Origin of the sequence: Kitasatospora sp. NPDC048715, assembly GCF_043198905.1 — a bacterium.
GTDB classification, from domain to species: Bacteria; Actinomycetota; Actinomycetes; order Streptomycetales; family Streptomycetaceae; genus Kitasatospora; species Kitasatospora lactacystinica.
This window is the reverse complement of sequence record NZ_JBICVH010000005.1, coordinates 1-57,671: the sequence shown is the minus strand read 5'-3', so window position 1 is coordinate 57,671 and position 57,671 is coordinate 1. Positions and strand designations below refer to the sequence as shown.

Here is a 57,671-nt window from a genome sequence, read left to right as displayed (position 1 = left end):
AGCGGTGTGGCGCCGCCCGCGACGTGACCGGTGACGACGTTGGCCGGGTCCCGTGCCTCCAGAGCGGCCGCGACGGCTTCGGCGGAAGAGCCGGTGACGGTGCGGCGGTGCGGGAACGTGCGGCGGCCGGTGGCCAGGGTGTGGGCGGCGTCGGCGAGGTTGGGCTGTTCGCGGCGCAGGTGGGCGGCCAGTCGGTCGGTGGCCTCTTCGAGTGCCTGCGGGGTGCGGGCGGAGAGGATGAGTGTTTCGGTGGGGCGTGTGCCGGCCGGGGAGGCTTCGACGGCCGGGGCTTCTTCGAGGATGAGGTGGGCGTTGCTGCCGCCGAAGCCGAAGGCGCTGATCCCGGCGCGGCGGACGCGGCCGTCGGTGCGCGGCCATGGGCCGGTCTCGGCCTGGACCCGGAAGGGGCTGTTGGCGAAGTCGATGTCGGGGTTGCCGCGGGTGTAGTTCAGCGAGGCGGGGAGGAGTTCGTGCTTGAGCGCGAGCGTGGTCTTGAGCAGGCCCGCGATGCCGGCGGCGGCGTCGAGGTGGCCGATGTTGCCCTTGACCGAGCCGAGGGCCCAGGACCCGGTGTCGCCGAACGCCCGCGACAGCGCCTGCACCTCGATCGAGTCACCGATCACGGTGCCGCTGCCGTGCGCCTCGACGTAGTCGATGTCCTCGGGGTCGACCTCCGCGACGGTCAGCGCCTCCGTGATCACCTCGGCCTGACCGCCGACGGTCGGGGCGGTGAAGCTCGCCTTGACCCCACCGTCGTTGTTGATCGCCGATCCCTTGATCACGGCGTGGACGGTGTCGCCGTCGGCCAGCGCGTCCTCCAGCCGCTTCAGCGCGACCACGCCGACACCGTTGCCGAAGACCGTGCCCCGGGCGTCCGCGTCGAACGGGCGGATGTGTCCGTCCGGGGAGAGGAAGGCCCCCTCCTGGTAGGGGTAGCCGGTGTTCTCCTGCACCTTGTAGGAGACCGCACCCGAAAGGGCCATGTCGCACTCGTAGTTGAGCAGGCTCTGGCAGGCGGCGTGCAGCGCCACCAGCGAGCTGGAGCAGGCGGTCTGGACCGGGAAGCTCGGCCCCCGCAGGTCGAGCTTGTACGACACCCGGCTGGTCAGGAAGGCGAGTTCGAAGCCCAGGCCGACGTTCTCACCCTTGATCGCCTCGCCCTGCTCCAGGTTGCCGAGAATGTTCCCGAGGTAGGCGGTGGTACTGGCGCCGCCGAAAACGCCGGTTCTGCCCTCGTACCGGGCGGCGTCGTATCCGGCGTGTTCCAGCGCCTCCCAGGCCGTCTCCAGGAAGAGCCGGTGCTGCGGGTCCATGATCTTCGCCTCGCGGGCGGTGTACCCGAAGAACTCCGCATCGAACAGGCTGATGCCCTCGAACCTGGGTGCGGCCTTGACGTAGTGGGGCCGGCCGAAGACCTCGGGCGGCACCCCGGCCGCCGTCAGCTCCTCGTCGGTGAGGGCGACGATCGACTCGACGCCGTCGCGCAGGTTCGACCAGAACTCGGTCAGGTCCCCCGCGCCGGGGAAGCGTCCCGCCATCCCGATGATCGCGACGCCGTCCCGTTCCGGGAGATCCGTGAACTCATTGGTCATCATTCGCCCCTTGCTGTCCGACGCCGTTGCTGGTGCTGACGCCGGCGCTGCTGCATCTTCTCTCTGCGTTCCTCAAGTGCCTTGAGGTTGCTGCCCGTTGTCTGCTGCAGGGGCTGCTCGGCCAGGCCGGCCAGGTGTGCCGCCGTCAACCCCTCGTACAGGTCGCCGAGGGCGAGCTTCGTGCCCAGCCGGGTGTTGATGGTGCTCACCAGCTGGATCGCGATCAGGGAGTTGCCGCCCAGATCGAAGAAACTGTCCTGGATGCCGACCGTCTCGATGCCCAGCAGCTCCTGCCACAGCTCGCAGATCGCGCGCTCGGTGTCGCCGCGCGGTGCCACGAACTCGGTGAGGATGTCCGGGCGTTCGTGCGCGGCGCTACGGGGCTCCGCGGTGTCGCCCTGCTCCAGCGAGAAGGCGTTCTCGAACAGCGCCGAGAGCTCGGCGGGCGACACGATGACCTGCGACTCCGAGACGCCGGCCAGGATCGTGTCGAGGGCCCGCAGCCCTTCGGCGGGCGACATGGCGCGCTCGTCCACCTGCTCGACGCCGGACGGCGCGGCGGTACCGACCGCCATGCCGATCTCCCGCCACGGACCCCAGTCGATCGAGATCACCCGCCGAGTGCGCCCCCGGTCCTGGGCGAAGGCGTCGAGGAAGCAGTTGGCGGCGCAGTAGTCGACCTGGCCGACACTGCCGATGTTCGCGCCGTTCGAGCCGAACAGGACCAGGAAGTCCAGCTCCTGGTCCGCCAGCACCTCCTCCAGCACCAGGGTGCCGTGCACCTTCGGGAGCAGGACCTCGGCGGCCGCCCGGAGGTCCTTGAGCTGGATCAGGCCGCCACCGGCGACGCCCGCCGTGTGGAAGGCGCCGTGGATGGCCCCCCACCGCTGGGTGGTCCGCCGGACGGCCTCGCTCATCGCCGCCCGGTCGCTCACGTCGGCCTGGAACACCATGAGCTCCGCACCCGCGTTCCGCAGGCGGACCAACTCCCGTACGGTGTCAGCGAGTCGGCCCTTGCCCGGGTTGTCGGCGAGCCAGGAGTCCCACTGTGCGGCGTCGGGCAGCCGGGTGCGCGCGGTGAGCGCGATCCTCGCCCCCGCTGCCGCGAGGTGCCCGGCCAGGGCCAGGCCCAGGCCGCCGGTGCCGCCGGTGACCAGGTAGACACCGTCCTTGCGCACCACCGGCGACTCGTCGCGTCGGGGCAGCGGCTGCGGCAGGTAGTGCTGGGACCAGCGGTGCCCTCCTCGGTGCGCCACCGTCTCCGTGCCGGGCTCCGGCGCTGCTGCCAACTCGGCCATCAGCTTGCCCAGTTGGGCCTGGGTGGGCGCTTCCTGGCAGTCGAGGTCGACGCTGCGGCAGGTGGTGCCCGGCAGCTCGCGGGGCAGCACGCGGCACGGGCCCAGCAGGGTGGCCTTCAGCGGCGAGAGCGGCTCGGCGCCGGTGACGTTGTGCACGCCGTTGCTGAGCACCCAGATCCGGCGCGGCTCGCCGTCCGGGTGCCGGACGAGGGCCTGGGCGAGGCGGATCAGACTCTCGAAACCGTGCTGGAGGCTGCCCTCCTCGCCCGGCGCGGTGACGCTCCAGCCGTGGACGATGTGGGTGGGCACACCGGCAGGGCCGTTCCGCAGGGTGCTGATCAGCCGCTCGTAGTCGGAGCCGTCGGCCGGGTCGATGGCGTAGCGGTTGCCTCCCCGGTCGGACCAGGCGCCGGCCGCCGCCACCACGGTGACGGTGGCACCGGCGGCCCGCAGCTGCTCGGTCACCGCCTCGCCCACACCCGGGCCGTCGGCGAAGACCAGCCAGTGCCGGGTGCGGTCCGGCCGCTCCCCGGCCGGGAGAGGCGCCCGCTGCCAGGACGGGGCGTAGAACCACTGCGTGATGTCGTCGCGGCGCGCCGCGGCACGACCGGTGGCCCGGGCCGTCGTGGCCTGTCGGTCGAGCCAGTAGCGCTTGTGTTGGAAGGGGTAGGTGGGGAGGGGGATGCGGCGGCGTTGTTGGTGGGAGTGGTAGGTGGTCCAGTCGGGTGTGGTGGTGCCGGTGAGCCAGAGGGTGGTGAGGGCGCGTTGGACGGTTTCGGAGGGGGTGCGGGGGTCGCGTTTGTGGGGGAGTGAGGCGAGGGTGGTGGCTTGGGTGGCGGTGTTGGAGAGGATGCGGCGGGCGAGGCTGGTGAGGGTCTGGCCGGGGCCGATTTCGAGGAGGGTGGTGCCCGGTTCGGTGGTGGTGGTGCGGATGCCGGTGGCGTATTCGACGGTGGCGCGGATGTGGTGGCCCCAGTAGGCGGGGTCGGTGGCCTGCTGGTCGGTGATCCAGGTGCCGGTGGTGTTGGAGACGAAGGGGGTGCTCGGTGCCTGGCGGGGCACTCCTGCGACGGCGGTGGTGAATTCCGTGATCACCGGTTCCATGAGGGGGGAGTGGAAGGCGTGGGAGGTGGCGACGGGTTGGGTGGGCCAGCCGTGTTCTTCGGCGAGGGTGGTGAAGGCCCGGATGGCGTCGTGGGGGCCGGAGACGACGCAGTCGCGGGGGCCGTTGTGGGCGGCGAGGGAGAGGCCGTCGGGCAGGGCGGCTTCGACGGTGGTGCGGTCGGCCATCACGTTGAGCATGGCGCCGGGGGCCTGGGCCTGCATGAGGCGGCCGCGCAGGGCGACGAGGTGGAGGGCGTCGGGGAGGGTGAAGACGCCCGCGACGCAGGCGGCGACCCACTCGCCGAGGCTGTGGCCGAGCATGGCGGTGGGGGTGATGCCCCAGGACTGCCAGAGCCGGGTGAGGGCGTACTCGACGACGAAGAGGGCGGGTTGGGCCCACTGGGTCCGGTCGAGTCGGCTGTCCTCGGTGAAGATCACCTCGCGGATGTCCTCGCCGAGGTGTGGTGCGAGGAGTTCGGCGCATTCGTCGACGCAGGCGCGGAAGGCGGGTTCGTGCTGGTAGAGGTCGTGGGCCATGCCGGGGTGCTGGGAGCCCTGGCCGCTGAACAGGAAGACCAGTGGCGCGGTTTCGCGGGTGGTGTGGCTGGTGGTGACGTGGGCGGGGTCGCGGGTCTCCAGGGCGGTGGCGATGGTGTCGGGGGTGGTGCCGGTGACGGTGCGGCGGTGGGGGAAGGTGCGGCGGCCGGTGGCCAGGGTGTGGGCGGCGTCGGCGAGGTTGGGCTGTTCGCGGCGCAGGTGGGCGGCCAGCCGGTCGGTGGCCTGTTCGAGCGCCGCCGGGGTTCGGGCGGAGAGGATGAGTGTTTCGGTGGGGCGTGTGCCGGCCGGGGAGGCTTCGACGGCCGGAGCCTCTTCGAGGATGAGGTGGGCGTTGCTGCCGCCGAAGCCGAAGGCGCTGATCCCGGCGCGGCGGACGCGGCCGTCGGTGCGTGGCCATGGGCCGGGCTCGGCCTGGACCCGGAAGGGGCTGTTGGCGAAGTCGATGTCGGGGTTGCCGCGGGTGTAGTTCAGCGAGGCGGGGAGGAGTTCGTGCTTGAGTGCGAGTGTGGTCTTGAGCAGGCCCGCGATGCCGGCGGCGGCGTCGAGGTGGCCGATGTTGCCCTTGACCGAGCCGAGGGCCCAGGACCCGGTGTCGCCGAACGCCCGCGACAGCGCCTGCACCTCGATCGGGTCGCCCAGCGAGGTGCCCGTGCCGTGCGCCTCGATGTAGTCGATGTCCGTGGGTGCGAGGCCCGCGCCGGCGAGCGCGGCGGAGATGACCGCGGCCTGGCCGGTGACGCTCGGCGCGGTGAAACCGACCTTCACCGCGCCGTCGTTGTTGATCGCCGAACCCCTGATCACGGCGTGGACGGTGTCGCCGTCGGCCAGCGCGTCCTCCAGCCGCTTCAGCGCGACCAGACCGACACCCGTCCCGAAGACCGTGCCCCGGGCGTCCGCGTCGAACGGGCGGACGTGCCCGTCGGGGGACACGAAGGACCCGTCCTGGTGCAGGTAGCCGGTGCCCGGGTTCGGGTCGACGTGGACGCCACCCGCCAGGGCGAGGTCGCACTCCCCGGCGAGCAGGCTCCGGCAGGCGGTGTGGGCGGCGACCAGCGCGGTCGAGCAGGCGGCGCGCAGCGAGACCGCGGGGCCCTTCAGGTCCAGCTTGTACGACACCCGGGAGGCCAGGAAGGCGAGTTCGTTGGCCACCAGGATCTGGGTCCGGCCCAGGGTGTCCACGATCTGCTGGTGCGAGTAGACGTGCTGGACGTAGCGGTTGGCCCCCGCGCCGCCGAAGACACCGATGCTGCCCTCGTACCGGGCGGCGTCGTAGCCGGCGTGCTCCAGCGCCGCCCAGGCCGTCTCCAGGAAGAGCCGGTGCTGCGGGTCCATCACCTCGGCCTCGCGGGCGGTGTACCCGAAGAACTCCGCATCGAACAGGTCGCTGCCGGCGAAGGCGGGCGCGGCCTTGACGTAGTTCGGCTGCCCGAAGACTTCGGGTGGCACCCCGGCCGCCGTCAGCTCCTCGTCGGTCAGGGCGACGATCGACTCGACGCCGTCGCGCAGGTTCGACCAGTACTCGGTCAGGTCCTCCGCGCCGGGTAAGCGTCCCGCCATCCCGATGATCGCGACACCACCGCGCGCCGTCATCACCGCGCCGCCCGGAGGTTGTCGACGAGCGCGCCGAGGGTGCGCACGGTGGGGCCCTCGTAGACGATGGTCAGCGGTACGGCCACCGCCAGTTTCTGACGCAGTCGGTGGACGACCTGCAGGCCGAGCAGTGAACTGCCGCCCAGTTCGAAGAAGTTGTCCTGCACGCCGACGCTCTCCAGGCCGAGCAGCTCCTGCCAGATCTCCGCCACCCGGTGTTCGGTCTCGCCGTTCGGGGCGACGAACGGGTTGCGCAGGTTGGGGCGCTCGTGCCGTGCGGCCGGGGCCGGCGCCTCGGCCACCGGGTCGGCCCACAGTTCCTGACGCAGCGTCAGATCACCGGTGGAAGTGATGATCTGCGCTTGGGGCACCGCGTCGAGCAGGGCGTCGAACACCTGTCGGCCCTCGGCCGGGGTGAGTGCCAACTCTCGTACCGCAGCGCCGAGTTCGGAATTCGCCCGGTCCTCCTGGGAGAAGTGCCAGGCCTCCCAGTTGACGCTGGTCCAGGGCAGGGAGGCGCTGTGGTGCCGCTGGGCGAAGGCGTCGAGCGCGGCGTTCGCGGCGGCGTACGCCCCGAAGCCGAGTCCGCCGAGCAGCGAGGCGATCGAGGAGCAGATGACGGCGAAGTCCACCTGCTGGTCGGCCAGCACCTCGTGCAGCACCTGCGTGCCGTAGAGCTTGGGGCCGAAGTGCCAGGAGGCCTCCTCCGCACCCAGGACCGCGACCTCCCGGTGGGCCGCCGTGCCGGTGGTGCCGGCACAGTGCAGCACGCCGTCGATCGGGCCGAACTCCCGCAGGACGCGCTCCTTCAGGGCGAGCATGGCCGTGCGGTCGGAGACGTCCGTGGCGGTCACCAGCACCTCGGAGCCGAGCGCCTCGATCTCCTGGACGGCCCGGATCGCGGACCGGACCGCTTCCGGGTGCTGCGGATCGGCCCAGCTCTCCCGGGGCGGCAGACCCGTCCGTCCGAGCAGCACCAGGCGCACCTCGGCCCGGTCGGCGAGGGCACGGGCCATCAGCAGGCCGATCTTCCCGAGGCCGCCGGTGACCAGGTACACCCCGCCGGGGCGAACCGGGGACCCACCCCGCGGGCGCGGCGCGCCGGTCACGTACGTCGGCGCCCAGCGGTGCCGACCGCGCAGCGCGATGGTGCGCTCGGCGGGCGGGGCGGCGAGCTCGGCCAGCAGCCGGTCGACCAGCCCGGGTACGGCCTGCGGGCCTTCGGGGCGGAGGTCGAAGTGGACGCAGCTGAGCGAGGGGTACTCCTGCGGCAGCACCTTGCACAGGCCCTGGACGGTGGCCTTCGGCGGGCAGAGCGGCTCGTCCCCGAGGACGGCGTGCACCTCGGAGGACAGCACGTCCCAGCGCTGCTGCCGCGTCATCAGCTCGGCCTCGGTGGCCTGGACCCAGTGGACCAGGCTGTCGAAGGAGCGGTGCAGCAGGGCCCGGACGTCCTCGGGCGCCGTGGCCCGGTCGGCGTCGTCGCCGACGCTCCAGCAGTGCACCACCCGACCGGGCAGCGGCCCCTCGGCGCGCAGCGCCTCGGCGAGTCGCTCGAAGTGCTCCGGCCGGGCGGGGTCGAGGACGTACTCACGCTCGTCCTTGCGGTGCCACTCGGCTCCCCGTGAGACCGTGCGCACGGTGGCGCCGAGACCTTCGAGGCGGTCGGCGAGGTGGTGGCCGACACCGGTCTCGTCCGCGAACACGAGCCAGCGCTCGTCGGCCAGGCCGACCTCGGCGGGCTGCGGTGCGCCGGCCAGCCGCTGCCAGGACGGCGTGCAGAACCACTGGGGCAGGTCGCCGCGCCGCTGCTGGGCCGAGCCGCTGCCGGGCTGGGCGGTGCCGGGTTCGAGCCAGTAGGTGCGCCGCTCGAAGGGGTAGGAGGGGAGCGGGACCCGCCGGGCGCCGGCCGTGGCCGGGAAGGGGCGCTCCCGGCCGGCGAGCCAGAGGCGTCCGGCGGCCCGCAGGAGCGCGGTGCGGTCGCTCTGCCCGAGGAAGGCGCCGGGGAGGGACGGGAGGACGACCCGGTCGGTGCCGGCGGCGGCGGGGTGCTGGAGGGCCCCGGGGGTCAGGGCCGGCGCGGGGCCGATCTCGACGATCGCGATGTCCGGGACGGACCACAGGGTGGCCAGGCCGTCCGCGAACCGCACGCTCTCCCGTACGTGCCGGGCCCAGTACTCGGGGCTGGTGGCCTCGTCGTCGGTGATCCAGGTGCCGGTCAGGTTGGAGACGAACGGCACGGCCGGGGCGTTCAGCCGGACCGAGCGCACCAGTTCGGCGTAGCGCTCGACGACCGGGTCCATCATCGGGGAGTGGAAGGCGAAGCGGGTGGTCAGCCGGCGGGTGGCGATGTCGGCGGCCAGCAGTTCGCCGGCCACCCGCTCGATGCCCTCGACGGTGCCGGAGAGCACGCAGGTCTGCGGGCCGTTGATCGCGGCGAGGCAGACCTCCGCGTCGGTGTACCGTGCGACGGCCTCCTCGGAGAGCGGCACGGCGAGCATCGCGCCCTCGCCCTGCTCCTCGATCAGCCGGGCGCGCTCCGCGACCAGGCGCAGGGCGTCGGGCAGCGAGAAGACCCCGGCCGTACAGGCCGCGACGTACTCGCCCAGGCTGTGACCGATCATCACCTCGGGCTCGACCCCCCGGGCGGCCCAGAGCTTGACCAGGGCGTACTCGAGGGCGAACACCGCGGGGTAGCCGAGGCGTGGCTGGTCCAGCGGGTGCTCGCTGCGCTCCGGCTGGAGCAGCAGCCTGCTGAAGTCGAGGAGCTTTCCGGGGGCGGCGTCCGCGGACTCGTCGACGGTGAACACGAGTTCGCGGATGTCCGTGCCGATCAGCGGCTCCAGCAGTCCGGCGCACTCGTCCATCGCTGCCCTGAACTCCGGCTCCTGGGAGTAGAGTTCGCGCGCCATGCCGGGGAACTGGGAGCCGAAGCCGGTGAACATGAAGGCCACCGGCCGGTGCGGGGCCTCGGGCGCGGTGGCGGTGAGCAGCCGACCGTCGTCGCGGGCGTCGAGCGCCGCCAGCGCCTCCTCGGTGCCGCCGGCCACCAGCATCCGTCGGTACGGGAACGCCCGGCGGCCCTGCTGGAGGGTGAACGCGACATCGGCCAGCGGGAGTTCGGGGTGCGCCCGGAGGTGGTCGTGCAGCTGGTCGGTGGCCGCCTCCAGGGCCTCCGGGCTCTTCGCGGAGAGCACCAGCAGCTGCTCGGCGCCGTCGGCCTGCCGGGATTCGCGCGGCAGCTCCGGGGCCTGTTCGAGGATGACGTGGGCGTTGGTGCCGCCGAGGCCGAAGGAGCTGACCCCGGCGCGGCGCGGTCCGTCGCCCTCGGGCCAGGGCAGCAGCTCGGTGTTGACGTAGAACGGGCTGCCGGCCAGGTCGATCCGCGGGTTGGGCCGCTCGAAGTGCAGGGTGGGCGGCAGCTGCCCGTGCTCCACCGCCAGCACGGTCTTGATCAGGCCGGCGACCCCGGCGGCCGAGTCGAGGTGGCCGATGTTGGTCTTGGCGGAGCCGAGGGCGCAACTGCGCTCCCCGACCCCGGAGTAGGCCGAGGCGAGTGCGGAGAACTCGATCGGGTCGCCCAGGATGGTGGCCGTCCCGTGCAGCTCGATGTAGCCGATGCTCTCGGCCGGCACGTCCGCGTTCGCCAGCGCGGTGGAGATGACGGCGGACTGGGTGGCGGCGCTGGGCGCGCTGAAGCCGGCCCGGCGGGAGCCGTCGTTGTTCAGCGCGGAGCCCTTGATGACCGCGTGGATGTGGTCGTTGTCGGTGATCGCGTCCTTGAGGCGCTTGAGCACCACCATCCCGACGCCGTCGCCGCCCACCGTCCCCTGGGCGCGGGCGTCGAAGGTGCGGCAGTAGCCGTCCGGCGAGAAGATGCCGTCCGGGCGGTAGACGTAGCCCTTGCTCCTGGTCCCGTCGACGGCGACGCCGCCGGCCAGTGCGGTGTCGCACTGGTAGGCCAGCAGCGCCTGGCACGCCTCGACCACGGCGACCAGTGACGTGGAGCAGGCGGACTGGATGTTGAGGGCGGGGCCCTCCAGGCCGAGCTTGTAGGAGACCCGGCTGGCGAGGAAGTCCGGCCGGTTGCCGATCACCGTCTGCTTGTCGCCGAGGATCTGCGCGGCGCCGGGCTGGGAGGCGATGTTGAAGAGCAGGTAGGTGTTGTTGCCCGCGCCCGCGTAGACGCCGACCGGGCCGTCCTGCCGATCGGTGTCGTATCCGGAGCTCTCCAGGGCGGCCCAGGCGCATTCGAGCAGGACCCGGTGCTGCGGGTCCATGAGTTCGGCCTCGCGCGGGGAGTAGCCGAAGAAGGCGGCGTCGAACTTCTCGCTGTCCGCCAGCGGGTAGCCCGCGCCGACGAAGTTCGGGTCGGCCAGGGTGGCGGCGTCCACGCCCCGGGCGGCGAGCTCCTCGTCCTCGAAGCGGGTGACGGAGCAGACGCCCGCCTTGAGGTTGCTCCAGTACTCCTCGACCGTCCGGGCGCCGGGGAAGCGGCCGGCCATGCCGACGACGGCGATGTCCAGACTGTCGTCGAACTCGGAGAAGCCGTCGGCCCGTTCGGTGTCCAGCTCGGAGTCCAGTTCGGTGTCCACGGTGGGGTCGAGCTCGGGGGAGTACTCACTCATGGTGACCTCGCTTCGCTTGCAGCTGCTGCTGGCGGCGCTTCAGCAGGGCGTTCTGCTGGGCGCTCCTGCCGCGGGTGGCGGCCGGTGCCACCCCCTGCCTCTGCTGCGAGAGCAGCTCGGCCTGGGCCCGGACGGTGGTGTGCTGGAACAGGTCGAGCAGGTCGACCTCCCGGCCGGTCGTCGCCCGGAGCCGGTGGTGCAGCCCGACCATGAGCAGGGAGTGCCCGCCGATGTCGAAGAAGTTCTGGTCGGTGCCGACCGCCTCGGTGTGGAGGACCTCCTGCCACACCTGCGCCACCAGTCGCTCCAGTTCGTTCCGCGGTGGCAGCGGTGCGGTGGCGGGCTCGGCGGGCCGGGGCAGCCTGCCGCGGTCGACCTTGCCGTGCCCGGAGAGCGGCAGCCGGTCCAGCGTCACCATCGCCTGCGGCACCATGTGCGGGGAGAGCCGGTCCCGCAGGTGGCGCTCCAGCCCGGCGGTGCTGAACCCGGGGCCGTGCGGCTCGATGTAGGCGACCACCCGCCGGTCGCCGGGGACGTCCTCGCGGACGACGGCGATGGCGTGGCGCACCTCGGGGTGGCTCTTCAGCGCGGCCTCGATCTCGCCCAGGGCGACCCGGAAGCCGCGGACCTTGATCTGGTCGTCGCGCCGGCCGAGGAAGGCGATCGTCCCGTCGGCCAGGCGGCGGACGATGTCGCCGGTGCGGTAGAGGCGGTCGCCCGGCCCGCCGCCGAGGGTGTCGGGGACGAAGGCCGCCGCGGTGAGGTCGTCCCGGCGGTGGTAGCCGCGGGCGAGGTTGTCGCCGCCGATCAGCAGTTCTCCGGCGACGCCGACGGGTGTGGGACGGCCCGCCGCGTCCACCACGTGGGCCCGGGTGCCCGGGAGCGGAACGCCGATCGGCGCGGTCTCCCACTCCGCCTCCGGGTGGTCGGCCACGGCGAGGGTCAGCACACCGACGGTGGTCTCGGTCGGACCGTAGTGGTTGAAGACCCGGCAGTGCGGGACGAGGCGCTGGAGGGCGCGCAGCCAGCGCCAGTCGGAGGCCTCGCCGCCGATGACCAGCAGGCGGCGCGGCAGGAGCTCGGCGAAGCGCGGCGAGGTCTGGAGGGCCCGGAGGTGGGAGGGCGCGATCTTCAGGCAGTCGACCCCTCGGGTCTGCACCCAGTCGGCCAGCCTCTCCGCGTCCAGCGCGACGTCACGGGAGATCAGCTGGACCTCGCCGCCGGTGCACAGCGGCGGGGCGAAGGCCGTGACGCTGGAGTCCACCGTCAGCGGCTGCACCATCGCGTAGCTGAGCGGCCCGTCGATGCCGAGCCGCCGGACGACGGCGCGGGTGTAGCCGACGAGCTGGCGGTGCTCGATCACCACGCCCTTGGGCTTGCCGGTGGAGCCGGAGGTGTAGAGCAGGTACGCGGCGTCCCCCGGGGCCGAGTGCCCGGCCGGCGGGTCCTGGTCCGGCCGGCCGGCCAGCACGGTCAGTCCGGCGTCGAGCTCGACCACCCGGTGTCCGGTGTCGAGCGGGGCCGTCGCCACCACGATCCGCACGGCCGCGTCGGCGAGGATGCCGTCCCGCCGCTCGGCCGGGTCGTTCGGGTCCACCGGTACGTACGCGCCGCCGGCCTTGAGGATGCCGAGCACGGCCACCATCAGCCGTACGTCGCGATCGGCGCAGAGGCCCACCGTCACCTCGGGGCCGACCCCGTTCTCCCGCAGCAGGTGGGCCAACTGGTTGGCCCGGGAGTTGAGTTCCCGGTAGCTGAGGGCGGCGCCCTCGGAACGGACGGCGATCGCTTCGGGGGTGCGGGCGGCCTGCTCCTCGAAGAGCCGGTGGAAGCACCGGTCCGTCGGCTCGCCCGGGACGCCGTTCAGCGCCTCGACGACGCGTTCCTCCCCGGCGGTGAGCAGGGGCAGCTCGGCCACCGACCGGTCCGGATCGGCCGTCGCGCCTTCGAGCAGGCGCAGCAGGTGGTCCACCGCGCGGCGGGCGGTGGCCGGGTCGAGGACGTCGGTCGCGTGGACCAGGTGCCCGGACAGTTCGCCGTCGGGGCAGGAGAGCCGCAGGTCCAGGTCGCAGTGGGTGGTCCCGGGCACGGGACGCGGTTGCGGCCGGAAGGAGAAGCCCGGCCAGAGGTGGACGGCCGCGCCGGTGCGGACCTCTTCGGCCGCCGCCAGCGCGGCGCCCGCCCGCCGGACCAGGTCCCGGAAGCTCCCGCCGGCCTCGACGCGGACCGGCGTGGTCACCCCGGCGCCGTTGGTCACCCCGACCGCGAGCTCGGTCTGTCCGCCGTACCGGTGCAGCAGGGCCAGGTGAAGGGCGAGGGCCGCCGCCGGGAGCCCTCCTCCGCAGGCTTCACCCAGGTGCCGCAGGGCGGCGGTCGCCCCGGCGGGGACGACGAGGGGGACCGAGCCGGCCCGGTGGTCGCGCCGGGCCGGAGGGGTCCGGTCCAACGGGAGCTCCGGGGCGGCGGGCAGCTCGGCGGGGCGCCCTTCGGCATCGGGGCCGGGCACGGGAGGTGCGGGGTGGCGCAGTGTCATGAGGGTTGCCTCGAGGAGTCTGGGGGCAGGACGTACGTCACCCGTCTCGCCGGAACGGGCCACGGCTACGCGGATCGCTTGGTGCAGAGATAGACCTGGTTGCGGCGGTGGTCGGCGGGGACGTCGATGATCTCGACCGACTCCGAGAGCGAGTGCAGCAGCGCCTCGAACGGGCCGGCGGCGTAGCGGTTGAGCCAGATGTAGCCGTCGGCCGTCTCGCGCCGCAGCAGCACCTCGGTCTCCCGCGGCACCTGGAACATGCAGATCACCACGGTGCGGCGGGAGACCCGGAACAGTTCGCGGACGGCGGTCTCGTAGTACGGCAGGCTCTCCAGCACGTGCCGGCAGTTCACCACGTCGAACGAGCCTTCGGGGAAGGTGAGGTCGGTGACGCTCATCTGCTCCCACCGCGCCTCGGGGTGGAGCCCGCGGCAGTCGTCGATGGCGGCCTCGTTGATGTCGATGCCGGTGTAGTCGACCTCCAGGCCCGCCGTCAGCAGGTGGCGGTAGGTGACCCCGGAGATGACACCGCAGTCGAGCAGTTCGAACGGTTCCTCGCCGTGCAGTGCCGCGATCCGCTCGGTCACGACCGCGTGCGAGGGGTGCCCGGCCCGGGACTCCTCGCTCATGTGAGCCATGTCAGAGGTGTGCGCCCAGAGCGATTTCGTGTTCACTGCGTTGATCCTCCGTACTGCTGGAGCGAAGCCGGTCATGACGGCACGGCCGTCCGGACGGTGGCTGTTGGGAGAGTGCCGGGCGCGCGCGGGACGCCGCCGGACCAGGGCCGTCGGGCGGCGCATGGCGGACGGTCCGGAGGGCCGTTCCAGGGTTTCCGCGGGCGCGGCACCCGGTTCCCTGCCACCCTCCGGAGCGGGAGAACCCTGGCAGCCGGCGGTGCGCGCGTGACATCCGTCCCGTCCCGGAGCACGGGAACTGATGTCACATCAGAAAGCCGCGCCTTCCTGGGACTCGGTGTCGAAGACGGCGTCCGGGCCGAACATCCGGGCGTGCTTCGCCGCGGCGAGGTCCAGCGTGCCGCTTGCATCCCGGGCGCTCGCGACCTCGGCCAGTTGGTTGACCACGGAGGGCTTCGCCAACGCCTGATCGCGCAGCTCGGGGGAGCGGGACATCAGGACCATGGCCGCGGTGGTGTAGCCCGATTCGACCCAGGACTCCCAGATCGCGTCGCGGTCCTGCTCCTGGCCCGCGAAGAGCTCCTCGCGACGATCGTGCCGACGCGTGGGAACCGGGCTCCGGCCGGCGGCCTCCGTGCGCAACCGGACGCGGCGGCCCGCGATGTAGGCGACGGCAGCGCCCTTGCGGATGGCGAAGTTCAGGGCCTGGGCCGCCGTGTCCACCACCGGCTCACCCTTGTCGTTCAGGGAGGTGTTGCACACCATCGGCACCCCCGTGGCTTGCCGGAACGCTTCGATCGCCCGGTGGAGCAGGGGGTTGGTCTCGGCGGACAGGGTCTGACGCCGGGCCGAATCGTCGAGGTGGAGGATGGCCGGGACCAGCCGGCGCTTGGACTCGGTCACGTACGCCGTCTCGAGCATGTAGGGCGAGGGCCAGGGGTCCTCGAACCACTCGCCGCTGTACTCCTCCAGGACGATCGGGGCCACGGGGCGCCACCACTGCCGGCTCTTCCAGTCGTTCAGCAGCTCCTTCGACCGGGGTGAGCGGGGATCGGCGAGGATGCTCCGGTGGCCCAGTGCGCGCGGACCGATCTCGGCCGCTCCGTCCGCCCACACCAGCGGTCCGGTGGAGAGGTCCTCGACGAACCGGGCCTCGGTGAACTCCTCGACGTCCTCGATGAAGTCGTCGAAGTGCCGCAGCGCGCTCTCGACGTCGGTGAGCTCGGAGCCGTGGTAGGCGGACTCGAGCCGGAAACCACCGCCCGGGAGCAGCCCCTCGCCGAGGAGGCCGAGGAGGCCGATCCCGAGGGACTGGCCGGAGTCGTTCGCGCTCGGCGGCGTGAGCAGGCCCTTGAATCCGTAGCGGCGCAGGAGGAAGGAGTTGGTCGGACAGTTGAGGGCGAAGCCGCCGCTCAGGGAGAGGTACGCCTGGCGCGGGTCCACCCCTGCCGATTCGAGCAGCCGGTCGACGTTGCGCACCATGACGAGCTCGCAGGCCGTCTGGACGATCTTCATGACCGCGGACTGCAGGTGCTCCTGGTGGGTGAAGCGGCTGTCCAGCTCCATGGACGGCAGCTGGGACTCGGCTGCACGAATCACGGCCTGGACGAAGGGAAGCGTGTCGACCAGCGGTACTCGTCGGCCTCCGAACAGCTCCAGCTCCCGCACCGCCGCCTCGGTGTCGAAGGCGATTTCGGTGGGGCAGGCCGACGCCAGGGCCATCAGGGTGCCCGGCTCCTTGCCGAACTCCGACGACGCGGCGTCGTAAATCGGGGCCGGGGATTCGACCGGAGCGAAGTCGACGTCGCCCTTGGCCGACACGCAGCCGGTGTACCAGTACTTCTTGCCCGTCCGGTCGAGGCCGAAGTCGGGCCGGCCGTCCAGGGCCATTCCGATGATGGTCTCGCCGCGGAACACCTCGGAGTCGAGGAGCAGTCCGCTGTAGAGGTGGGCGAGGCTGTGGATCGGGAAGTCCTCGGCGCCCGCCGGTAGCTTGATGTCGGCGTGGTGCGGCAGGCCGGGCGTGCCCCAGGACAGGCTCACGTCCTCCGGGGAGAGCCCTTCGGCCGCGAGCAGTTCGGTCAGCACCTTGTTGTAACGGTCGACGGTGAACAGCGGCCAGAAGTGGTGCTTCTGTCCGCTGACGCGCTCGAGCTCCCAGACTCTGACGAGTTCGACCCGCGAGTCGTGACTGCGCCAGAGCGCGATGTTCTGGTCGTGGCGCGGTGCGATGACGGATAAGCTGCCGGGCGGGGAGATGTAGCTCGACAGGAAGTACTTCGCGGCTGGGTACGCGGTCACGATGTCTCTTTCGGCGGTCGGACAGTGGCTGCTGGCTCTTCGGGCCAGACGGTCCTGGAAACGGCCCGCGTAGGCGGTCGCGAGGCTGCCGGGGCCGGCTCGGCCGGGCGTCGGTGTCCACCGGCGACGTCAGGTGCGACAGACTGTCCCGGTCGGGTGCGATCGGGCCTCGGGCCGGAACCCCGGCGGCGGCCTGCACGGGGACTTCGACCCTCTACGAGGCCTCGGGACGGGGACGGCGGGGACGGACTCCGACCCCGCATCCTCATGTGTATGCGCCGGCCCCGAGGCGAGCGACGGGATCGCTCCGGTCCGTCCGTGGCGGGACTACTTCGAAGCGGGGATCCGCTCCTCGACGAGCTGGACCAGTTCACCGACGTTGGCCACGGTGAACATGTCGACGACGTCCAGATCGACGTCGAACGTGCTCTGGATCGAGACCATCAGGCGGAGCAGCGACACGGAGGTGGCTCCGAGGTCATCGAAAGTGCTGTCCAGCGAGACTTCAAGGGGGGCGAATACTTCGGAAATCACCGACATCAACTCGTCGGACTGTGCGTTCGACATTTTGTGTTCCAGATCTCTTGCATTCGAGGCCTATGCAGGTAATTGACCCTATGGTGTTGCTGGGACATCGTCAAGTCTCTTTTTCTGGTTGGCAGACGGCTGATGTCCAGATTGTGTCGCGTTGGGTCAGGTGGGCGAGATTGGTGTGAAACGGGCGTAGTGAAGCAATGGTTTGTCGAGTCGGCGCGCTTTCCCTGGTCGAAGGCTCGACAGGACGTGGGTACCCTGGGGTAGGGTGGTCCACGTTTGATCGCACAGGCACGCCATTGGGGGTTCTGGTGTCAGAAATGACTTTTCGGCCTCTCACGCCTATCACTGGCGCGGAGGTGGAAGGCGTCGATCTCGCGGCGGAGTTGTCGCCGGCCGTAGTGGCCCGCCTTCGTGAGGCCCTGGTGCGTCACAAAGTTCTCGTTTTCCGGAATCAGCCGATGAGTGACGCGCAACAGGTCGAACTCACCAATGCTCTGGGCGGTGCCACTGCGGCACATCCCATCGTGAACGGTCTGAGCGAGGCCCCCGCCGTGTTGCGGACCGCACTGTCGGAGGAGCGACGGGCGCTGGTCGAGGCCGAGGCCGGCCTCAGTCATCCGTTGAAGGGATCGACACCGCGGCGCCTGCGAACCGAGTGGCACGTCGACAGCACCTTCGTGGTCAATCCGAACGCCATCACCATTCTGCGCGGTGTCGAGATTCCACCGGTCGGCGGCGACACTCTCTTCGCCAATCTGGAAGCGCTCTACGAAGGGTTGTCGCCTTCCCTCCGGGGGTACGTCGACACCTTGCAGGCGATACACTCCCGACACGCCCCGACGGCGGCGCCCCGCTTCGACGGCAAGCCGGCCGGCCCCTTCGCGGCCGTGCACCCGCTGGTGCGGGTGCACCCCGAGACCGGTGCGCGCAGCCTGCTCGTCAGCGCCGTCTTCCTCCAGGCCATCCGCGGTCTCAAGCCCCGCGAGAGCGCGGCCCTGCTGGACTTCCTTCTCGACGAGCTCGCCGGGCGGGACGAGATCCACGCCCGGGTCCGCTGGGAGCAGGACACCCTCGTCATGTGGGACAACCGCGCCGTGGCCCATGCCGGTCCGGTGGACGGCCTGATGTTCCAGGAGGAGCGGATCGTGCACCGCACCACCGTCGTCGGCGACGTGCCCCGCGGGCCCGACGGCTTCGTGTCGCGTGCCCTCATGGGAGGCCGGAGCGAAGCGCTGGCCTGAGAGGCCGCGCCGTGACGCCACGGCGATCAGGTGGTGCGTGCAGGTCAACTCGGTCATACATGTAGATGTACTGGCATCGTGGCTCCGGCATAGATTCGGGTCAGTCGGTCCATTCTCCGGTAACTTCTGTGGGGGAAAAGCAAAATGCCGGTCGTCGACCACTGTGCAAAAGCCGAAGCGCCGCCCAAGTACCGCCTGTTATGCGTCGACTGCGGCTGGGAATCCGACCCGGAATTCCGGCTCCGATGTCCCCGGTGTTCGGGTGCACTCGATCCAAGGATGAACCTGGAGAACGTCACCGAGCATGACGGTGACCGGCCTGAGCTGACCTACCTGGACTTCCTTCCGGTCGAATCCGAGCACTTACACGACGCCGGCATCAGCGTGCGGACCCCCTGCCGTCCGGCCTCGCGCCTCGGAGCGGCCATCGGTCTGCCCCGCCTCTGGGTGAAGGACGAGTCCCAGCAGCCGACCGGGACCACCAAGGACCGGCTGGCCTCCGTGGTCCTGGCCGTGTTCCGGCAGTTCGGGATCAAGGAGTTCGTCGCCTCCAGCACCGGGAACAGCTCCACCGCCCTGGCCCGCGCTGTGCGGAGGGACCACTCGATGCGGGCACACTTCTTCTGCGGCCGTGACTTCACCGGCGACCACGACATCGAGACCGGCGACCGGGTGTCCCTCACCGTGGTGGACGGCAACTACGCACAAGCCACCCGGGCGGCCCAGGAGTTCGCAGCTCGGAAGGGCCTGGTCTGGGAGGGCGGGTTCTTCAACTGGGCCCGTCGCGAGGGCCTGAAGCTCACCTACCTGGAAGCCTTCGACGCCATGGACGACAAGCCCGACGTCGTCGTCCAGGCCATCAGCAGCGGCATGGGGATGATGGCCGCGCGCAAGGGCGTGGCGGAGTACCTCGCCTGCGGCCGGCTCACCTCCTCGCCCCGCTTCGTGATGGTCCAGCAGGACACCTGCGCGCCGATGGCCGCGGCCTGGCGGGAGGGACGGGCCGAGCTCACCGAGGACGACGTCATCGAGCACCCGACAGGTCTGGCCCGGGCCATCCTGCTCGGCGACGGCCGGGCCACCTATCCCTACATGCGGGACATCGCCACCGGGAGCGGCGGCTCCATCGTCTCGGTGAGCCAGGACGAACTGGTCCGAGCCCGTACGATGCTCCGCGAGCTGGAGGGGCTGGACGTCTGCCACTCCTCGGCCGCGACCATTGCCGCGCTGCGCAACGAGGTCGCGGCCCGGCGGATCACCCCGGACCAGGTCGTCCTGGTCAACCTGACCGGCCGTGAGCGGTACACCGCCGCCGACGCCGGACCGGCCCTCGCCGTCGCCACCGCCGGCTGAGCCTCCCCCTCTCCGAGCCGGATGCCACCGCTCCCACCGGAGTGATGCGCCCGCCCCCACGTTCGCAAGGAATGCGTTGATACTCAGTCACCTCACCCCGCAGCAGGCCGAGCGCCACGCCGAGTTCCGTGCCTTCGCCGACCGTGTCCTAGTCCCGCAGGCGGACCGCTGCGACCGCGAGCAAGCGGTCTCCCGAGAGATCGTCGCCGACCTGGCCGGGCAGGGCTACCTCGGCGCGCCCGTCCCGAAGGAGTTCGGCGGCCTCGGCATGGACTGGGTCGAATACGGACTGCTCACCGAGGAACTGGGCCGAGGCTGCCAGTCGATCCGTAACCTCGTGGCCGTGGAGGACATGGTCGCCCACTCGATCCACAAGTGGGGAACGGAGGAGCAGAAGCAGCGGTGGCTCCCCCGGATCACCTCGGGCCGAACGCTGGCGGCCTTCGCCCTGACCGAGCCGGACGTCGGCAGTGACGCCGCCGCCGTCGGGACCACGGCGACGGCCGACGGCGCCGATGTCGTCCTGCGCGGCACCAAGAAGTGGATCAGCTTCGCGCAGATCGCGGACCTCTTCCTGGTCTTCGCCACGTTCGACGGGCAGCACACCGCCTTCCTGGTGGAGCGGGACACTCCCGGCCTGTCGGTGGAGCCGATCGAGGGCCTGCTCGGCCTGCGCGGCTCGATGCTCGGCCGGATGACCTTCGACGACTGCCGGATCCCGGCCGCCAACCTGGTCGGGCGTCCCGGCCTCGGCCTCACCTTCGTCGCCTCCAGCGCCCTCGACCTCGGCCGCTACAGCACCGCCTGGGGCTCCGTCGGCCTGGCACAGACCTGTCTGGAGGCCTCGACGGAGTACGCCGGCCGCCGCACCCAGTACGGCACCGAGATCCGCAACCACCAGCTGGTCCAGCAGCTGCTGGCCGACATGCTCACCGACACCATCACGGCCAGGCTGCTCTGCTACCACGCCGGGGTGAGCAAGGAGCGGGGGGAGACGGAGTCCGTCAACCACACCCTGCTGGCGAAGTACCGGACCTCGACGATCGCCGTCAAGGCGGCCGCCGACGCGGTGCAGATCCACGGTGCCCAGGGCATCGGGGCGGAGGCTTCCGTTCAGCGTCACTACCGGGACGCCAAGGTGATGGAGATCATCGAGGGCACGACGCAGATCCAGCAGACCATGCTCGGTCAGTTCGCCGTCCGGGCGGCCCGGCTGTGAGCGAGCTCCGGACGGGGGCGGTGACATACGGGCAGCTGTCGGTCCTGCGTTCGCTGGAGACACACGGCCCCGACCATCGGGCGGTCGCCAATCTGGTCAGTGTCTGGGAGGTGCCGTTCGGTCTCGGCGCAGCCCAAGTCATGGACGCCTGGCTCCAGTTGGTGGCGAAACACGAGTCGCTGCGGACCACCTACGACCTGAGCGGCCCGACACCGGCCCAGACGGTCCACCCGTACCGCCCGTCCCGGGTGGCTGCGCTGGAGCTGGCCGAGGACAGCTTCGCGGCGGCCCTCCGGCTGGGCGGCGAGGCGGCGGTCGAGCCGATCGACATCGAGACCGAGTTGCCGTGGCGCGCGTTCGTCACCACTCACCAGGGGGACGCGCTCCACCTGGTCACCGTGATCCACCACGTGGCGGCCGACAACGGTGCGCTGCGGGTGCTGGAGGAGCAACTCGGTGTCCTCCTGGAGGGCGGGGCGCTCGGGCCGGTGGTGCAGCCGCTGGAGATGGCGCAGGAGCAGCAGGAGGAACCGGGCACCCGGAGCGTCCGGCACTGGACCGAGGCCTGGAGCCGGCTCGTCCCGGCGGACCGGGATCCGGAGGACGCCACCGAGCGACGCCGGGCGTCGCTCTACAGCCTGGAGGGGCTGACCGCCGCGCAGGAGCTCTCCGACCGGCTGAAGATCTCGGTCCAGTCGGCGGTGCTCGGCGTCGGCGCGCTCGCGCTGTCCCGGCTCAAGCGCACCGAGCGGATGACCTTCGCGCTGATGGCCGCCAACCGGCTCACCACCCGGTGGGTGCCGCTGGTCGGCTCGCTCAACCAGTTCGCCCCGGTGACCGTCACGGTCGACGAGGAGGCCCACCCGCTGGAGTATCTGCGGGCCTGCTACGTCCAGTCCATGACGGCGTACATGAACGGCTGCTACGACGTCGACGCGCTGAAGGAGAGTCTCCGGGAGGCCGGCCTGCCGGACGCGGACCCCACCGCCTTCGCCAAGCACTACAACTTCCTCGGCGATGTGGACGCCGAGCCGGCCGCCGGGTCCGCCCTGCGCACCGGGATCGAGTGGCGTCCGTCCACCCAGCGGTCGGGGCCGAACTTCCACCTGGCAGTGGCCACGGGGAAGGGAATCCTCATCGGAGTGGGCGCGAGCCGCGAATATCTCGACGGAAATCTCCCAGCCGTTCTCGCGGCGTCGATCGAGGCTGGTCTGATCAATATGTCCAAGGGGTCCGAGAACTCCCTGGCAGAAGTTTCACTGGATAATCCTTGGCGAATGTTCTGAAGAGCGGAAGAATGCGGGGAGAAAAGCTTCTTCCCCCCGCACTTCGGCATCCCTGGGCTTGGTCGAGCCAGTTCTAGAAGCCTGCACAGATTCCTCGAAGCTGCTTCTTCATCATGACCACCTCCTGTCCGTGGTGACTATAGCCACAGCCGGTCGGGAGGTGGAAGGAAAATCTGGATAAGGCCCAGGAAAGATGGTTAGGATTTCACTCATGACGGATTCGTACGCCGATCCGGGAACCCCGGATCACCGAAGTGCCGCGCGTTACCTGTGGTGGCTGACCATGAGTCAGCGCCGACGGGTGACGGGCGGCGCGGTGATCGGCACCCTCTGGATGGTCGGCCTCCTGCTGCCGCCGTACCTCATGCAGCGTGCGATCGACGACGGGCTCCAGCGGGGGAGGACCGGCGTCCTGGTCGCCTGGGTGGCCGCACTGATCGGCGCCGCGCTGCTCAACGCATGGCTCGGCATCATGCGCCACCGCATCATGACGCGGGTCCGGATGGACGCCACCTTCCGCACCATCAAGGTCGTGGTCGCGCACTCCACCCGGCTGGGTGCCGAACTGCCCCGAAAGGTGACGGCCGGCGAGGTGGCCAGCATCGGCGTGGGCGACGTCGCGCAGATGAGCCAGACACTGACGATCACCGGCCCCGGCGTCGGCGCTGTCGTGGCGTACCTGGTGGCGGCCGCGCTGCTGCTGTCGGTCTCCGTCGCGCTCGCCCTCGTGGTCCTGCTCGGGGTGCCGTTGCTCGCGGTCGTGGTCGGACCGCTGCTGGAACGCCTCCAGGGCGCGGAGTCCAAGTACCGCGCGCAGCAGGGGGCGCTGACCGCCCGGCTCGGGGACATCATCGGCGGCATGCGCGTGCTCAACGGCATCGGCGGCAAGGAGATGCTGGCCGGCCGCTACCTGCGCGGATCGCAGGACCTGCAGGCCGAGGGCTACCGGGTCGGCGCCGTGACCAGCTGGATCCAAGCACTCTCGGTCGGCCTGCCCGCCCTCTTCCTCGCGCTGGTGACCTGGCTGGCCGCCCGGATGGCAGCCGAGGGCACCATCACGATCGGCACGCTGGTCGCCGTCTACGGCTACGTCGCCGTCCTGGTGGTACCGGTCTCCAACTTCATCGAAGGCGGATACGACCTCACCAGGGGCCTGGTCGCCGCTCGACGCGTCGTCCGGATGCTCGACCTGAAACCCGCCTTCGAAGACGCCGCAACACTCCGGCCCACCCATGACGAGCCATCAGCACTGCACGACGCCGACACCGGCGTGGAACTGGTCCCGGGCCGGCTGACCGCGATCGTGAGCGCTCGCCCAGCCGACTCCGCGGCCGTGGTCGACCGGCTCGGCCGGTACAGCGCGTCCGCCGCGACCTGGGGCGGCGTGCCGCTCGCCGAGGTCGCCCTGGCCGAGATCCGCAGGCGGATCGTGGTGGCGGACAACGACGCCGACTTCTTCTCCGGCACGCTGCGCACCGTGCTCGACGGCCGGTCCGAGCACACCGGCCCGGCCATCGCCCAGGCCGTCCGAGATGCCGCGGCGCAGGACATCGTGCAGGCACTGCCCGATGGCCTGGACACCATGATCCAGGCCCAGGGCAGCAACCTCTCCGGCGGACAGCGCCAGCGGCTGCGGCTGGTCCGTGCCCTGCTGGCGGACCCGGAGGTGCTCCTGCTGGTCGAGCCCACCTCCGCCGTGGACGCCCACACCGAGGCCGCCATGGCCGCCGGGCTGCGCCGGGCGCGGACCGGGCGCACCACCGCCCTCACCTCGACCTCCCCCGTCCTCCTGGAACAGGCCGACACCGTCTGCTACCTCGTCGACGGCCGCCTGGCGGCGGCCGGCCCGCACCAGGAACTGCTCGCAACAGAGCCCGGCTACCGCGCGCTGGTGGCTCGCGGCGAAACCGCCACCGAGTCCACGCCCGCCGAGGAGGCCGTCCGATGACCGCTCAGACCGAGACCGCCCCCGGACGGCTCCCGATCGCCGGTCCCGCCGAGGTCCGCCGGGCCGCCGTGCACCTGATGAGGCAGGACGGCCGTGCCGTCGCCGCGACGCTGACCCTCAACGGACTGGCCGCGGCCGCCGGACTGGGCGGCCCCTGGCTGCTGGGCCGCATCATCGACGACGTCCGGGGCGGCGCCGGCACCGGACACGTCGACCGACTCGCCCTCGGCATCCTCTGCTTCGCGCTCGCGCAGCTGCTCCTCGGCCGCTTCGCCCGCTACGCCGCCCACCGCTTCGGCGAGCGGACCCTGGCGCGGATCCGCGAGCGGTTCGTCGACCGCTCCCTCGCCCTGCCCGCTTCGGTGGTCGAACGCGCCGGCGTCGGCGACCTGCTGACGCGCGGCACCGCCGACGTCGCCACCGTCGGCTCCACCCTGCGCGACGCCGGGCCCGAGGTCTCCGTGGCGCTCGTCCAGATCCTCCTGATCCTGGTCGCCATGCTCGCGGTCAACCCGCTGCTCGGCATCTGCGGGTTGCTCTGCCTCTCCGGGATCTGGTTCGCCACCCGCTGGTACCTGCGCCGCGCGCACACGGGCTACCTCGCCGAAGGCGCCGCCAACTCCGCGCTGATCGAGATCCTCACCTCCACCGCGACGGGAGCCCGCACCGTCGAGGCCCTGGGTCTCCAGGACCGCCGCATCGCCGCCACGGCCGAGGCCGTCGAGCACTGCCGGGCCACCCGTACCTACACCCTCAGCCTGCGCACCGTGCTCTTTCCCGTGGTCGAGTTCTCGTACATCGCCCCGGTCGCCGGCATCCTGCTGCTCGGCGCCGCCCTGCGCGACACCGGCGCGGTCACCACCGGCGCGGTCGTCGCCTGTGCCCTCTACTTCTGGAAGCTCTCCGAGCCGCTGGACAAGGTCCTGCTCTGGCTCGACCAACTCCAGCGCAGCAACGCCTCCTTCGCCCGGGTCGAGGGCATCGGCCAGGTGGACGCCCCGGCCGTGACCGGCGGCGGCCGGCCCGAGGACGACCGGATCGACGTGGTCGACGTCCGGTACGCCTACCAGGGTGAGCGGGACGTCCTGCACGGCGTCGACCTCACCGTCCGTCCGGGCGAGCGACTGGCGATCGTCGGCCCGTCCGGAGCCGGCAAGTCCACCCTGGGCCGGCTGCTGGCAGGGGCGGAGACGCCCCGCACCGGACGGGTGACGGTGGGCCAGGTGCCCGTCGCCGAGCTCGACCCGGCCCAGCTGCGCCGACACGTCGTCCTGGTCTCCCAGGAACATCACGTCTTCCTCGGCACCGTCCGGGACAACCTCCTGATCGCCGCGCCCGCCGCGACCGACCAGGACCTGCTCGCGGTGCTGGCCGCCGTCGACATCGACTGGGTGGACGAGCTGCCGGACGGGCTGGACACCGAACTCGGTGCCGGCGGGCTCCGTCTGGACGCCCAGCAGGCCCAGCAACTCGCCCTGGCCCGGGTGGTCCTGGCCGATCCGCACACGCTGATCCTGGACGAGGCCACCTCCCTGCTCGACCCGACCACGGCCCGGCACACCGAGCGCTCGCTGGCGGCCGTGCTCAAGGAACGCACCGTGATCGCCATCGCCCACCGCCTGCACACCGCCCACGACGCGGACCGGGTCGCGGTCATGGACGGCGGCCGGGTCACCGAACTGGGCAGTCACGACGAGCTGTTGGCGGCCGGCGGCGGATACGCCGCGCTGTGGAAGTCCTGGCACGGCGCCTGAGCGCGCCCCGGTCCTCCCGACCTCTCCCGACCAGTAGGAGCGGAACCCCATGCACTCGGCACCACCGCAGGCCCAGAGCTGGGTCCGGCCGATTCCCGGCCGGACCGAGCCCGGCGCCCTCCGGCTCTTCTGCTTCCCGTACGCCGGGGCAGGCGCCTCGGCCTTCCGGGGGTGGGGCGCCGGACTCCCGGAAGGAGTGGAGGCACTCGCCGTGCAGCTGCCGGGTCGGGAGGACCGGTTCTTCGACCGGCCGATCGCGGACCTGGAAGAACTGCTGGACGTCCTTCTCCCCGCCCTGCTCCCGTACCTGGACCGGCCGTTCGCCTTCTTCGGGCACAGCATGGGCGCCATCGTCAGCTGGGAGCTCGCCCGCAGGCTGCAGCGTGAGCAGGGGCTGGAGCCGGTCCGGATCACGGTGTCCGGCTGCCGGGCGCTACCGGCCCACGAGTCCAGAAAGCCGAGCGAACTCGACCTCTCCGACGAGGAGCTGATCAACGAGCTCCGCCGTCTCAACGGCACACCGGAGACGCTGCTGCAGAACCCGGACTTCGCCGCCTTCATCCTGCCGACCTTCCGGGCCGACCTCTCGCTGTTCGCCGGCTACGTCTACCGGCCGGGCGAGTTGCTCACCTGCCCCGTCTCGGCCTTCGGCGGTGACGCGGACCCCAGGGTCGCCGAGGAGCACCTCCATGGCTGGGCCGAGCTGACCACCGGCCGGACCGAGGTGGAGGTCTTCCCCGGCGGCCACCTCTTCCTCAACGACGAGCGGGAGGCCGTGCTCCGGAGCGTGTCCCGGGCGCTCCCGGTCGTCGGCCACTGACCAGTACTTCTTTCGAACCCAGGGGGCTCGCGTGGAGACAGTGTGGAATGTCGTCCAGGCTCAGGCGGAGCGGACGCCCGAGGCCGTGGCCGCGCGGACGGCACGCACCTACACCTACCGTGACCTCGCCGCGCTGGCCGCAGACCTCGGCGAGCGGATAGCGGCGAAGGTCCGGCCGGGCTCCGTCGTGGCGCTCGACGCGTCCAGCCGGTTCAGCGGGGCCGTCGGCATCCTCGCCGCGAACGCCGCCGGCTGCGCCGTGCTGCCGCTCGACCGGCAGAGCCCGCCGGCCAGGCGGGCCCGGGTCCTCGACGACGCCCGCCCCGCCCTGCTGCTGCGCGAGCTGGCCGAGGGCGAGTTCGCCCTGGAGGGGAACGGACTTCCGTCACCGCCGAGGGAACCGGACCTGGGGGAGATCGCCTACATCCTGTACACCTCCGGCTCGACCGGGCAGCCCAAGGGCGTGATGGTGGGCCACCAGGCCCTGATCGACCGCCTCGCCGCCCTGGCCGAGCGGCCGGGGCTGGCGGCCGGCGAGAGCGTGCTGGCGATGGCCGCGCTGTCCTTCGACATCTCGCTGGTGGAGCTGATCCTTCCACTGACCGTGGGGGCCTCCTTCACGGTGGTCCCGGAGGAGATCAGGGCGGATCCGCTCGCCTTCGCGGAGCTGGTGGCGGGGGCCGCACCGGACGTCGTCCAGGCCACCCCCAGCTTCTGGCGGATGCTGACGGCCTCCGCCTGGAAGGGTGCGCCCGGCAGCCGACTGTGGACCGGCGGAGAGACGCTCACCCCGAGCCTCGCCCGGGAGCTGCTGCCGCGGTGCGGCGAACTCTGGAACGTGTACGGCCCGACCGAGGGAGTCCTCTGGGCCACGGCGGCGCGGGTGGACTCCGCCGAGCGGATCTCGCTCGGCGAGCCGGTGGCCGGGGTGGGCCTCCTCACCGACGAGAGCGGTGAACTCCTGCTCTACGGGGAGGGGCTGGCGCACGGCTACCTCAACCGGGAGGAGCTGACGGCAGAGCGTTTTCTGCACGGCGACACCCCCGACGGCCGCCGCCGCGTCTACCGCACCGGGGACCGGGTCGGACGGGGACCGGACGGCGCACTGACGTTCCTCGGCCGCCTGGACAGCCAGGTCAAACTGCGCGGACACCGGATCGAGCTGGGCGAGGTGGAGGCCGTCCTGGAGGAGCACCCGGAGGTCTCGCAGGCCGTCGTGCTGCTCCAGGACGCCGACCGGCCCGACACCGCGGCGCTGGTGGCCTTCGTGGTACAGCGCGCCGAGGCGGACCTCCAGGGCTGGCTGAAGGACCGGCTGCCGTCGAGCCACCACCCCGCCAGGATCACCGCCCTGTCCGCGCTGCCCCGCACCACCACGGGAAAGGTGGACCGGATCGGATTGGCGGCCGGCCCGGCCGTCGACGACCGGGTGGTGCAGGCCGCCGAACCGCCCGCCGCAGCGCCCTCGGGGGACGTCCGGGCACTCGTGGCCGAGGCGTGGCGCCAGACGCTCGCCGCGGACCCCGTCGACGAGGACACCAACTTCTTCGACGCCGGCGGGAACTCGGTCCTCCTGACGGTGCTCCAGAAGCGGCTCACCGACGGCCTCGACATCCGGGTGCCGATCAAGGAGATCTTCCGGCACCCGACCGTCGCCTCGCTGACCGACCACATCCTCCGTACGGAGACGCCCAAGTGAACCTCTACTGCATTCCCTACGCCGGGTGCTCGGCACGCGTCTACGACCCGTGGCAGCGGCACCTGCCGGACCGCGTCACCGTCGTGCCGCTGGAGCTCCCCGGCCGGGGCTCACGCTGCGTGGAGGAGCCGATCGACGAGCTGGCAGCCCTGCTCGCGGACCTGTACCAGCAGCTCGACCCGACCTCGCCGTACGTGCTGTTCGGCCACAGCTACGGTGCTGTGATCGCCTTCGAGCTGACCAAGCTGCTCCGCTCCAAGGGCGCTTCGGAGCCGTCGGCGCTGCTGGTCTCGGCCAGCCGCGCACCCCGGCTGCCGGCCGCCGACGCGGACAGCCACCGACTCTCCGACGCCGAACTCATCGAGCGACTGGCCGCGTTGGGCGGGACCCCGAAGGAACTGCTGGAGAACGAGGAGCTGATGGAGATCTACCTCCCCGTCATCCGCGCCGACTACCGGATCCTCGGCGAGTACGGCACCGGCACCCCGGGCACGGTCGGCTGCCCGGTGGTGGCGTTCTACGGGGACACGGACGACGAGGCGGACCTGCCCTCGGTCGAGGCGTGGGCGGAGTACACGGACGGTCCCTTCCGAGTGGAGGAAATCCGCGGCGACCACTTCTTCCTGCACTCCGCCGAGCGTGAGCTCGTGGCCGCCGTCGAAGCGGTCTGTACGAAGGGGGAGCCGTGCTGAGTCCGGCCGTCGCACCGGTGACCCCCGGCCCGTTGTCGGTCGCCCCGCCGCGCCGGGTCGACCAGAACCCGGAGAGTACCAAGTGACCGTGACACAGGCCCCACGCTGCCCCTACCGCGACGACGACCGCCCGGCGGCCGACCCCTGCGCGGACTACCTCCCGCTGCGGGAGGAGGAGCCGGTCCGCTGGGACGAGGACCTGGAGGTGTGGATCGTCTCCGGGTTCCGCGAGACGACGGCCCTGCTGCGGCACCCCGCTCTGTCGGCCGCCTGGCCGCAGCGGGGCACCACCACCCTGCACCGGGAGGGAGAGGGCGGGGGGCGGGCCGCAGAGGTCGTGCGCAGGTGGTTCATGTTCAACGACGACCCCGAGCACGCGGCGGCCCGCCGGGTCGTCGCGCCGCTCTTCGCGGCCGACCGGCTCGCCGCGATGCGTCCCGCCGTCGAAGAGCTCGTCGACGAGCTCCTGGCGGGGCGGACGGACGGGCTGGAGGTGATGGCGGAACTCGCCGTCCCGCTCTCCAGCCGGGTCATCTGCCGGATCCTGGGCCTGCCCGGGGAGGTCGCGCCCCGGCTGCACGACTGGGCGCCCGACATCGCGGCGCTGCTGATGGCGGACTACCTGCCGGAGGTCAGGACCAGGGCTCATCGCGCCTTGCGGGAAATCGCGGACGTGGTGGACGAGGCCCTGCGCTCGGAGGTCCGCGAGGGCACCGGGCTCTGGCTGCTGCGCAACGCCCACCAGGGGGGCGTCATCGAGGCCGCCGACGTCTGGGCCACGGCGAGCCTGCTGATCTACGCCGGGTTCGAGACCACCTCGACCTTCATCGGCAAGGCCGTTCGGGCCGCGCTGCACGCCGATGCCTGGGCCGACCTGCGGAGCGGTGAACCGGGCTCGGTGGTCGACGAGCTGCTCCGATTCGACACCTCGGTCCAGCAGGTGGCCCGGGTGGCCACCGCGCCGGTGGAGGCGGCCGGTCACCTGATCGCGGAGGGGGATCTCGTCCTGCTGATGCTCGGCGTGGCCAACCGCGACCCGGCCGTCTTCGACGACCCGGACCTTCTGGACTACGACCGCGAGATCAGGCGGCACCTCAGCTTCGGCTTCGGCGCGCACTACTGCCTGGGGGCGGGGCTGGCGCGGATGGAGTCCGAGATCGTACTGGAGCGCCTCGCCGGCAGGTGGGCGGATCTCGCCCTCGACGGGCCGCCGGTGACGAGGCAGCACTTCGGCGTCACCCTCCTGGAACGCCTGGCCGTGCGCGGCACGGCCTCCTGACGGCCGACCGCACATCCCCGAAAGGAGAGTTGGGATGACACGAGTGACGAGCGGCTCCCCGGAGTCGCCGGACAGCCCCATCGGCGGGGAGCGGGTGTCGCGGCACCACCTCCGCCGGTTCCGCACCCACCAGGATCACCGGGGCGACAGGGACGTGGTGGAGCGCGCCGCCCGGGCGGACCGGGAACTGCTCGCCGGGGACAGGAGTGGTCTTTGATGCAGGGCATCGTGAACGAACGGACGGTGGTCCGGATGCTCGGCGCGATCGTCGACGCGCATCCGGACGTGGTCGCGGTCGAGTGCGGCGAGCAGAAGCTGACCTACCGTCAGTTCTGGGACGCGGCGGCCGCGGTGGCCGGACGCATACGGCAGGCCGAGGGCCACCGGAGCGGCTGCCTCGTCGGCCTGCTCTTCGAGCGCGGCATCGAGGGCATCGTGGCGCAGCTCGGAAGCTGGCTCGCGGGTGCCGCGTACCTGCCGCTCGACCCGGCACTGCCGGACGGCCGGGTGGAGGCGATCCTGCACGACGCCCGGCCGGTGGCCGTGCTCGCGCAGGAGGGGCTCGCCGGACGGGCGCCCGCGGGTGTTCCGGTACTCGACGGCCCCGGGGCGGCCCCGGCGCCGGTGTCGCCGGCCCCGCCGGCCCCGCTGGCCTACGTCATCTACACCTCCGGTTCGACCGGTACGCCCAAGGGCGTCGAGGTCGGCCACGCGGGCCTGGCGAACCTGGTGTCCTGGCACCGGGAGACCTACGGCACCCGGCCCGGGGTGCGGGTCGCAGCCTTCGCCGGGCTGGGGTTCGACGCCGCGGTCTGGGAGGTCTGGGCGGCTCTCGCGAGCGGGGCGACGCTGGTGCTGCCGACCGAGCGGCTGATCGTCGACAGCGCGGTGATCGCCGGGTTCATCGAGCGGAGCGCCATCACGCACTGCTTCCTGAGCACCCCGCTCGCCGAGCAACTGCTCGCCCTCCCGGCCCCGCCCGTCGGCCTGGCCGTCCTGCTGACCGGCGGGGACCGTCTTCGGGTCAGCCCGCCGGCCGGCTTCCCCGCCGCGGTCTTCAACCACTACGGGCCGACCGAGGCCACCGTGGTGACCACCGCCAGCGCGGACCTGCGCCGCTGCCCCACCGAGGGCGCGCCGGTGATCGGACGCCCCATCACCGGCGCGAAGGTCCGGCTGGTGGACGCCGACGGGGTCGAGGTCGCCGAGCCCGGCGTGCCCGGGGAACTGCTGATCGGAGGCGACGTCCTGGCCTTCGGCTACCGGGGCGATCCGGAGCTCACCGGCCGCAAGTTCGTCGCCGACCGGGACGAGAACCGCTGGTACTCCTCCGGCGACCTCTGCCGCTGGACGGCCGACGGCGAGCTGGAGTTCGTCGAGCGGCGGGACGCCCAGGTCAGCATCCGCGGTCACCGGGTGGAGCCGGCCGAGGTCGAGCAGGAGATCCTGGCCGTCCCCGGAGTGGACCAGACGGCCGTCGTCCACGTGCCGGACCAGGACGGCGGATCGCTGCGCGCCTACTTCTGCGGCGAGGCCGAGCCGGACGACATCCGCGCCGCGCTGACCGGTCGGCTGCCCGCGTACATGCTCCCCGCCGGGCTGCACCGGCTCGTCGCGATGCCGCTGACACCCAACGGCAAGATCGACCGCAAGGCCCTGCCGGACACTCCGGTCGCAGCCGCGGCCGAGCCCTCCCCCCTCGGCGCCACCGAGGCGCGGATCGCCGAGATCTGGTCGGATCTGACCGGGAACCTCCCCCGCTCCGGGGACAGCTTCTTCGAGATCGGTGGGCACTCGCTGATCGCCGCCCGGGCGGTGTCCCGGACGCGCGAGCAGTTCGGCATCAAGATCGGGCTGCAGGCCATCTTCAACCATCCGGTCCTCGCGGACTTCTCCGCCGAGGTCGACGAAGCCGTCAGGAGTGCAGAGTGATGCAGGACCAACGGCCCCTCGTGATACTGGAGTTCGGGAACGAGGTGCCCCGCAGGACCTTCGGCGCCATCCTGCCCGACGGCTGGCAGGGACGGACCCTCAGGATCGACCCGTTGCACTACCCCGGCCTCGCCGACGGAGTCGTCGGGACGGCCGAGCAGGCCGCCCACTGGGCCGAGCGGATCACCGCCGCCGGGCCGCTCCCGGTCGCGGTGCTGGCCTACTGTTCGGCCGTCGGCCTGGCCTCGGCACTGGTGGAGGCGCTGCCCGGGCCGGACGTCCCGCTCATCGTGCTCGACCCGGCACCGGCCGATCCCAGGACTCCTCAGGAACTGCTGGACGACCTCGCCCTGGCCATGGACGAGTCCGCCGAGGTGCCCACGATCACCGGCCTGCCGTCCGGTGACGCGCTCGCCCTGGCCGGCTCCTTCCTGCTCTCGGTGATCGTCGGCTGCTCGCCCGGGCTCGACGAGGAGATCCTGGTCGAACTGACCGAGGGGCAGCGGGCCTGGCTCAGCTTCACCCTGACCGCGGCGGTGCCGCCGCAGGCCCCGCCGGCTCCCACTCACGTCCTGCTGAGCGAGGCGCTCGACTGGCCGGGCCCCGGGGCGGTGCACCGGGTCGATGTGACGGCGGAGGAACTGTTCCACGCGCCCGCCGTGAAGGTCCTGCTCACCGACCTGCTGGCCACCGGGGAGAAGGAGGAGCCGTGCAGCCCGCCCTCGTAGAGCGGGACGCCGTCGACGTGCCCACCCCGGAAGCGGTGGAAGCCGTGACGGCCGAACTCGACGGGGCCGCCTCGTGATCACCCTCCTGCCGCCCGGCGCGGAGGTCGAGGAGGCGTACGGTGATCTGCCCGACGTCCCGCTGCAGCCGGGGGAGGCCGAGGCGGTCGCCCGCTCACCGCTCGCCAGGCGCCGCGAGTTCGCCACCGTCAGGCACTGCGCCCGAACCGCCCTCGGCCGGCTCGGCATCCCCCCGGCCCCGATCCTCCGGGGCACGGCGGGGGCACCGCAGTGGCCGCGCGGCGCGGTCGGCAGCATGACCCACTGCTCGGGCTACCGGGCGGCCGCGGTCGCCCGGGCCGGGGCATTCCGCTCCCTCGGCATCGACGCGGAGGTCCACCAACCGCTGCCCGACGGCGGCCTGCGCCTGATCACGTCGCAAGCCGAACGGCGCCACCTCGCGGAGCTCCTCCGCCGGGACGCGGAGGTGCACTGGGACACGCTGCTCTTCGCCGTCAAGGAGAGCGTCTACAAGGCGTGGTACCCCCTGGGCGGCACCGTGCTCGACTTCGCCGACGCCGAAGTCGCCCTCGACCCGGACAACAGGACCTTCACCGCCCGGCTGCCGGCTTCGCAGGCGACGGCCGACGGGGCCGGCCCGGTCTTCTTCGAGGGGCGCTGGCGGGTGGCGGACGGGCTGGTCCAGGCCGCGAGCGCCGTTCCGGGCCGGCCGCGCACGTCCTGAACCGGTCGCGTCGGTCCGGGTGTTCCGTAAACCATTGATGTGAGGATTGGCTGGCCAAGTGGAAGACCCCGACGATTTCGAGGACGACAGGGCCTGGTTCGAACTGTGGAACGGCCAAAGGGGGCTGTGGCTCCAGCATCAGCTGGACGAGGGCCGGGCGGAATCCAACCTTCCGTACTGGCAGCACCTGTACGAGGCGGTGGACATCGTCGCCGTGCGCCGTGCCGCAGCCTTCCTGATGGACCGGCACCAAGCGCTGCGGCTGTCCTTCCGGGACACTCCAGAAGGTCCGCGCCAGCGTGTCCTGCCCGCATTCGACCTGGACGTGCCGCTCGTCGACCTGACCGGCGCCGCCGATCCGACGGCCGAACTGAATCGGCGCGTCCGGGCCGAGAACGCGACCCCCTTCGACGAACTCGCCACCCCGCCGGTACGGCTCAAGGTGTTCAAGCTGGCCGCCGACCACCACTGCCTCTACGTGAACGTGCACCACATCATCACGGACGGCACCAGCATGGGCATCCTCATACGCGAACTGCTGCTCTGCTACCGAGCCTTCGCCGCGGACGGAGAGCCGCAGCTGCCCCCGCTCCCGACGACCTACGACGCCTTCGTACGGGGCCGGCGGGAGTGGCTGGCGAGCGACCAGAGCAAGGCCATGGAGGCGTACTGGCTCGACCAGCTGGCCGCCCCGCTGCCGCGGCTGCGCATCGGGGACCACGACGCGCCCGCCGATGAGGTGGTGAACGAGACGCTGGAGTTCGACGTCGAGGCCGACACGGCCGCAGGGGTGGCGGCACTGGTCAAGAAGCTGCGCGTCACGCCGCACATCCTGCTGCTCAGCGCCTACGCGGTCGCGTTGCGGGACATCAGCGCCGACGACGACATCGTGGTCTGCGTCCCGTTCTCCGGCCGGGACACCAAGGAGTTGAACGGCATGTTCGGCAGTTTCGTCAACCCGCTCTCCGTCCGGGTGCGGATGTCGGGTGCGGACCCCTTCGAGGAGGTCGTGCGCCGGACCAGGGCCGTGAGCATCGGCGCCTACGCGCACAGCCGCTATCCGTTCACCCTGCTGCTCGAGAAGCTCGATGCGGAATCCCGACCCGGCCGGAACCCGGTCTTCTCCACCTCCTTCCAGTTCGCGGACTTCCTGCCCCCGGCCCGGCAGACCTCGCAGCTCGACCTCTGCCTGTTCGGCAAGCCGGACGGCGACCGGCTCGGTCTGCGGCTCAACTACAACTCCCGACGGCTGGCGAAGTCCGAGGCCGAGGAGGTCCGGTCGGCCTTCCTGGCCGTCCTGCGGACGGTCGTCGAGGACGTGACGGTCTCGCTGGCCGCCCTGGCGGAGCCGCTGGCGCGGGCCCGGCGGGCGGCACGGACCGTACCCGCCGGCCGCCGTCGGCTGGGGGCCCTGCGAGCCTCCCGGCCCGGGACGCCGAACGCCTGAGCCGGTATCGCGCCATCTCACCGAAAGGAAGGGCCCATGGACGGACAGCGTGACGACGACGGCTACGTCGTGGTGACCAACTCCGAGGAGCAGTACTCCATCTGGCCGCAGGGCCGCGAGCTGCCCGCCGGCTGGCGGGAGACGGGCGAGCGGGGCTCGAAGGAGGCCTGCCTCGCGCACATCGACGAGGTGTGGACGGATATGCGTCCGCTGACCCTGCGCCGGGAGATGGCGGGCGGGACCGGCCGATGAGGGTGACGGTCAGGCCGCTCGCCGAGCGGCCGCAGGCGGCCACGCGGCTGTTCTGCTTCCCCTACGCCGGCGGCGGTGCCTCGGTGTTCCGCGACTGGGCCGCCGCCCTGCCCGCCGACATCGAGCCGTGGTCGGTACAACTTCCGGGCAGAGAAGACCAGTTGGGCGCCCCGCTGTTCGACCGGATGGGCGCGGTGCTCAACGTCCTGGTGCCCTCGGTCATCCAGCACCTGGACCGTCCGTTCGCATTCTTCGGGCACAGCATGGGCGCCCTGGTGGCCTGGAACCTCACCCGCACCCTGCAGCGGATGGAGATCGGCTCACCCACCCGGCTGTTCGTCTCGGGGTGCGTACCGCCCCAAGCCCGGGAGGAGACCGCGCACCACGCCGGTCCGGAGAAGGAGCTGATCGGGAAACTGCGCTCCTGGTCCGCGACACCGGAAGCGGTTCTGGCGGACCCGGAACTGATGCGCCTGATGCTCCCGGTGATCCGGGCCGACCTCGCGGTGGTCGAGACCTACCGGTTCACCGACGGGCCGCTGCTGACCTGCCCGGTCACGGCGTTCGGCGGGACCGAGGACGATCCCGCGGGCACTGCGGCGATGCCGCGCTGGGGCGAGCTCACAGCCGGCGGCTTCGACCTGCGGATGTTCCCCGGCGGCCACTTCTTCCTGCACTCCGCCCGTCCGGCCGTGCTCGCCGAGATCGCCGGGCGGCTCGCCGCCGTGCCCCGGCAGCACGGTCACTGACCCGAAGCCCTTCGAAACAACCATCCTCTCGATCGACGGATTTAGGTGGAACGACATGTCGCAGCGGTCCGTGATGGACGTCGTCTCGGATGTGTGGACGGCAGTCCTGCACACCGAGATATCCGGTCCCGACGCCAACTTCTTCGCGCTGGGCGGAAATTCACTGAAAGGTGCCAGAGCGATCAGCCGGCTGCGCGAGGAGCTGGGCATCCGGATTCCGCTCAGCGTGCTCTTCGACGCACAGACCCTCGTCGAGCTGACCGCGGCCATCGAGGCGATGCGGGAGACGGAGCCCGGGGCGGAACAGACCATCGAGCCCTTCGAGGGGCGCTCGGGCGAGGTCTTCCACGCGCCCACCTCGTTCACCCAGCAGCGGCTGTGGGTCGACGAGCACATCCAGGGTCCGAGCTCCCGCTACAACATCCCGATGGCGCACGAGCTCGTGGGCCCGCTCGACATCACGGCCCTGGGGCAGGCCGTCCAGACGCTGGTCGACCGGCACGAGGTCTTCCGCACCACCATCGAGGCGGTCGACGGCATCCCCGAGCAGGTGATCCGGGCCAAGGCCGAATTGCCGCTGACCGTGGTCGACCTCCGGGACGAGCCGGAGGAGAAGCAGGAGCAGGTTCTGGCCGCTCTGCTCCTCGACTCCGCCCAGCGGCCGTTCGACGTGGAGCGGGGGCCGCTGCTCCGGGTCGAGCTGTACCGGCTGGACGAGGACTGGCACGTCCTGCTCATCAACCTGCACCACATCATCACCGACGTGTACTCCTTCGAACTCGCCGTGGCCGAGCTGCTGGAGCTCTACGCCGCCGCCGCCGACGGCGGGATCCCGGCGGCCGCGAAGCCGCCGGTGCAGTACGCCGACTACGCCGCCTGGCAGCGGCGCACGGTCACCGGGACCACGCTCGAACGCCAACTGGACTACTGGAAGGACCGACTGCGCGGCCCGCTCCCCGTGCTGGACCTTCCGACCGACCTGCCGCCCCGGGAGACCGGCACGAGCCAGGGGGCGTCGGTGGACATCGAGCTGCCCCGAGCGGTGTCGCGCAGGATCCGCGAGCTGTCCAGGGAGCACAACGCCACCCCGTTCATGACCATGTTCACGCTGCTCAACGTGCTGCTCAGCCGGTACAGCGGCCAGACGGACATCGTGGTCGGCATCCCCAGCGCCAACCGTGATCTGCCGGAGCTCGATTCCATGCTCGGGTGCTTCCTCAACACCCTCGCCGTGCGCAGCGACCTGTCCGGCGACCCGACGCTGGCCGAGCTGCTCGGCCGGGTCCGGGGCAGGATCCTGGAGGCCTTCGCCCACCAGGACGTCCCCTACGAGCGGGTGGTCAACGCGGTCTCGACCGACCGTTCCTCCCGGCAGGGGCCGTTCCGGGTCATGCTGGCGTACCAGCACGCGGTCCCGGCGCCGGAGCTGGCCGGGATCACCGTCGACGACGTCGAGTTGGGCCTGAACCTGAAGGCGGTCAAGTTCGACCTGGTGTTCCGGGTCGTCGAGACCGAATTCACCTACCGCCTCGCGGTCGACTACAACACCGACCTGTTCGTCGAGGACAAGGCCTGGCGCATCCTCGACCACCTGGCCGTGCTCGCGGCCGACGCGGTGGCCGCTCCCGCCAAGCGCCTCTCCGGGCTCACCATCCTTCCCGAGGAGGAGCGCCGTCAGCTCGAGAAGTGGTCCACCGCCGACTGCGGTCCCTACCCCACGGACCTCTTCCTGCACCGGCTGTTCGAGGCCCAGGCGCTCAGCACCCCGGACGCGGACGCGGTGGAGAGCGGCGACGAGCGGGTCAGCTACCACGAACTCGACCGCAGGGCATCCCGGTTGGCCGACGAGTTGACGGCGCGCGGCATCGGCACCGACGACCTGGTCGGCCTGTGCGCGGACCCGTCGGTGGACCTCATCGTCGGCATCCTCGGCATCCTGAAGTCCGGTGCCGCCTACGTGCCGATCGATCCGCTCGCCCCCGTCGACCGGATGTCGTACGTCGTCGCGGACAGCGGGATGACGATCCTCGTCACCACCCCGGAACTGCGCGACCAGCTGCCGACGGCCGTCCTGGAGAGCGTGGACGTGGTGAGCACCGCCCAGGACGGCGCGCAGGACCAGGCGTGGGACGGCGCCCCGGGTTCCGCGCTGCACCCCTCGCAGCTGGTGTACCTGATGTACACGTCCGGGACCACCGGCCGGCCCAAGGGCGTCGGCCTGCCGCACACCGCGATCACCCCGTGGATCCAGTGGGCCCAGGACATCCGTCCGATCGGGCCCGGCACCCGGGTGGTGCACAACCTCTCCTACCACTTCGACTGGTCCGTCGAGCAGATGTTCCACGCACTGACCGCAGGCGCCTGCCTGGTCATGCTGCCCCGTGAGGTCAAGGCCGACGGCCGGGCCACCGCCCGTTTCATCAACGAGCAGTCGATCCACATGCTGTACCTGACGCCGACCCAGATGCGCGGCATCACCGACGCCGGCCTCGACATGCCGACGCTGCGGCACGTGTCCATGGGCGGAGAGAACCTGGACGCCGACCTGGTGGCGCGGACCCGTGCGGTCGTCCCCGCCGGGTGCGAGATCTGGAACGAGTACGGGCCGACGGAGACCGCGGGCGCCGCCCTGGTCGGCCGGATGGGCGACGAGCCGCTGGAACGCAGCTCCATGCCGCTGGGGGAGTTGATCGCCAACGCCTCCTGCGCGGTGGTCGACCGCTGGGGGAACCTGCAGCCCATCGGCGTGCCCGGCGAGCTCTGGATCGGTGGTGACGGCGTCGCCCGCGGCTACCGCAACCAGCCCGCCCTGACCGCCGACCGGTTCGCCCCGGACCCGGCCCGGCCCGACCGACGCCTCTACCGCACGGGTGACCTGGTGCGCCGCCTGCCCAATGGGGAGATGGAGTTCCTGGGCCGGGTCGACAATCAGGTCAAGATCCGCGGCGTGCGGGTCGAGCTGGAGGAGATCGAATCGGTGCTGCGCGGTCACCCGGAGGTGGCGAACGCCGTGATGGTCCTGGAGCCCGACCAGCGGCTGGTCGCCCACGTGGTCAGGACACCGGGCAGCGGGCTCGACGAGGCCGCGCTCCGTGCCCACCTCGCCCCGAAACTGCCCATCGTCATGCAGCCCGCCGTGTTCATGTGGCTCGACGCCATGCCGCTCTCCCCGACCGGCAAGGTGGACCGCCAGCGGCTGCCCCGACCCGAGCCGATCCCCGTGCTTGCGACGGCCGTGACGCCGCCGAGCACGGAGACGGAGCGCACCGTCGCAGCGGCCTGGGCGGAGGTGCTCGGGTTCGCCGAGGTGGACGTGCGGGCCAACTTCTTCGAGGCCGGCGGGGACTCGTTCTCCCTGCTGGCGGTCGTCAGCCGACTGCGGGCCGAGCTCGAGCTGGACATCCCGGTGCGCGCCCTGGTCGACGCGCCGACCGTCGAGACGCTGGCCGCGCACATCGAGGCACTGCGCCGGGCGGCCTTCCATCCGTCCGCGGCGCCCCTTCCGTAGCCGACCTCAGGAGAGGACGATCCGCGTGAGTGGACCCCCCGAGAACAGGACCGCCCTGGCGAGCCGTGGCGGTCGCGGAACGGCGAGAGCCGAGTCCCCGGCAAGCCGTACGCCCCTGCGGGTCCGCCGCGGGGCGACGAATCCTTCTCCGCCTCGTCGGTGCCTGTCCCGGTCCGGCGGTCAGTTCGACAACGATGGGAAGTGACGTCATGAGCGACACCGCGGCTCACGACATGGCGGCAGAGACCCTGCCCGATCTGTTCGCGGCCCAGGCGGCCCGTACCCCTGACGCCGTCGCGCTCGTCGGCGGCGATGCATCTCTCACGTACGCCGAGCTGGACGCCAGGGCCGGCCGACTGGCGCGGTTGCTCATGGCCAAGGGGGCGGGGCCCGAAACCGTCGTGGCGGTCGCGGTGCCGCGATCCGTGGAACTGGTGGTCGCCCTCTACGCGGTGCACAGGGCCGGGGCCGCCTACCTTCCGGTCGATCCGCAGCTGCCCGCCGAGCGGGTACGGGAGATGACCGAGGACGCACGTCCCGTGCTGATGCTCGACAGCGAGGACGTCCGGCGGATGTCGGAGGAGGGCGCGCCCGAGGCGGACGGGACCGGGTGGCCCTCGCCGCACCCGTCGAGCACCGCCTACGTCATCTTCACCTCGGGATCCACCGGCCGGCCCAAGGGGGTGGCCGTGTCCCACGAGGCCATCGTCAACCGCCTGCGCTGGATGCAGGCGGAGTATCCGCTGGGCCACGACGACCGCGTCCTGCAGAAGACCCCCGCCGGATTCGACGTCTCCGTGTGGGAGTTCTTCTGGCCGCTGTGCGTCGGTGCGCGCCTCGTCCTGGCCGGGCCGGACGAGCACCGGGATCCCGCCCGGATCGCCGAGCTGATCCGGGCGGAGCGGATCACGACCGTGCATTTCGTCCCGTCCATGCTGCGTCACTTCCTCGAAGGGCCGACGACGGCCCGATGCGATTCGCTGCGCCGGGTGTTCGCGAGCGGCGAGGCGCTCTCGGCCGATCTGCGGTCACGGTTCTTCCGCCTCCTGGACGCCGAACTGCACAACCTCTACGGGCCCACCGAGGCCGCGGTGGATGTGTCCCACTGGCGCTGCGGCCCCGGCGACCCACCCGGCCCGGTGCCGATCGGCGCCCCGGTGCGCAACACCCGGCTGTACGTTCTGGACGAGCAGCTGAACCAGGCCGCGCCCGGTGCGGCCGGCGAGCTCTACATCTCGGGCGTCCAGCTGGCCCGGGGGTACGTCAACCGGCCGGGGCTGACAGCAGAGCGCTTCGTCCCCGATCCCTACGGCCCCGAAGGCAGCCGGATGTACCGGACCGGGGATCTCGCCCGGCGGGACCCCGACGGGGTCCTGCACTACCTGGGCCGCAACGACCACCAGGTCAAGGTGGGAGGCGTGCGCATCGAACTCGGCGAGATCGAAGCGACGTTGGCCCGGCACGCCGCGGTCGCCGACGCGGTGGTGGCCGCGAGGCCCGACGAGGCCGGCGAGGCGCGGCTGACCGCCTACCTCGTACCCGACCCCGACGAGGCCGCCGCGCTGCGGAACCTGTGCCGCCTCGAAGAAGCCGGGCTCCTCGACCGGAAGGACCTGCAGACCCTGCCGAACGGCATGGCCGTCGTCGCGTCCAACCGGTCGGAGGCGGACTTCCTGTACCGCGAGATCTTCGAAGAGGGCGAGTACCTGCGGCACGGGATCACGCTGCCCGACACCGGGGCCTGCGTCTTCGACGTGGGCGCGCACATCGGGTTCTTCTCGCTCGTGGTGGCCCGCTCCCGTCCCGGCAGCGTGGTCCATGCGTTCGAGCCGATTCCGCAGCTGTTCCGCATGCTCGAACTCAACACCCGGCTGCACGGAGTCGACGCCAGGCTGTTCCCGTGCGGCCTCGCCGAAGAGGCGGGTACGGCGTCGTTCACCTACTATCCGCAACTTTCGATAATGTCGGGGCGATTCGGGGACATCGGCGAGGAGCGCGGTGTCCTGGAGGCCTTCGTCCGCAACGAGCAGCCGATGCAGGAAGCCCTTCCGCACAGCGGTGCGGCGGATCTCGACAGTCTGCTCACGGAGCGGCTGCAGCACACCGACGTGACCTGCGAACTGCGCACGCTGTCGGACGTCATCGACGAGACCGGTGTGGAACGGATCGACCTGCTCAAGATCGATGCGGAGAAGAGCGAACGCGCGGTGCTTCTGGGGCTCCGTGAGGAGCACTGGAACCTGGTCCGCCAGCTGGTGATCGAGGCGCACAACGCCCCGGGCCGGATCGACTGGATCCGGGGCCAACTGGAGGAGCGGGGGTACCGGGTCACCGTCGACGGGCTGGCGATGCTCTCGGAGACCGGTCTGGTCACCCTCTACGCGGTCCGCGGCGGGCAGCCGGCCTCCGGTGGCGGGGAGAGTGCCGCACCGGCGTACCGCGGGTCGGATTGGTCGTCCCCGGACCTGTATGTCGAGGACGTGCGGCGAGAAGCGCAGCTCCGGCTCCCGCCGCACATGGTTCCGGACCACTTCGTGATCGTCGACGCGCTTCCCCTGACGGCCAACGGCAAGCTCGACCGGGCGGCACTGCCTGCGCCCCGGCGCCGGCCGACCGGGAGAGCGGCCGCTCCGCGCGACACGACCGAGGTGCTGCTCCGCTCCCTGTTCGCCGACGTACTCGCCGCACCCGACATGGGGATCCACGACGACTTCTTCCGCCTGGGCGGCAACTCGTTCGATGCGATCCGCCTGGTGGCCCGGATCCGTGAGGCGCTGGGTATCGGAGTGACCGTCCCGAGCCTGTTCAAGGCCCCGACAGTGGCCGCCTTCGCCGAACTGCTGGCCGATGGATCCGACGGAGCCCCGTTCCCGCCCGACGCATGACCCTTCCGCGCGTCGATCGTTGAACCGCCCCTCCCGTCCGGGCACCCGGATGGGAGCGGCAGCCAGCACGGCGGACCCCTGAAAGCTGTCAGGGACGGTGGACCCCGGCTCCCGCACCGGCGTACGGCAGCCACGTCGACGTGGTGGTCATGCGGGAGCTTCCGAGGAGAAGGAGTGCGGCGTGGCCGACGTCGTGGCCGACGGGGCGATGTCGGCGAGTCGGCTGTCGAAGGCGCGCAGCAGATCAGGGAGCCGCTGCGGCCAGGAACCGGTCAGCGGAGCCTGGACGACGCATTTCAGGGTCCCGTCGGGCAGTTCGCACACCTGGAGCTGAACCTCGGCGACCGCGCCGACCGGCGGCACCGGAACGGCGTGCATCCTTACCGGACCGGCCGAATGCTCGACGCGCTGCCAGTTCTCGAAGGCGAACAGCACCTGGTAGACGGGCATCCGACCACCGGGGACCGTCTGCACGGCCCGGACGATCTCGTAGCGGGGCAGCGCGGAGCCCAGGACACTCTCCCGCACGGCGGCCCAGACCCGCTCGACCACCCCGGGTGCGGACAGCTCGGGCATCCGCACCGGCAGGATGTCGATCAGGCAGCCGAGTTCGTCCTCCTGCCCGGCCGAGCGGGTGGCCACCGGTGTGCCGACGCAGAAGTCGGAGCCGCCGGTGATCTCGGCCAGAGCCCGGCCGTACGCGGCCAGCAGCACCGCGAACGGTGAGCAGGCGCTGCGCCTGGCCCGGTCGCGCACCGCCTGCCAGGTGCTGGGCGGGTAGGTGGTTCGGAGCTCGGCCGACCCACCTGCGGCGAGCTCGTGCTGGTTCGGCGCCGGGCTGCCGTCCGGGGTGGGCAGGTCGGCCGCTCCGGTCAGCACGGTGCGCCAGTGCGTGGTGAGTTCGGCGTGTTGCGCCGGCGTGAGTTCTGCGGCCTCCACTCGTTCCAGCACGGGCAGATCGGTCGAGACGCCGTCGACGGCCCGTGCGTAGGCGCGCGCCAGATCGGCGGCGAACACCTCCTGGGAGAGGCCGTCGAAAGCGATGTGATGGACCGCCAGGAAGACGGTGGCGCCCCGTGCGTCCGGGGCGACCGCGGCCCTGTAGACGCGGCCCGCGGCGAGATCGAAGGTGTCGGCGTTCAGCAGGGTGGCGGCGGCCTCCTCGAAGCCGGTGCCGGACCCGAGGCGCAGCAGCGGCTCCGCGACCGGCTCCGCGAGGACCTTGCGGACCACCTGCTCGTGCTCGAAGACGAAGGCGGTGCGCAGCGCCTCCTGGCGGCGCGCCACGGCCGACAGCGCCGCGTCGAGGGCGGGCAGATCGAGGGGGCCGTCGACGCGGACCTGGGCGAGGATCCAGCCGGCGGGGCTCGCCGGGTCGATCTGCTCACCGAGCCAGAACTGCATTTCCAGAGCGGAGGCCGGCTGGACCCGCACCGTCGTGTGGTCAGTCACAGGAAAGCTCCTTGTCCGCGCCTGCGGGGTTGTTGGTGCCGATCGGAACGTCCGTGTCGCGCAGCTCGCGCTTCAAGCACGCCCGCACCGTCGCAACGCGGCGCTCATGCGGTCCAGGGTCTCTTCCAGGACCTGCGGGGACGTGCCGAAGTTGAGCCGTACGAATCCGTCGCCGCCGGCTCCGAAGGCCGGACCGGAGAAGAGCAGCACCTTGGCCTCGTCGCGGAAGAAGGGCATGGGGTCCGGACCGATCCCCAGCTGCCGGCAGTCGAGCCAGGCAAGGAAGGTGGCCTCCGGAGTCCGACACCGGATCCGCTCCGGGAGCCGCTCGGCCAGCAGCCGACGGTTCCGGTCCAAGATGGCCAGCACGTCGTCCAGCCAGGCATCGCCCGAGGTCCAGGCGGCCTTCAGTGCCTCGACCGCGAGCACCCCCACTTGGCCGAAAAGCAGCCCGCGCCGGGCGTCGACGGCATCCCGTACGGCCCGCGGTCCTAGGTGCGCCAGCGCGCAGCGGATCCCGGCGAGGTTGAACGCCTTGCTCCCCGAGGTGAGGGTGACGGTGCGGGCGGCGATTTCCGGGCTGAGCGAGGCGAAGGGAATGTGCCGGTGCGGGGCATGGGTCAGATCCGCGTGCACCTCGTCGGAGATCACCAACAGGTCGAACCTGAGCACGAGTTCCGCGAGCGACTCCAGCTCGTCACGGCGGAACACCCGGCCGGTGGGGTTGTGGGGGTTGACGAGGAAGAGCACACGGCAGCGCCCCGAGCCCTCGTCCGCCGCGGTCCGCTCCATGAGCGCGGGATCGAACTCCCACCCGCCCTCGCCCTCCTGGAGCGGAACGGTCAGCGCCCTGCGGCCGATCCTCTCGATGACATCGACGAACGGCGGGCAGGCGGGGGTGTGCAGAAGTACCGCATCGCCGGGGTCGGTGGCGACCTGGAGCGTCGCGAGCATCGCCTGGTTGATGTCCGTGAACAGCCGGACGTGCGTGGGATCGGGCCTGTGGCCGTACCGGTGCCGCGTCCGCTCGGCGAACACCTCGCCGAGCGGGCCGCCGCGGCTCTCGTCGAACCACGGGGGGTAGCCGAGATCGCCGTCGGCGCGGCGCAGCAGGGCCTGGCGTATCGCGGGTGCGGTCGGAAAGTCCATGTCCGCGACCCAGGAGGCCAGCATGCCGTCGCCCGCGGTGGCCCACTTCTCCCCGTCCCGCTGTGACAGGCGGCTCAGTTCGAGGGAGTCGAGAGCAGTTGACGAAGTGTCGGCCTTCATAGTCCTGTTCCGTGTTGGTTCGATGGCACAGCGTTGTGCGGACCAATGCCGGTGCGGTGCCGCACGACGGAGAGGAGGCCGGTACGGAAAGCCCGCGACAGGAAACCGATCGCCCGGCAGACCTCCTGCGGGCCCCCCGGCCCTCCAGTCGCATCCCCATAACCCTGTTGGGCTACACGGGAGTTCCCCGAGCACGTCATGGTTGCCCTACGGGGGGGAGCACACAAGGTTATGCGCCAGCCTTCGACCGCGAACGTGTGACGTCGGCCACATTGCGGCGTTCGCGACCCGCCGATACTGTCGCCAGCAGCGCCTTCCTCGGCCCGGATCAGACGCTGAGGCTGGTCGCTCGCAAAGCTTGGAGCTTCCTGGCCCGGCAGTCGGTGCGCCCATGCGCCCATCCGATATTCACAGTCGAATTACATCTGCGATGTCGAGAATCTGTGACAGGAGACAGGATTGTCCTCCCATGCCGCCCAAATCCCTGCGGACCGGCCGCGTGGCGTCGACGCACCCCGTTGCACGGGGGTAGTACGCCGAGAAATTCCCGGTCTTTACGCCGGCGCCGTCAGGGATGTGGCGGTGTCCTGTGCGACCGCCCCGGAGAGTGTGCTGATCGCCGGCTTCGCCGCGCTGCTGTACCGGTATTCCGGCCAGAACCAGGTCGAGTTCCACGTGCACCGCGAAGGAGGTGAGGACTCGCTGCTCCGCTTCTCCGTCACCGGGGAGAGCACGCTCCGCGGACTGACCGGTGCGACCGGTACCGGGGCGGCCCCCGGGAAGGAGCCCGCCCGCATCGGCGTACGTTTCGGTGCGGATCGGGCCGGCGAGGGCGATCAGCCGTACGAGGTCGAGCTCGTGCTGCCCGCGGCCGGGGCGGCGTCCCGGTCGGCCGCTCTCCACTTCGACGGGCGACTCTTCGAAACGGCGACCGGCGACCAACTGCTTGCCCACTTCCAGAACCTGCTCGAGGACGGCGCGAACCGGCCGGACCGGGCGCTGGCGGATCTCGTGCTTCTCACCGGGCCCGAGGCGCACCGGATCCTCGTGGAATGGAACGACACCGCTGTCCGGCTGCCCCGCGAGGAAAGCTGTCTGCACGAGGCGTTCGAGGAGCGGGCCGCGCGGTCCCCCGAGGCCGTCGCCGTGATCCAAGGAGCGACCCGGCTGACGTTCCAGGAGATCAACGTCGCGGCCAACCGGCTGGCACACCATCTGAGGGACCTGGGCGTCGGCCCCGACGACCGCGTCGGCCTCTACCTCGAGCACTCGCCCGATCTGCTGATCTCGATGCTCGGGGTGCTCAAGGCCGGCGGGGCCTATGTGCCGCTCGACCCCGGCTATCCGCAGGCCAGGGTGTCCACCATGATCACCGGTGCTTCCTGCGTGGCTCTGATCAGCCACAGCAAGCTCGCTGCCGCTCTGACCGGGGAGGACTCCGTACGGCAGGAACTCCTGGTGCTACTGGACCGCGAGACCGCCGCCCTGTCCGCTCGGCCCGATCACGATCCGAAGGCCCAGGCCGGGCCGGACAACCTCTGCTACGTCATCCATACGTCCGGTTCCACCGGAAAGCCGAAGCCGATCGCGCTGCGCCACCGGGGCGTGACGAACAACATCGAGGATCTCAACTCCCGCTTCGCCGTGGGCATCGGCGACAGTGTCCTCGGCCTGTCATCCCCGAGTTTCGACATGTCGGTCTACGAATTCCTCGGGATGACGGCGGCAGGCGGCACTCTCGTCCTTCCCGCGCCCGACCGGGCCAAGGATCCGGCGCACTGGGCCGAACTGGCGGCGGAGCACGGCGTCACGGTGTGGAACACCGCACCGGCGCTGCTGGAACTGGTACTCGATCATGTCGAGCGCGGCGGGGGTGGCGGACCCTCACCGGTGAACGCACTGCGGCTGATCATGGTCGCCGGAGACTGGATCCCGCTGAAGCTGCCCGGACGCGCCCGCGGAGCCGCGCCCGATGCCAGGTTCATCTCCCTCGGTGGGGCCACCGAGGCCTCGATCTATTCGACGATATTCGAGGTCGAGGCCACCGAACCCACCTGGAGGAGCATTCCCTACGGGCGCCCGATGGCCAATCAGCGCACCTACATCCTGGACGAGTCGCTTCAACCCGTTCCGCCGGGTGTGACAGGCGAGTTGTACCTCGCCGGCGTCGGCCTCGCGCTCGGCTACCTGGACCGGCCCGCCCTCACCGCCGAGCGATTCATCGAGTGGACGTACGGCCCAGTGGCCGACGAGCGGCTGTATCGCACCGGCGACTTGGCGAGGTTCGGTGCCGACGGACTGATCGAACTGATCGGCCGGACCGACCTTCAGGTGAAGATCCGCGGGCTGCGGGTGGAGCTGACCGAGATCGAGTCCGTGCTCCGCGACCATCCTCAGGTCAAGGAAGCGGCGGTGACCGCGCAGACCGATGCCGCCGGCGTCCCGGTCCTGGTCGGATACGCCGTGCCGCGCGACGGCGAGGTCCTGGACCCGGAGGACGTCCGCAGGACCCTCGCGGCCAGCCTCCCGGCTCACATGGTTCCCGGCACTGTGCTCGTGCTGCCGGCCATGCCGTTGAGCCCCAACGGGAAGCTGGACCGCAAGTCGCTTCCCACGGCCCCCTCACCGCACGAGGAGCGCCGTGGCGCCACCGTGCCCGTGGGTGCCGAGCCCAGCGGTCCGTGGGAGAAGCGGATCGCCGCGGCATGGCGGGACGTTCTGGGCATCGATGCGATCCGGCGTGACGACGACTTCTTCGCCCTGGGCGGCGACTCGATGAAGGCCATGCGCAGCATGGCGCAGGTGCCCGAGCTGACGTTGGTGGCCCTGCACCGCCATCCGACGCTGGAGAGCCTGGCCGCGTACCTTCAGGCCACGGCCGCTCTGCCCGGGGCGGGGAACTGACCGAGCAGGAACCGCAGCACACAGACGGTGGCCGGCCGGGCGGGCCGGATGCCCGGGCGTCCGTCGCGCGGGTACCGGCCCGCGAGGTCCTCGTCGCACCACAGCCCGTCCCGCCGGTCTCCCACCCACGTCGCCGTCGTACCGCCCGGGTTGCCCGCCCGCGCGATCTGCGCGGTCGGAGACGGGAATTGCTCATTCGCCGAGCTGCCGGGTGATTTCTTCGATGCGGGCCCGGAACTGCCTGGTTCGGTCGGCCGGTTCGCGTTCGCGGAAACCCCGGTCGAAACCCTTGGCCGGCGCGCGCACGTGAATGACCGAGGAGTGATGCGGACGTGAAATTTGAAGACACGGCCCAGTAAGGTCGAGTAAGATCGCGGGTGAGTTCGAGGTCGTGCCGGGTGGGCCCTCGATTGAAGAGCTGATGGATCGCCACAAGAAATATGCGGCCAGGCTTTGAGAATGTCCCGATCTGTGACGGATTGGGATGTGTGTTTTTCGGGAAAACAGAAGGACGGAAATGTCCATCGATGGCCCGCCGGAGTAATTGCGTCATCGATGTCCGTGTTCGGGGATAAGATCCTGGAAGAACCAGAATCCGGAGGACCGATGGCCACGCACGCTATTCAGAAGACGCATTCGGGGCGCGGCGGAATTCAGATGCACCGCCAGGGGGAAGTGTCCGATCTGGACGCGTTTCGGGAACGGCGTCTGACGCGCAGGCGCCGGCTGTTGGATGACCTGGCGAGTGCGAGAACGGACACCCGCTACTTCCCTGTGCTGTCGGTACTGGCGCCCGTCATGACCCAATCCGAGGGTGAAATCACCTATCCGGGCGACCCGATGTGTCTCTACACAGCGCTGAGCGCCGCCGTGCACCGTGCCGTGGCGGACGCCGGCCCGCTGGAGGACGCCGTGCACTACAGCGACCTCGCGCCCGAGTGGACCCGGTTCCCGTCCAAGGAGTACCGGCTCTCCGCCAGTGACGACGGATACCGGGCCTACGGCACGTCACCCAACACCGACCAGACGGTGTTCGACCCCCGGGTCTGGGACGACGCGGCGCGCACGAGATGGCTGCGGCTGCTGCGCGAGGTCCAGCCCAGGGTCGTGCTCATCAGCGCCGTGTCACCCGCGCACCGCTACGCGCTCGAAATCGCGAGGTTGGTCAAGCGCGAGGTCCCGGACGCCTTCGTCATACTCGGAGGCCGTCATGTGGACGAGACCGTCACCTGCACCCCCGACGGCCAGTCCCTCGTGTGCGAACCCAGCAGCACGGTGACAGTCATTCAGGAGGGCAAGGCTCCCGGAGTGGTCGACGCCGTCGTCGGCGGCGAGGCCTACTTCGCCGTGGACCTGCTCATGCGGGCCATCGCCCTTGCCACCGATCTCGACCGGCGTTGGGTGGACCGTGACCAGGTCCTGCCGTGCCTGCAGGGGCTGCTCGCCGAAGAGGGGCCCGTGTCCGGCTCGTCGGTCGTCGTCCTGTCGGCGGGGGAGACCTTCGACGCCGTTCCGCTCCGTGGCCGAACGATCGACCTCGCGTCCTTACCCTCGCCGTACGAGGCATTCGCGATCCGGTCCCGATTCCCCATCTTCACCCGCCCCGGGACGGGGGAGGTGATGCGCACCGCGCACTTCATGGTATCCAACGCCTGTCCGTACCGATGTAATTTCTGCTCCGAGTCGTCGCAACTCGGCACTGGGCTCAAGCGGTTCAAGGACGATGCGATAGGCGCGGCAGCGGAGCGGGTCTGCGAATACGTCAGCTACGGCGCCGAGTCGCTCTTCTTCGACGACTCCGTCTTCTGGAGCGGCCGGTACCGGGACATCGAGAACTTCTGCGACGAGCTCAGCCGGATCCGCCGGGACGAGAGCGGTTCACTCGAACCGCGTTACCGCAGATTCGTTCGCGAGGAAGACGATGTCCAGCGGCTGCGCGACCTCCAGTGGGGTGCTCAGCTGACCGTCGACACCCTCGTCGCGCTGCATTCGACTGAAGAGTCGTCAAAAATCCTGGGAAAGATGAAGGAAGCCGGATGCAGCTACATCTACATCGGCATCGAGAGCATGTCGACACAAGTCATGAGCAACATTCACAAGAATATCCGCCGGGACGAGCGGAAGCCCTGGAGGGAAAAGGTCAGGGAAGCTGCGGCCCTCGTCAAGGAGCAGGACCTGCAGCTGGGAACCTCCGTTCTTTTCGGCCTCGACGGTGAGACGCGGGACAGCATCGACGAGACCATCCACGAAGTGGGCCGCCTCATCGACGACAAGCTGATCGATCTGGCCAGCCCGAACATACTCACCTACCACCCCGCGACACCGGTCACGCGCCAGCACGGCATGCAGGACCAACTCGACTACCACTCCCCGCGCATCGACAACCGGAAGCCCTACATTTATTTCGAGGAAGCCTTCCCCGGTGTCGTCTCCGTCCTCCTCACCGAGGACGACATCTGGCACATTCACAGGGAGACCGAGAAACGCTGGGGCGGGGCCCGCAATGATGCTGCCGCAGTTCCTGTCCAGGAAGACCAGTCCGACAGCCCCCGGCACGTCCACGCCGGACCATGACGACACCTGAAGGCGCCCAGAGCTCCGGCCACGGCTGCAAGGGCTGAGCCGCCGGACGGCCTACGGGACTTGCCCACCCGGAGCCCCGTGACGACTCGACCGCTGCTGCAGGACAACGCCGGCGAGGTCGTCCGCGGGATCGACGCGAGTCGAGCCGGCGGAAGGGGACGCGACCAAGATCTGGGCCGGGGCGGATATCGGCAAAACGCACCCCCATGCCGTGGTGATCAACGAGGAGGGCGAGTGGCTACTGTCCTGCCGGACCGAGAACGACGAGGCTGAACTGCCGGCTCTGATCGGCGATGTGCTGTTATCGGGGGTGCGCTCTAACCATCTGAGCCACCGGCCTATTGACCAAGATCATACGTACATACCGCAGCTGCTGCCTGTTCCGGCCGGGTGACCGGGGGAAGTGGTCTCTCCGTCCCGTCCCGACGGCCCGGCTCGCGCCGCGCCCGCCGTCGCTCCGGGCCCGTGCGGTCTCTCCACCTTCGCCGGGCCTGCGCAGGGCCCGCCGCCGCCCCCCGGCTGCGGTGCAGCCCCGTCCGCCGTCGCCGGGCCGCCGTGCGCCGTCCGCCCGGGGTTGTTCCCGGGCCGTCCTCCGCGAACCCGCCTGTCCGGGCGGGGGTATCCGGGCCTCGGCGGCGCGGCTTCACTCATTCTCGTTACAACAATCCGCCCCGGTGTGTACCGGTGTGGCTAGACTGACGGCCAGCGTTACACCTTGCGTGTGGGTGCGGGTGGCCTGTGGTCCGGGCCGTGCCGCGCCCTGCCCGGGACTGGGGCGGCCTCCTGCCGTTCGCCGGTCGGCACCGCCGCCCGTCGGCGGTGGCGCCCGCCCGCTCCGGGCCCGTGCGCCTTCGGCCCCCGGGCCGTTGCCGGTCGTTCCTGTCTGTCTGCTGTGTGCCCTTCTGTGTCTGGAGTGCCTGGTGTCCTCTTCTCGTTCGGGTTCCTCCCGCGCCGCTGCCGGTGTGGCACGCGGTGCGGACGAGGTCCCGCCGGTGGCGGTCAAGGGCCCGGCCGGTGCGGACCCGCTCGTCCCGGCCGCAGGGGACGCCGGCGCTGCGCCGGGTCCGGCCCGCTCCGGCAGCGCCCCGCGCGGGGCCGGTTCCTCGCGGCGGTCCGGCCGTCCCGCCGCCGCACCCGCCGCACCGGCCGTCTCCGCCCCGGAGCCGGAGCCGGGAGCGGCCGGATACCTGAACCTCCCCGGCCCGGAAGACTCGCTGTGGGCCTCGGTCCCGCTTCAGCTGCGCCAGAACCTGGCCATGCCCGCGTACCAGCTGGTGAACCCGGCGCGCGGTCACCTGGCCACCCCGGCGGGCCGCAAGCTGAAGTCCGCGCTCGGGGCCGCCGTCCGGGGCAAGATCACCGGGACGCACTGGCTCGCGCTGCTCACCGCTCCTCGTACCGCGTTCGGCGGTCCGGCCAGCGCCCGCGCCGAGCAGGCGTACAAGGCCCTGGAGCAGCTGGTGACCGACTTCCTGCGGCCCGCGCTGGGCACCGTCGCCGGGGCCGAGTTCGCCGCCGGGGTGGAACTGGCCGCGCCCGCGCCCGCCGCCCCGGAGACCGACGCCACCGCCGTCCCGGCCCCGGCCGCCGCCGTGCCCGGCCCGGCCCCGGAAGCCGTCACGCTCCCCGCCCCCGCCGGGCCGCCCCGGGACAGCGCCGCCCCGGCCCAGCCCGGCCCGGCGGCCGGAACCCCGGCACCGGCACCGGTGCCGGTCGGCGACCTGGCCGAGCTCCTGCGCGTCACCACCCAGACGCCCGGGACGATCCTGGCAGTCACCAGCGCGCACACGACCACCGCGCAGACCGCTCTCGCCCAGGCCCAGGACCTCGAGCCCGCTCACCTGCCGACCGTGCAGGTGAGCGGCCACGACCGCTCGTCCCTGATCCGCGCCCTCTACACCCGGCTCGGCCTCGGCCAGCGCCGCCGACTCCCCGGACTTGACGAAGCCGAAGACCTGATCACCGCCGAGCTGCAGCACACCCCCCGCCTGGTCATCACCACCACCACCCTCGGGCTGAGCCCCTCCGCGCTCCAGCTGCTGCACCGCCTGTGGGAGCCGAAGCCGTTCCCGCTGGTGCTCGTCGGCCACAGCACCCTCGACGGCCTCCTCAAGCGCCACGACCTCGCGGAACTCCACCCCCACATCACCCACCACCGCGTCCAGGAGCCCGCCGCCACCCCCGCGCCCGCGGCAGACCCGGACCTGGCCTCCGACACCGCCCCCGCCGCCTCCGACACCGCCCCCGCCGCCTCCGCCTCCGGCGACAACCTCGCCGCGCCCCACCCCGCACCGGTCGTCCCGACCCCAGCCCTCGACCCGCCGCCGTCCGGCCCGCTCCCGCCGGCCCCCGACCTGGTCCTGGCCCCGAGCCCGCAGACACTGCACCAGGCCCGCAGCACCCTCCCGCAGATGATCCGCGCCGCCGGCGAGGGCACCTCCACCCCACTTGCCCGCGGCACCCACCACGCCCTGCTCACCGCCCCCACCACCGCCACCGCCCTGGGCTGGGACCTGACCACCGCCACCGCGCACGGCACCGCCGACGCCCGAAAGAAGCTCGGCGACCTCATCGCCCTGGCCGCCGCCGGCACCCCCCAGGTCCTGCGCCGCCACGTCACCCCCCTCGCCGTGCTGCTCCCCGCCGCCCCCGACGGCACCCCGCTCCCGCCCGCCACCCACCCCGACCAGCCCACCCCCGGTACACCCGGCGTGGCAGCAACAACCGCACCCAGCAACAGAGTTGTAACGCCCACCCCGGGCGCCGTCCCCGCCGCAGCCGCGCCAACCGCTCCGGACCACAGCAGCGAAGCCGAGCCGGACGACACCCTGTTCTCCACCCCGGCCGCTCCCGCCGGCCAGCCGGCCCCGGCCCCCGCCACGGCCGAGCCCGACCAGTCGGCCCCCGCCGATACCGAGCCGGCCACCTCGAGCGCGCCCGCGCCGGCCGCCGGCAAACCCGCCCTGCAGGACCCCACGGCCGCGGCCCCGTCGGCCGGCCATCCGGCCACCACGCCCCCCACGCCCCCCACGCCCCCCGCGGCGCCCGCCACTCCGCGGCGCCCACGCCGCCTCGCACCGCTCGCCGACGCCCTCACCACCGTCCTCACCCCCCAGGCCCCGGACCACGACACCAACACCCCGGCCGGCCCGCGCGCCCTGTCCACCGGCATCCGCACCCTCGACGACGCCCTCGGCGGCCTCCAGCCCGGCCGCTTCTACCTCGCCGCCGCCGCCCCCGGCACCGGCGCAAGTCTCCTCGCCACCACCACCGCCCGAACCACCGCCCTCGACCACCACCTCCCCGTCCTCTACGCCGCCTCCGGCCTCACCCATGCCGACGTCGCCGCCCGGATCGTCGCCGCCCACCTGCCCGTCGACTACCGCCGCCTGCGCACCGGCCGCCTCACCCCCACCGAACAAGCCGACGCCACCACCCTCCACACCGAACTCGCCGCCGCCCGCCTCTACATCGACGACGGCACCGACCTCACCCCCGAAGCCATCGCCGAGACCGCCGCCGACCTCGCCCACACCACCACCACCCAGCCCGCTCAGCCCGGCCTGGCCCTGGTCGTCGTCGACCGCCTCCAGGCCCTCGACGACCCCCGCCTCCCGCTCTCCGGCCCCCGCCTCACCGACGCCGCCCAGGCCCTGGCCCACCTCGCCCGCACCCACCACGTCCCAGTCCTGGCCATCCTCGACACCGACCACCCCGACCTGATCACCACCCTCGGCCTCGACACCACCCTCACCCTCCACCCCCACCCCGACGCCCCCACCACCCAACTCCTCATCACCATCGCCGAACGCGACCTCGGCACCCAAGCCACCCTCACCCTCACCGCCGACCGCACCCACGCCCGCCTCACCGACCCCACCCCCCACGACCCCTACACCCACCCCCGCCCGGCGCCGGAGGCGCCCAACACCCCCGCCCCCACGGCCCCGGCGCCGGAGGCGCCCACACAGGCCTCCGCCCGGCCCACCATCGCCGTCCCCGGCCACCCCGCCCAGGACACCGCCGCTGCGCCCCAGCCCGATCCCGATCCCGACCCCGACCCCGACCCCGAGGTCACCCCGGGCACCGCCGCCGCCCTGGACGCCCTGACGCCCGACCAGCCCCCCGCCCACCCGCTGCGCCCGACCCGGGACCGCGCGGCGCGTACGGCCGCGCCCCGGCCCGCCCGCCCCGGCGGCGGGGACTACGCGGGCCGGGACTACAGCCACTTCCTCAACATGATCAACTCGGTCGTCGAGCAGACCCTCCAGGAGCACAGCGGCGACACCGAAGCCGCGATCACCGCGCTGGAGCTGAAAGCAATTCCGAACGGAATGGCCCTCTTCGAGGCAACCCGAGTCGGCGGAAATTACGAGCACACCGTCTACCCGGAACGCCTCGAATTCCTCAGCAAGAAATCCCGCGACGGAGCCGACGACGTCTGGGAGGGCCGCCACAAGTGGGAGAACGGCCCACTCATGGACCAGCTCAAGGCCGGCACCCACCAGGACATCGACGTCGACGTCCTGGACACCAACGCCGCCTTCTGCAGCTCCCTGAAGACCTGGCTGCCCATCGGCGCCCTGCAGCACCAGCCGGACGGCGGCTTCAACCCCAAGCGCTCCGGCATCTACCTCCTGCCCAAGCGCCCCACCTGGGAACACCCGCACCTGCCCGACCCGATCGGCAACCGCCGCGAGCCCGGCCCGGTCCTCCTGGACGACGCCACCATCCGCCTCCTGATCCGCTGCCACAAGCTCGGCCTCGCCGAGGCCCCGCACATCACCCAGGCGTGGACCTCCGGCGCCTCCGAAAACATCGCGGAGAAGTTCCGCCGCGTCCTCACCACCGCCCGCGAAAAGGCCATCATCGACGGCGACGACGTCACCGAGAAATACGTCAAGGCGATTTACTCAAAGTTCGTCTCCACCATCGGTGAATCCACCTACAACCGAGATCTTCGCCGACCCGACTGGATGCATATCATTCGCAGCCAGGCATTCGCCAACCTCTGGTACAAGGCACACCGCGCCCACGAACACGGCCTCACCATCGTCCGCCTCCGCGGCACCGACGAACTCCACATTACCGGCGACACCGCATGGCGCACGGTATTCACCGAAGGCCGCCTCACCACCCAGCTGAAGCTCAAGAAGCAGTACACCCTTTACGCGAAGGCCACCTAATGTCGACCGACGGCTGGAAGAACTTCGGCAAATACGGCGCCGACCTCGACCCCGAAAATCGCCACGGGAAAATCGTCCTCGCCCGCGCCCTCGAAGACGCCCTGGAACGGATGATCGTCGAAGGCGGCATCAAGTCCCCCGTCACCACCCGCCGCGGCCTCACCGCCCGGATGCGCTACCTCACCACGACCCAAGGCGGCGCCCAGGCCATGGCCGACGCCGGCATCACCGCCGTCCCCAAGACCATCAGCGCCTGGACCAAGGGCACCCAGAACCCCCTCCCCGCCAACCTCGACGCCATCGACACTGCCTACTGGAACCTCCGGGCCGCCAACATCCTCAACAACCCCGGCGCGTTCAAGCAGCACCTCAACAACCAGGGCAAGGGCACCAAGGTCGAGATCCACCCCATCAACCAGGACGTCGTCGACGAACCGCGCCGCCGCGACAACCTGCGCATCCGCACCCTGCGGGTCCGCTACGTCTGGGACGACGCCGTCGACGCGATGATCGCCGGCGACATCGGCAAGCTCGAGGAGATCTGGGACGACATCATCGCCGACCTCGACTCCGACTGGGGCGCCTACACCTACGTCCGCCACATCGGCCTCGGCGCCTGACCACCCCCACCAGCCGCGCGCCCGCCCCACCGGGCACAGCAGCGCGTACATCCCCGCCCCCGCAACTGCGCCTCCGCGATCTCCCAGGGACCGGTGATACCGCCGGCCAGGGCGAAGAAGACAGCGTGACGGCGCGTGGTGCGGCGCCAGGCGCGCGAGCTGTTCAGGCCGCCCTCACGTAGAAGCAGACGCCGGCCCGGCCGGTCACCGTGAGGACGCCGTCGGCCACGTCCAGGACAGCCGCCCAGCCGACCGTCGGCCCCGCCCAGCCCTCCAAGTCGTCGAACCGCGCCCACCCGCCGGACGCCAGCCCGGCCAGGCGCGGACCCGGCCCGCGGCCGCCGGCCGACGCGAACGTCTCGACCCGGTGCGAGGCCGCGAAGACCACCTGCGCCCGCCGCGCGTCGACGGCCCACGCCTGCATGCCCAACGGCCGCAACGGCCCGCTGCCGACGTCGACGGCGCACATCGTCCGCCGTCCACCGGGGCCGCCTCGTCGCTCACACCAGGCCAACGAGCCGGCCCCCGGAGGCAACCCGCCAGCGGCTGGCCCCGCCCCGCTGCGCACCACCGGGCCCCGGACCGGAGCTCCACCACCTCGGCGAAGCCGCCCGCCAACCGGCACCGCGCCACACGCCCGAACGCCCGGCCTCCCGGAGGACTTCCCGGTACAATTCTCGAAGCGCCGCAGCATGAATCCCTGGTACAACCCGGAGGGGAGACGGGGCATCAGGCGGGATTCCCTGACCGTGAAATTCTGATACAGGCTCAGGCTGATAGATTCCGGTACAACTTCCCTACCCCACAGCGGGAAGCCGTCGGATATGAAGCGCAATCAGCCCGATGTGGTTGACCGTCAATCAGGCGCGTTACAGAAAATTCCACCATTGCCTTGCACAAGCCTCGATTTGGTCGCTAGAATTGCCTGACTGGTTCAGACCATTTGACGAGGATTGTAGCTGACTCAGAGTCACAGACTCCCCGGCCAATAACTTGTAACGATACAGGGACCGTGACATACCGGAGCCCGGTACACAACAGGGCAGGCGCCCGGAGGGCGTCCACCGAAGGAGCCGGCCGAACCCGGGAGTGAGCCCGGCCGGAGCAAGCAGAGCCCGAGAGCATAGAAGAAAAGCCTAGGTCAGAGCCCTAAATGGCCGAGTCCATGAGGGGAGAGGCCACCCAAAGGCTCGAACACGGTACAAGGGCCGGCCCCGAAGAGACGCCACCGATGGGGCGAGAGTTGTACCGACCCTCCCTCCTAGCTTGCCAAGAGCCACGGAGTGGCGTTACATCATTCCGTCACGATAGTGACGGCGCGTCATGTGTCCGGAGGACACGGCGCGC

Annotated in this window: 33 protein-coding genes and 1 pseudogene (1 of these 34 running past the window's edge); 24 read left to right on the top strand and 10 right to left on the bottom strand. The window is 71.4% G+C overall.

Annotated features, from left to right (window positions below; all coding sequences use genetic code 11):
* The 7 genes from ACGFSC_RS11185 to ACGFSC_RS11155 all read right to left on the bottom strand — a co-directional run.
* Positions 1-1,595 carry the 5' end (the start) of a type I polyketide synthase gene (locus ACGFSC_RS11185; protein ID WP_359899088.1) on the bottom strand. It extends 3,808 nt beyond the left edge of the window, so the window shows 1,595 of its 5,403 coding nt (coding positions 1-1,595); its start codon is at positions 1,593-1,595; the stop codon falls past the left edge of the window.
* Positions 1,592-6,142 carry an SDR family NAD(P)-dependent oxidoreductase gene (locus ACGFSC_RS11180; RefSeq protein WP_359899086.1) on the bottom strand — a complete coding sequence of 1,517 codons (4,551 nt, stop codon included), beginning with the start codon at positions 6,140-6,142 and terminating at the stop codon, positions 1,592-1,594. The genes ACGFSC_RS11185 and ACGFSC_RS11180 overlap by 4 nt, the downstream gene beginning before the upstream one ends.
* Positions 6,142-10,770, bottom strand: coding sequence for an SDR family NAD(P)-dependent oxidoreductase (locus ACGFSC_RS11175; protein ID WP_359899084.1), 4,629 nt, complete (start codon positions 10,768-10,770; stop codon positions 6,142-6,144). Before ACGFSC_RS11175 ends, ACGFSC_RS11180 begins: the two co-directional genes overlap by 1 nt.
* A complete protein-coding gene (locus tag ACGFSC_RS11170; protein WP_359899082.1) occupies positions 10,763-13,303 on the bottom strand; it encodes an amino acid adenylation domain-containing protein in 2,541 nt (846 codons plus the stop codon). Before ACGFSC_RS11170 ends, ACGFSC_RS11175 begins: the two co-directional genes overlap by 8 nt.
* A 65-nt stretch (positions 13,304-13,368) precedes the next feature.
* Positions 13,369-13,932, bottom strand: coding sequence for a class I SAM-dependent methyltransferase (locus tag ACGFSC_RS11165; protein WP_359899080.1), 564 nt, complete (start codon positions 13,930-13,932; stop codon positions 13,369-13,371).
* 315 nt (positions 13,933-14,247) lie between these two features.
* Positions 14,248-16,239, bottom strand: coding sequence for a carbamoyltransferase C-terminal domain-containing protein (locus tag ACGFSC_RS11160; protein WP_359899078.1), 1,992 nt, complete (start codon positions 16,237-16,239; stop codon positions 14,248-14,250).
* A 327-nt stretch (positions 16,240-16,566) separates the two neighbouring features.
* Entirely contained in the window at positions 16,567-16,806 is a 240-nt protein-coding gene (locus ACGFSC_RS11155) for an acyl carrier protein (RefSeq protein WP_359899076.1), read from the bottom strand.
* Positions 16,807-16,973: 167 nt separating this feature from the next.
* Between ACGFSC_RS11155 and ACGFSC_RS11150 the strand changes: the two genes are divergently transcribed.
* From ACGFSC_RS11150 to ACGFSC_RS11060, 19 genes and pseudogenes are all read left to right on the top strand, one after another.
* Positions 16,974-18,017 (top strand): TauD/TfdA family dioxygenase, encoded by a 1,044-nt coding sequence (locus tag ACGFSC_RS11150; RefSeq protein ID WP_359899074.1) that lies wholly within the window; start codon positions 16,974-16,976, stop codon positions 18,015-18,017.
* A gap of 279 nt (positions 18,018-18,296) precedes the next feature.
* Positions 18,297-19,370, top strand: coding sequence for a pyridoxal-phosphate dependent enzyme (locus ACGFSC_RS11145; protein WP_359899072.1), 1,074 nt, complete (start codon positions 18,297-18,299; stop codon positions 19,368-19,370).
* Positions 19,371-19,446: 76 nt separating this feature from the next.
* A complete protein-coding gene (locus tag ACGFSC_RS11140; RefSeq protein ID WP_359899070.1) occupies positions 19,447-20,589 on the top strand; it encodes an acyl-CoA dehydrogenase family protein in 1,143 nt (380 codons plus the stop codon).
* Positions 20,590-20,609: 20 nt separating this feature from the next.
* The gene (locus tag ACGFSC_RS11135) at positions 20,610-21,875 is read left to right on the top strand and encodes a condensation domain-containing protein (RefSeq protein WP_359899068.1); all 1,266 of its coding nucleotides are present in this window, start codon (positions 20,610-20,612) and stop codon (positions 21,873-21,875) included.
* Positions 21,876-22,086: 211 nt separating this feature from the next.
* Complete coding sequence (locus ACGFSC_RS11130) at positions 22,087-23,823, top strand: ABC transporter ATP-binding protein (RefSeq protein ID WP_359899066.1); 1,737 nt, start codon at positions 22,087-22,089, stop codon at positions 23,821-23,823.
* Positions 23,820-25,577: an ABC transporter ATP-binding protein gene (locus tag ACGFSC_RS11125; protein ID WP_359899064.1), complete on the top strand. Its 1,758-nt coding sequence runs from the start codon at positions 23,820-23,822 to the stop codon at positions 25,575-25,577. Before ACGFSC_RS11130 ends, ACGFSC_RS11125 begins: the two co-directional genes overlap by 4 nt.
* A gap of 49 nt (positions 25,578-25,626) precedes the next feature.
* The gene (locus ACGFSC_RS11120) at positions 25,627-26,397 is read left to right on the top strand and encodes an alpha/beta fold hydrolase (protein ID WP_359899062.1); all 771 of its coding nucleotides are present in this window, start codon (positions 25,627-25,629) and stop codon (positions 26,395-26,397) included.
* Between the two features lie 31 nt (positions 26,398-26,428).
* Positions 26,429-28,096 carry a non-ribosomal peptide synthetase gene (locus ACGFSC_RS11115; RefSeq protein ID WP_359899060.1) on the top strand — a complete coding sequence of 556 codons (1,668 nt, stop codon included), beginning with the start codon at positions 26,429-26,431 and terminating at the stop codon, positions 28,094-28,096.
* A complete protein-coding gene (locus ACGFSC_RS11110; protein ID WP_359899058.1) occupies positions 28,093-28,788 on the top strand; it encodes an alpha/beta fold hydrolase in 696 nt (231 codons plus the stop codon). Before ACGFSC_RS11115 ends, ACGFSC_RS11110 begins: the two co-directional genes overlap by 4 nt.
* Positions 28,789-28,876: 88 nt before the next feature.
* Entirely contained in the window at positions 28,877-30,067 is a 1,191-nt protein-coding gene (locus ACGFSC_RS11105; protein ID WP_359899056.1) for a cytochrome P450, read from the top strand.
* A 34-nt stretch (positions 30,068-30,101) separates the two neighbouring features.
* The gene (locus ACGFSC_RS11100) at positions 30,102-30,284 is read left to right on the top strand and encodes a hypothetical protein (RefSeq protein WP_359899054.1); all 183 of its coding nucleotides are present in this window, start codon (positions 30,102-30,104) and stop codon (positions 30,282-30,284) included.
* Positions 30,284-31,999: a non-ribosomal peptide synthetase gene (locus tag ACGFSC_RS11095; protein WP_359899052.1), complete on the top strand. Its 1,716-nt coding sequence runs from the start codon at positions 30,284-30,286 to the stop codon at positions 31,997-31,999. Before ACGFSC_RS11100 ends, ACGFSC_RS11095 begins: the two co-directional genes overlap by 1 nt.
* Entirely contained in the window at positions 31,999-32,727 is a 729-nt protein-coding gene (locus ACGFSC_RS11090; protein WP_359899050.1) for a hypothetical protein, read from the top strand. Before ACGFSC_RS11095 ends, ACGFSC_RS11090 begins: the two co-directional genes overlap by 1 nt.
* Before the next feature lie 73 nt (positions 32,728-32,800).
* On the top strand, positions 32,801-33,469 hold the full coding sequence (locus ACGFSC_RS11085; RefSeq protein ID WP_359899048.1) for a 4'-phosphopantetheinyl transferase superfamily protein: 669 nt from the start codon (positions 32,801-32,803) through the stop codon (positions 33,467-33,469).
* Positions 33,470-33,527: 58 nt separating this feature from the next.
* Positions 33,528-34,916 carry a condensation domain-containing protein gene (locus ACGFSC_RS11080; protein WP_359899046.1) on the top strand — a complete coding sequence of 463 codons (1,389 nt, stop codon included), beginning with the start codon at positions 33,528-33,530 and terminating at the stop codon, positions 34,914-34,916.
* Between the two features lie 36 nt (positions 34,917-34,952).
* Positions 34,953-35,168, top strand: coding sequence for an MbtH family NRPS accessory protein (locus ACGFSC_RS11075; protein ID WP_359899044.1), 216 nt, complete (start codon positions 34,953-34,955; stop codon positions 35,166-35,168).
* On the top strand, positions 35,165-35,917 hold the full coding sequence (locus ACGFSC_RS11070; RefSeq protein ID WP_359899042.1) for an alpha/beta fold hydrolase: 753 nt from the start codon (positions 35,165-35,167) through the stop codon (positions 35,915-35,917). The genes ACGFSC_RS11075 and ACGFSC_RS11070 overlap by 4 nt, the downstream gene beginning before the upstream one ends.
* A gap of 55 nt (positions 35,918-35,972) precedes the next feature.
* A complete protein-coding gene (locus ACGFSC_RS11065; RefSeq protein WP_359899040.1) occupies positions 35,973-39,425 on the top strand; it encodes an amino acid adenylation domain-containing protein in 3,453 nt (1,150 codons plus the stop codon).
* 215 nt (positions 39,426-39,640) lie between these two features.
* Positions 39,641-42,310 (top strand): annotated as a pseudogene (locus tag ACGFSC_RS11060) (amino acid adenylation domain-containing protein); the annotation flags it as partial.
* A gap of 147 nt (positions 42,311-42,457) precedes the next feature.
* Here ACGFSC_RS11060 and ACGFSC_RS11055 read toward each other — a convergent pair.
* Positions 42,458-43,762 carry a condensation domain-containing protein gene (locus ACGFSC_RS11055; RefSeq protein WP_359899037.1) on the bottom strand — a complete coding sequence of 435 codons (1,305 nt, stop codon included), beginning with the start codon at positions 43,760-43,762 and terminating at the stop codon, positions 42,458-42,460.
* A 72-nt stretch (positions 43,763-43,834) separates the two neighbouring features.
* Entirely contained in the window at positions 43,835-45,031 is a 1,197-nt protein-coding gene (locus ACGFSC_RS11050; protein WP_359899035.1) for an aminotransferase class I/II-fold pyridoxal phosphate-dependent enzyme, read from the bottom strand.
* A gap of 609 nt (positions 45,032-45,640) precedes the next feature.
* Here ACGFSC_RS11050 and ACGFSC_RS11045 point away from each other — a divergent pair.
* From ACGFSC_RS11045 to ACGFSC_RS11025, 5 genes are all read left to right on the top strand, one after another.
* On the top strand, positions 45,641-47,935 hold the full coding sequence (locus ACGFSC_RS11045) for a non-ribosomal peptide synthetase (protein WP_359899033.1): 2,295 nt from the start codon (positions 45,641-45,643) through the stop codon (positions 47,933-47,935).
* A gap of 606 nt (positions 47,936-48,541) precedes the next feature.
* Positions 48,542-50,509 (top strand): radical SAM protein, encoded by a 1,968-nt coding sequence (locus ACGFSC_RS11040; protein WP_359899031.1) that lies wholly within the window; start codon positions 48,542-48,544, stop codon positions 50,507-50,509.
* 178 nt (positions 50,510-50,687) lie between these two features.
* Entirely contained in the window at positions 50,688-50,912 is a 225-nt protein-coding gene (locus tag ACGFSC_RS11035) for a transposase (RefSeq protein ID WP_392863193.1), read from the top strand.
* 526 nt (positions 50,913-51,438) lie between these two features.
* Positions 51,439-55,704, top strand: coding sequence for a DnaB-like helicase C-terminal domain-containing protein (locus tag ACGFSC_RS11030; protein WP_359899029.1), 4,266 nt, complete (start codon positions 51,439-51,441; stop codon positions 55,702-55,704).
* Positions 55,704-56,324 (top strand): hypothetical protein, encoded by a 621-nt coding sequence (locus ACGFSC_RS11025; RefSeq protein WP_359899027.1) that lies wholly within the window; start codon positions 55,704-55,706, stop codon positions 56,322-56,324. The genes ACGFSC_RS11030 and ACGFSC_RS11025 overlap by 1 nt, the downstream gene beginning before the upstream one ends.
* Positions 56,325-56,487: 163 nt before the next feature.
* Here ACGFSC_RS11025 and ACGFSC_RS11020 read toward each other — a convergent pair whose 3' ends face one another.
* Positions 56,488-56,793, bottom strand: coding sequence for a hypothetical protein (locus ACGFSC_RS11020; protein WP_359899025.1), 306 nt, complete (start codon positions 56,791-56,793; stop codon positions 56,488-56,490).
* Positions 56,794-57,671: the final 878 nt, after the last annotated feature.

What these genes read in the sequence shown, in the direction of transcription:
- ACGFSC_RS11165 (WP_359899080.1), bottom strand. Translation starts at nt 13,932, where the DNA reads ATGAGCGAGGAGTCCCGGGCCGGGCACCCCTCGCACGCGGTCGTGACC.
- ACGFSC_RS11025 (WP_359899027.1), top strand. Translation starts at nt 55,704, where the DNA reads ATGTCGACCGACGGCTGGAAGAACTTCGGCAAATACGGCGCCGACCTC.
- ACGFSC_RS11020 (WP_359899025.1), bottom strand. Translation starts at nt 56,793, where the DNA reads ATGTGCGCCGTCGACGTCGGCAGCGGGCCGTTGCGGCCGTTGGGCATG.
- ACGFSC_RS11090 (WP_359899050.1), top strand. Translation starts at nt 31,999, where the DNA reads ATGCAGGACCAACGGCCCCTCGTGATACTGGAGTTCGGGAACGAGGTG.
- ACGFSC_RS11100 (WP_359899054.1), top strand. Translation starts at nt 30,102, where the DNA reads ATGACACGAGTGACGAGCGGCTCCCCGGAGTCGCCGGACAGCCCCATC.
- ACGFSC_RS11130 (WP_359899066.1), top strand. Translation starts at nt 22,087, where the DNA reads ATGACGGATTCGTACGCCGATCCGGGAACCCCGGATCACCGAAGTGCC.
- ACGFSC_RS11050 (WP_359899035.1), bottom strand. Translation starts at nt 45,031, where the DNA reads ATGAAGGCCGACACTTCGTCAACTGCTCTCGACTCCCTCGAACTGAGC.
- ACGFSC_RS11125 (WP_359899064.1), top strand. Translation starts at nt 23,820, where the DNA reads ATGACCGCTCAGACCGAGACCGCCCCCGGACGGCTCCCGATCGCCGGT.
- ACGFSC_RS11170 (WP_359899082.1), bottom strand. Translation starts at nt 13,303, where the DNA reads ATGACACTGCGCCACCCCGCACCTCCCGTGCCCGGCCCCGATGCCGAA.
- ACGFSC_RS11065 (WP_359899040.1), top strand. Translation starts at nt 35,973, where the DNA reads ATGTCGCAGCGGTCCGTGATGGACGTCGTCTCGGATGTGTGGACGGCA.
- ACGFSC_RS11040 (WP_359899031.1), top strand. Translation starts at nt 48,542, where the DNA reads ATGGCCACGCACGCTATTCAGAAGACGCATTCGGGGCGCGGCGGAATT.
- ACGFSC_RS11120 (WP_359899062.1), top strand. Translation starts at nt 25,627, where the DNA reads ATGCACTCGGCACCACCGCAGGCCCAGAGCTGGGTCCGGCCGATTCCC.
- ACGFSC_RS11095 (WP_359899052.1), top strand. Translation starts at nt 30,284, where the DNA reads ATGCAGGGCATCGTGAACGAACGGACGGTGGTCCGGATGCTCGGCGCG.
- ACGFSC_RS11175 (WP_359899084.1), bottom strand. Translation starts at nt 10,770, where the DNA reads ATGAGTGAGTACTCCCCCGAGCTCGACCCCACCGTGGACACCGAACTG.
- ACGFSC_RS11075 (WP_359899044.1), top strand. Translation starts at nt 34,953, where the DNA reads ATGGACGGACAGCGTGACGACGACGGCTACGTCGTGGTGACCAACTCC.
- ACGFSC_RS11155 (WP_359899076.1), bottom strand. Translation starts at nt 16,806, where the DNA reads ATGTCGAACGCACAGTCCGACGAGTTGATGTCGGTGATTTCCGAAGTA.
- ACGFSC_RS11180 (WP_359899086.1), bottom strand. Translation starts at nt 6,142, where the DNA reads ATGACGGCGCGCGGTGGTGTCGCGATCATCGGGATGGCGGGACGCTTA.
- ACGFSC_RS11145 (WP_359899072.1), top strand. Translation starts at nt 18,297, where the DNA reads ATGAACCTGGAGAACGTCACCGAGCATGACGGTGACCGGCCTGAGCTG.
- ACGFSC_RS11150 (WP_359899074.1), top strand. Translation starts at nt 16,974, where the DNA reads ATGGTTTGTCGAGTCGGCGCGCTTTCCCTGGTCGAAGGCTCGACAGGA.
- ACGFSC_RS11070 (WP_359899042.1), top strand. Translation starts at nt 35,165, where the DNA reads ATGAGGGTGACGGTCAGGCCGCTCGCCGAGCGGCCGCAGGCGGCCACG.